Genomic DNA, 56,507 nt, shown 5'->3' with positions numbered 1-56,507 from the left:
TTTTTGAGCCGCCAGTTCGAACCAGTTGAAATGCTCCGTGCTGAGCAGGACGAGGTGAATCATCGCCGCCAGCAGGAAAAGGAAAACGCCCTGTGCGACAAACACACGACGGGGATCGAAGATGAGCCAGATCTTGTAGAACTTTGCCATTTGTTAATCCCTCCTCAGAACCACGGGCGCCAGATGAACACTGCCAGATGAGCGACAACGGCAACGGCCGAAAACAGCCAGAGCCCGCTCATGTAGACAGAGTGCAATTCTTGCGCCTGTTCGTCTGTGAGACCTGTAAAAGACAGGTCGGTATTATCAGCCATAATTATTCCTCCGGAACGTTATGCTGACGCCGCGCACCCCGCGGCCGGGTCCTTTGGGGGTCTCCCCCCTCGGGGCTCTGTCCACCTTTGACAAGGCGGCCAGTCTTGGATCTCGACAGGCGCACATGTTGCCGAGAGTGTTCCCCGGGGCCGCGCGGGCTTGCCCCCCGCTTGCAGCCCCATCGAATGGGTCAGGCCGAAAAGATCATCGGCGTGATGATGCGCGCCTGGCTCCAGGCGCGGGCCATCGGGCCCCTGGCGGTAAAGCTGCGGCTGCGCAGCGCCGACAGCGCCCATGTCAGGGTGGCCAGCGGCAGCGTTGCCACAAAGATGATCGCGAAATACACCATGAACTCGGTGTTGTGGCTTTTGCGGCTGCGCGGTTCGCGCGCCTGCGGCATGCCGCCTGATGTCATGTCAGTCATCTTTGATCCTCCCGATCATTCCCGGCACGTGCCGGGTCCAAGGCGCGTACCGTTCCAAGCGATACACACGCGTCTCCCGCGGCAAGTGCCGCCTTTTCTGCCGCATCGCGAAGCATTTTCGCGGCGGAAATCCGTGTCAGTATGGGGTGCGATGCAACAAGGCGGTCCAGCATCGCCTGCGCGTCGGCATCCCACGGCAAATCGCGGCGCAAGGTCGTGGGGGTCGCCTCCGCCGCATCCATTTCGGTGCCCAGGGGCAGAATGTGAAACAGCGCGTCGAACAACCCGTTGCAGACTTCCTGCACCAGGTAGGTGGCGCCCGCATACCCCATGAAGGGCGTGCCGGTGTGCCGCCGGATCGCGGCGCCGGGAAAGCTCGCGGGAATGAACGCGGGGCTCGGCCCGTGCCCGGCCTTCAACTCGGACAGGTACATCTTTTCATTGATCGACCCCATCACGATCAACGGGCGCTTTTGCCCCATCAGGGCGCGAACCTCGTCGTTGTTGGTCTTCTGTCCCGCCGTGCGCGCGACGGCAAAGGCACAAGGCAGACCCATGTCCTCCTCCAGGAACATCCGGATGCCACGCGCATAGGTCTCGCTCGCGACGATCGCAAAGGACGCGGTGGCAAAGAAATCCTGCGTCACCGAACGCCACAGATCCCAGACCGGCTTGATGGTCGAATGCTTTTCGCGGGCGATGAAGGGTTCGGGATCGAGGCCCAGCAAATTCCCCAGTGCGCGCAGGAATTTGGTGGTGCTCTCGATCCCTATCGGGGCTTGCAGATACGGCTTGGCAAGAAGCTCGCTCAACCCGCGCCCGAACTCGCGGTACATGCAGATGTTCACATCCGCATTTACCAGATTCCGCATCTCCGCCAGATGCGCGCCCAACGGCATGACCATGTTGACCTCGGCGCCGATTCCTTCGACCAGACGCCGGATTTCGGCCAGGTCGCTGGGCATGTTGAAGGTGCCATACATCGGCCCAAGGATATTGACGCGCGGACGCGCATCCGCGTCGCGTTTCCTCTCGGGCGGCATCCGGCCCTTGGTCATCCCGAACTCGGTAAAGATCCAGGTCATCGCGCGATCCGCCGATTGCCACTGATCCTCGTCGATGGTGCGCGGCAGGAACCGCTGGATATTGGTGCCTTGCGGCGTCACGCCACCGCCGATCATCTCGGCAATCGACCCGGTCACAACGACCGCGGGCAGCGCCGGATCCAGCGTTTTCCACGCCCGCTTCATCGCGTCCTCGGTGCCCGCGCCCATCTCGCCCTCGCCCAGCCCGGTCACCACGATGGGCAACTCATGCGGCGGCAGGGCATCGGTATAATGCAACACGCTCGTCACCGGCAGGTTCTCGCAACCGACGGGCCCGTCGATCACGACCTGCAATCCCTTGACGGCGCAAAACGCATAGACAGCGCCCCAATAGCCGCCCGCACGATCGTGATCCGTGACCAGCATCAGATCGCGCTCCCCTGTCTTCCAGATGGCATAAATACCGCGGGGGTTTGGGGGTTGGCCCCCAAGGGGCGATATGTCACGCAGTCCGCCATCAGATCATCTCCTGCGCCTTGGCCGCGCGCGCCAGTTTGTCGATCTTCTTTTGATGCTGGGCGCGAAAATCGGGACGCAGGTTCGGATCGCCTTCCCAGATACCGGCGGTGTCTCCTTCGCCCACACCCTCGAAAAACGCCTTCATTCGGGACATGCGATCGCGATTGCCGATGGCGGCGTTGATCACCTCGGCCAGCGATCCCGCGCCGGCGGGGCCCATCAGCGGCCGCGCCGAAATCAGGTTGGTGAAGTAGAGCGCGGGAATGCCCCTGGCTTTGGCCTTTTGCACGACAGGCGTCGTGCCGATGGCCAGATCGGGCCGGATCGCTTCCATCGCGGCGCAATCGTCCTCAAGGCTGGCCCGGTATTTCACCTTGACCCCGCGCGCCGACAGCCAGTCTGCATCCGCGGCCGACCATGGCGATTTCGCGCAAGCCGTGCCGACATAGGGTACGTCCGCGCCGCTTTCGATCAGCAGACGCGCGACCAGCAATTCGGACCCTTCATACCCGGACAGCGTGATCGTTCCCTCGATCGGTGCGGCGTCCAGCGCGCCCCTGATCGCGGGCAGCATGGCGTTCTGCGCCGCGGCCACCTTGTCTGCGGCCACGCCGTAGGCGTCACCGATCGCGGCAAGCCAGGCCGCCGTGCCGTCATGACCGACCGGGGCAGAGCCGACCACAGTCCGACCCGCGGCCTGAAACTCCCGCACGGCGGCGGTGTAGAACGGATGGATCGCGGCAACCACGCCGCACTCCAGCGCGGCGTATAATTCGCGCCACTCGCGGCAGGGCACGACCGGACCGGCCGCCAGCCCCATGGGGGCCAGCATCGCCCCGATCATCATCGGGTCGGCGGGAAACATCTCTCCCAACAAGGCGACGGCGGGCCTGTCCTCGGCGCCGCCCCTGGGGCGCGCAACAGGGCCTGCCGCGATTTCCGCGCGGGCATAGTTCAGCATCGCGCCGGCCAGCACATCCTTGGCCTCGGCATGGGTCGGAATGCCGAACCCCGGCACGTCGATCCCGACGATGCGCACTCCGTTTATCTCGCGCGGCAGCAACCGCAACGGCACACCGCTCGCGGTTGGCACGCACAGGTTGGTCACGACCACGGCGTCATAGCGATCGGGGTCCGCCAGATCGTGCACGCTTTCGCGGATGTCCTCGAACAGTTTTCCCGTCACCAGCGTTTCGGAGTTGAAAGGCACGTATCCGACCGAACGGCGTGCACCGTAGAAATGGCTGACGAAGGTCAGGCCATAGACGCAGCAGGCCGACCCCGACAGCACGGTCGCCACCCGGCGCATCCGCAGGCCGACGCGCAGCGACCCGAAAGCCGGGCACATCGATTGCGGTTGATCGTGGGGCCCGGTCGGATAATCGGCCCTGAACTTGTCCAGCATCTCGGACTGGCCCGCCATGCGTGCGGCGCTTTCCAACTCGGCGCCGGAATGGCAACCGATCCCGTCCTGCGTCAAATCCGGCTGGTCGCCCGGCGCGCGCGACAGATCGCCGTGCGGGTGGCCCTTGATCACCTCCACGTCGTCCGCCGGGTCATAGCTGACCTCAAGCGCACCTTTGGGTGCGTCATGCGTCGTCATAAACGACCTCGAGCGATGGCTTGGGTTTGGAATTCTTTCCGCGCATGTCCATGTCGGTCGCCGGTTCCAGCACGATGTCGCCGCCGGTCTCGGACGCGTCGAACAGGCCAAGAAGCCCATCCTGATCCAGCGGCGTCGGTCGCACCGGCGGCGCCACGGCGACGTTTTCGCCAAGCTCGGCAAAGAGCGCGCCCCATCCTGATTGGGCCGTGCCGACGATCTGGTAGTTCGCGGATTTCTTGCGCAGGTCGTCGTTCTGCGGGATCGCGGCCAGCACCGGAATATCAACCGCCTTGGCGAATGCCGCCGCCTCGCCGGTGCCGTCGTCCTTGTTGATGACCAGACCGGCGACACCAACGTTGCCACCAAGCTTGCGGAAATATTCCACCGCCGAACAGACGTTGTTGGCAACATACAGCGATTGCAGGTCATTCGACGCGACAAGGATCACCTTTTGCGCCATGTCCCGCGCAATTGGCAGGCCAAACCCGCCGCAGACGACGTCGCCCAGGAAATCCAGTAGCACGTAGTCGAAATCCCAGTCGTGAAAGCCCAGCTTTTCGAGCAGTTCGAAACCGTGGATGATACCGCGCCCACCGCAACCGCGCCCGACCTCGGGCCCGCCCAGTTCCATCGCGAAAACGCCGGACCGTTTGAAGCAGACATCGCCGATCGCCACCTCCTCGCCCGCCAGTTTCTTGCGGGTGGATGTCTCGATGATCGTCGGGCAGGCCTTGCCGCCGAACAAAAGGCTGGTCGTATCGGATTTCGGGTCGCAGCCGATCAGCAGAACGCGCTTGCCTTGTTCGGCCATCATGCAGCTGAGGTTGGCAAGCGTGAACGATTTCCCGATCCCGCCCTTGCCGTAGATCGCGATGATCTGGGTCTTGCTGGTGGGTTCGCCCTGCGGCACTTCCAGCGTCGGTTCGGCGTTCGCCTCGTCGCGCAGACGTTGATCGAAATCCTTGAGGTTCGGCACTTCGTCTTTCACGATGGACGCTCCCAGTTCAAAATCATTTTCAGGCATTCGGGGTCGGTGAAGGCTTGCGTGTAGGCCGCGCGCGCATCTGCGGCGGCGGCCCGGTGCGTGATCAGCCCCGACAGGGACAACGCACCGGATTCCACCAGCGCGCGCGTTGCCCGCAGATCATCATGGGTCCATTCCGCGGAGACGCGAAAACGCGCCTCCTTCATGAAGGCGGGCGGGAAGGCAAAGCTGATGGGATCGGAATAAAACCCGGCCAGCACGATCTCGCCGCCCTTGGCGAGGCGACCGATCAGGTCGCCAATCGCCGCGACAGAGCCTGACACATCGTAGATCGAAGTGTAATCGCGCCGGGTGTCATCCTCGGGCGCCAGAACCGCGTATCCGCGCGCATCGCCACGGCGGGTCGGATCAATATCCCAGACCGTCGGAGCGGGCGCGCCCGCCGCGATGGTCAGTCGCGCCAGCAACCGGCCCAGAACGCCATGGCCCACGATCAGGTCCGGCACGGCCTTGTTCAGCCCGGCCATCGCATGGCGCGCCGTTGCGGCCAGCGCCAACAGGGCGCCTTCGGCCCCGAACCCGGCATCGATTCGGGTGACACGGGCCGCATCGGTGATGACCCGCGCCGCGGCACCGCCAAACAGCCCAAAGGCCCCGTCATAACAGTTGGCCCCCGGAACAAAGACATGATCGCCGGCGCGAAATCCGGTCGCGGGGGCGGCCTCGACCACCTCGCCCATCGCCTCGTAGCCGGGAACAAGCGGATACCCCATGCCGGGAAACGGCGGCATCTGGCCCGACCAGAACAGTTTTTCCGTGCCCGTGGAAATACCGGAGTGCAAAATATCCACCACCAGGTCGCCTGCACACGGCGCGGTCAGCGTCAGGGTATCGACGTCGAGATCGCGTGGACCTTTCAGAAGAACTGCGGCGGTGTCCAAGAACGCTCCCTCCCAGGGCTTGCGATGCGCATTTGCGGTGACTCAAAGACTCATGCTTTCAGATGCGCTTGGATTGTCAGTTTAAACTTACATATTGATGTGTCAATAAATTTGGACACTTTTGCGCGCGGGTCACCTGGGCTTGCCGGCGACAAGCGTCCGGGTCACGTAACCGCGTGCGGGTTCGGGGCTCTTGATCCCGACAAATCCCGACTCGCGGCACAGGGCGGCAATCTGATCGGCGGACCGGGTGCGCCCCGTCTGCATCGCCATCGTGTAGAACGCGAAATACACGTCACCCGCCCGATCGGGGCGCGCTCCGCCGCCCATCGGCTCGGAAATAATGAGCCGGCCACCCGGCGGCAAGCCATCGAAGACCTTGGCCAAAAGCGCGCGAACGGTATCGTCCGAATGATCGTAAAGAACCCGGATCAATGAAATCGTGTCCGCACCTTGGGGCAGGGGATCGTCGCGAAAGGAGCCGGCATGGATGGATGTCCGGCCGGACATCCCCGCCTGGCGAATTCGTGCCTCAGCCACCGGCACCACTGCGGGCAGGTCGAACAACATCATCCGCACCGATGGATGCGCGATACCGACCGCCTCGATGAACGCTCCGCTGCCGCCGCCGATATCCAGCAGCGTTCCAGTGTCCCCGAACGATACGGCGCGCAGCGTGTCTTCGGCCACCAAACGCTGGCTTTGCGCCATCAGGTCGGAATAGGTCCGCGCGACCACTGGATCGATGTCGCCCCCTGCGCCGAACACATAGGGCCAGAATTGCGACAAGGCGGTCTGCTTTGGACCGCGCAGCAAGGCAACCGGATCTTCGAGGTCCCGGTAAAAGGCACGGTGATGGCGGATCATCGCCTCCAGCCCCGGAACGCCCATCAGCGCCGCTCCCTTTCGGGCCAGCGCAAAACGCCCCTGCCGCCCGCGCTTTAGCAGACCCAACGCCGCCGCCGCCTGCAACAGGATCTCCATCCGATCGGGCGCGATCCCGGTCGCCTGACCCAACGCGCCAGAAGTTTGCGGACCGGCGCGCAGTCGATACAGCAGATCCAGTTCCACCAGCGCCATCAACACCTGGCTTTGGACGAATCCCTGAACGATATCGAAAATCGCGGCGCCATCGCGGCGGACCTGTCTGCGCGTTAGGAAAAACCGGCTGGCCCAGCTTTGAAATCCGGGGCGGGCGACAAAGCGGTTCAACCAGCCGCCGCGCCAGCCCGGTATATCCTGGGACAGGTCCGACACCGCTTAGACGCGATGCCGCGGCGTGCTGACCTGCGTCGCGACCGGGGTCAGCTTTTCGGCATACATGTTGACCATCGCGGCCAGTTGCGCCTCGCCCGGGCACGACGGGATGGACGCGATCGCACCACCCAAGATGTCCTTGAGGCGCGACATCGCCCCCTGCACACCCAAAAGCGTGACCGCATTGGGCCGCCCGTTCAGGTCATCCTGCCCGGCGGGCTTACCCAGCGTATCGGCATCGTAAAGCGCATCACGCAGATCGTCGGCAACCTGAAACGCCTCGCCGATGCGCGCGCCCAGTTCGAACCACGGCTCGGCCTCTTGCCCTGCCGCAAGCGCGCCCATCTGCGTCGCGGCGATGAACAAGGCGCCGGTCTTGGCCTGGTGATAGGCGCTCAGATCGATGTCGCATTCGCTTTCCCAGCCTTGCCCGGCGCAGATTCCGCCGGGCATTCCCGTCCTTTGCGCCAAGGTGATGATCATCTGCGCCACCCGGTCGGGCGCATGACCCGACTGGCGCGCCAGGATTTCGAAGGCAAGCACGATCAGGCTGTCCCCGGTCAGCACCGCCAACGGTTCGGAATAGGCCCGGTGCACCGACGGCTTGCCCCGCCGAATGTCCGCATCATCGAAACAGGGCAGATCGTCATGCACAAGACTGGCGCAATGGATCAGCTCCAGCGCCGATGCCGCCGCATCCGATAGCATCGGGCGATCGTCGCCACACGCCATCGCGACAGACATCAGGATCGTGGGGCGAATGCGCGCGCCCCCCGGTTCCGTGGCATAGCGCAGCGCAGACGACAGCCGGGGCGGCACGGCGCCACGGCCCTGCCCAATGGAAATCGCGCGGGAAATGGCGGCTTCGATCCGGGTCGTCATGGCCATCGGCGAGACCTCTCTCAGACTATCTGTCAGAACATATGAACACTATAGTGTAAATCATACTGGACACTTTGATGTCACGAGTCAACAATCCCACGGACCCCTTCCAAACGGAGCCTGCATGACATCGACCACCGCCCCTGTTCGCCGTCGGCACGCCGTGATCGTCGGCGCCGGCATCGCCGGACTGGCCACAGCGCTTCGGCTGGCGGTCGGAGGTATGCGCGTGACGGTGCTGGAGCGGCACGACCATGCGGGCGGCAAGATCAGAACCCTGCCAAGCGACGCGGGACCCATCGATGCGGGGCCAACGGTGCTGACGCTGCGCCACGTCTTTGACGACCTGTTTGCCTGTGCCGGAGCGCGGCTTGACGATCACGTCAGCCTCGTGGCGCAGGACGTTCTGGCGCGGCACCATTGGCCCGACGGCAGCCGGCTTGATCTTTTTGCCGACCCAGATGCCAGTGCCGACGCGATCCGGTCCTTTGCCGGGGCGCGGGCCGCGGATGAATTTCGCGCCTTCGGTACACGCGCTGCGCGCCTGTACTCGGCCTTTGACAATCCGATCATGCAGGCACCGGCGCCCCGCCTGTCACAGCTCGTTCCGCACGTGCTGGCACGGCCCTCGCTCATTCCCGCAATGGCGCCTCTCTCCTCGCTGGCAGCGATGCTGCGGCGGCAATTCACCGATCCGCGCCTGGCGCAGCTTTTCGGGCGCTACGCCACATACGTCGGCGGCGCGCCGCATCTGTCACCGGCGATCCTGTCGCTGATCTGGCAGGCCGAAGCGGCAGGCGTCTGGGTGGTCGAAGGCGGGATGCACAAACTGACCGACGCGATCGCAGCGCTTGCCACCGCGCACGGCGTTGCGTTTCAACATGGCGCGCATGTGAACCATATCGAATTGCGGGGCGGGCGCGTTGCAGCCGTGCAACTGGCGGCCGGCACCCGGATTCCGGCGGACGAGGTCGTCTTTGCCGGCGATCCGCGCGCGCTTGCGACCGGCGCGCTGGGGTCCGGCCTGCGCCACGTGGCACCCCGGACCGCAACGCTGCCACGGTCCTTTTCGGCACGGGTCCACAGCTTTGCCGCAACCCCGTCGGGGGCCGACCTCATTCATCACAACGTGTTCTTCGCGGCCGATCCGCACAGCGAATTCAACGACCTTGCCGCAGGCCGCATTCCCGCCGATCCAACGCTCTACCTTTGTGCGCTGGATCGAGGACAGGGCCACGCGCCCAAACCGCTCGAGCGGTTCGAGATCATCTCGAACGCCCCCGCTCCTTCCGACACACAGACCCCACCGGAGCTTGACCAATGGCACCATCAGATCATGACGCGGCTGACGCGGTTCGGGCTGACCCTGTCGCCGACACCCAGGCCGCAGGATATCACGACGCCCCAGATGTTTGCGCAGATGTTCCCCGCGACAAGGGGCGCGCTCTATGGGCAGACCCCGCACGGGATGACCGCGACGTTCAAACGCCCCACCGCCGCGACGCCGGTGCCCGGCCTCTGGCTGGCGGGCGGCGGGGTTCATCCGGGTCCGGGCGTTCCGATGGCGACCCTCTCCGCGCGGCACGCGGCCGAGGCGATCTTGAGCGCCCAAATTTCAACATCGACGTCGCACCGAACGGCTATGCGTGGTGGTATGTCGACGGCCTGAGCGATTGCGGCACGCGCGCCGTATCCGTGATCGGCTTCATCGGTTCGGTTTTTTCGCCCTGGTACAAATGGTCCGGGCGCAAATCGCCGCAAAACCACGTGTGCATCAACGTGGCGACCTATGGGCCCGGCGGGCGCTTCACGATGACCGACAGGGGGCGATCGGCGCTGCGACAGACCGCGTCGCGGCTTGAGGTCGGGCCATCGTCGATGCGCTGGGACGGCGAACGACTGGTGATCGACATCGACGAAGTATCGAGCCCCCCCCTGATCAACCGTATCTGCGGCCAGATCACGGTGACCCCGTCTGCGATCAGCGGGGTTGAATTGCCGCTTTCCCCTGACGACGCCCATATCTGGCGGCCCTTCGCACCGGTATCGCGGATCGCGGTCGATATCGACCGACCGGGCTGGCAGTGGACTGGCGAGGGATATTTCGACGCCAATTTCGGGACGCGGGCCTTGGAGGAGGATTTCAGTTATTGGACCTGGGGACGGTTCGGCACATCACGCGGCGCCACCTGTTTCTACGACGCAACGCGCCTGGATGGCAGCGAACTGGCCGCGGGCTACGCCTTTGACCCGGACGGCATCGCGACCCCCCTGCCCTTGCCGCCCAAGACGCCCCTGCGCCGTAGCCTTTGGGCAGTGGCGCGCGAAACCCGCAGCGACCCAGGCTTCACCCCGCATCAGACGCTGAGCATGCTGGATGCGCCGTTCTATTCACGTTCTGCCGTGCGGACCAAACTGGACGGCGACATCGTGACGGGCGTTCACGAGGCGCTGGACCTGCGGCGGTTCCGAAATCCACTGCTCAAACCGATGCTGGCCCTGCGCGTTCCGCGCCGCGGCAAGTGGTGTTTTTCCTAGGGCGATCAGGACGGGCGCGGCGGCGGATTGCGCGCCGCGTCGGGGTTCAGCCGCCACACGCCCGCGTTCAGCGCGGCGGCGATGCTGACCCAGATCAGATAGGGTACGAACAACACGCCCGCCAGAACATCGACCTGCCACAAGGCCACGAGCCCACACAGGACGGACACCCACAGCAAGACGATCACGGCCATACCCATACGTATGTCCTTGAGGCCGAAAAACACCGGCGTCCAAAGGCCGTTCAGCGCAATCTGAAGCGCCCAGAAGGCCATTGCGTAATGATTGCCCTCGGTCAGCGCCGCGCGCGCGCCCGCCACCGACATACAGAAATACAACACGAACCAGGTGACCGGAAACACCCAGTCAGGCGGCGTGAACCACGGCTTTTGAAGGCTGCGATACCACGGGCCGGGCGGAAACAGGCCGCCGGTCGCGCCGGCGCCCAGGCAGGCGCCTAGAAAAAGACAGAACAAAACCCAGAACATGACGCTCAGCTAGCCCCCGCGCGACGATTGATCAAGCCGTTGCGGTGACTTGGGTTGTGCGTCTCCAACGCGGCGAGCACCGCGATTAGCGCATCGCTGCGCGACGCCACGGGCGCACCACGCGCCGTTGTATCGACCAGAAAACGGACCTCCTCCAGCGGGCGCGCATACAGCACGGCAGACCGTGGCATGACCATGCTTGCCCCCGACATCAGCAGCGACTGGCCCAGCCAACCGATCTTTTGCGCCTTGCCGGTGCGCGCGCGGGCCGTGATCGAATCCCATCCCATCGTCCTCAGCCGCCCGCCGATACCGGCATAGATGTAACGGGCGCCGTAGATGCCCGGACGGCAAGACCTCGGCAGCGCGCCGACGCCGGCTTCGGACCGGATATAGAGGCGGTTCGCTTCAGCAATCAAGCGCTTGACCATGACACCGATCTCTTTGCACGGCTGCGGGTCGGACAGGAACGCATCCACATCAAGCTGCGCCGCATCGAACCAATCCGTCGGCAGGTATAGGCGCCCCTCGGCGGCGTCTTCGCCCACATCGCGCGCGATGTTCGTCAGTTGCATCGCCACGCCCAGATCGCAGGCCCGCGCCAATGCGTCGGCATCGCGCACCTCCATCAGCACGCACATCATCGCCCCCACGGCCGAGGCCACGCGCGCGGAATAGTCCCGCACCTGCGACAGTGTCGCATAGCGCCGTCCTTCGGCATCCCACGCCAACCCTTCGAGCAGCGCATCCGGCAGGGCGCGGGGCATCTCGAACTGCTCGACGATCGCGGCGAATGCGCGGTCGGGGGCGGCATCGCGCGGATGCCCGGCGTAGACCGCATCCAGACGGTCGCGCAGGCGCAGCACCGCGTCGGCCTTTTCCGCCTTCAGATCGACCTCGTCATCCGCCAGGCGGCAAAAGGCATAGAGCGCTAACGCCGGGTCACGCACCCGGGCGGGCAGCAGCCTGGACGCGGCATGAAACGACAGGGATCCGTGGCGAATGGCCTCGCGGCAATGCTCAATATCATCAGAACGAATGCGGGATCGGGTCATCGTGTCACCTGTGGGGCGGGTACGAGTTTTCCAAGGACTTCAGCGGTTGAAATGACACCCGGCACCCCTGCCCCGGGATGCGTTCCCGCACCCACAAGATAGAGGCCGCGCGCCTCCTCGCTGATGTTGTGCGGTCGAAACCACGCGCTTTGCAGGATGCGCGGTTCAATCGAAAATCCCGATCCATGCGGGCTGTAATAGCGGTCGCGAAAAGTTTCGGGGGTGAACACCGCCTCGGTGACGATCGCATCTGCCACGCCGGGCAAAAGCTGGTCTTCCAGTACCTTGAGCATCCTTGCCTTGTATCTGGGTTCCTCGACGGCCCAATCGACGCCGTTGTCATGGCCCAGATGCGGCACCGGGCTGAGAACATAGAACGTGTCATCACCGTCGGGGGCGACACCGGGGTCCGTCACACTGGGCCGATGCACATAAAGGCTCATGTCGTCGCTCAAGGTGCCGTTGATGAAAATATCGCGCAAAAGTCCGGTATAGCGCGGCCCGTTCAGGATCGTATGGTGGCCCACATCGCGCCATTTCCCCGCCGTGCCCCTTGTCCCGAAATACCAGACGAACAGGCTCATCGAATAGCGGGTTCGCTTGAGCTTGGCCGTGGTCCAGCGCCGACGCGCATGATTGCGCAACAGGTGGTCGTAGGTGTGCCCCGAATCCGCGTTCGATACGACGATATCGGCCCCCATCTCAAGCCCGCCGGCAAGACGCACGCCCGTCACCGCACCGTCGCGAACGACGATCTCATCGACCTTGGTGTCCATCAGCAACGTGCCGCCCTGATCCTCGACCACCGCCGCCATCGCCTGCGCCATGCCCGCCACGCCACCCATCGCGTAATGCACGCCGAACTTCTTTTCCAGATAGGCCACGAGGATATACATCGACGTCACATGGCACGGATCGCCGCCGATAAAGAGCGGATGAAAGCTGAGCGCCATGCGCAGTTTTTCGTCTTTCACCCGCCGCGCGGCATGCGCATAGACGGACCTGTCGGCGCGCAACATGCCGAACGTCGGCAGCACCTTGGCGAGATCCCGGAACTTGTGCATCGACCGGCGGCCCAAATCCTCGAACCCGAACCAGTAGCGTTTTTCGCTATCGCGCAGAAAACGGTCGAACCCCACCAGATCGCCCGGCGACAGTTTCGCCACTTCGGCACGCAGTTTTTCCGTGTCCTGCTGCGCGACGAATGTCGTGCCATCCGGCCAGCGGATTTCGTAAAACGGATCCAGCGATTTCAGCGTCACATCGGCATCGAAATCGCGGCCGCAAGCGGCCCAAAGCTCGCGGTAAAGCTGTGGTACGGTGATGATGGTCGGCCCCAGGTCAAAGCGATGCCCGTCTTGATGCAGGCAACTGCCGCGCCCGCCGGGCACGTCCAGCGCATCGATCACCGTCACGCGGTATCCCTTGGCCCCAAGCCGCATCGCCGCCGCCAGACCACCCAGCCCCGCACCGATGACAATGGCACGGTCGCGCGCGCCATGGGCGGCACCGACGGATTCGATCTTATCCACGCGTGTCATCATCTTGCTACAGTAGATGTGTCTAGTTTAATTGACAATTGCCTTCTTCCAATCAGCACGGCCTCATGTCAGACTTGGTTGACACTTATGGATCTGCCGCCGCCACATGACCGCCTCACCCATCGTCACCCTCAGCTTTTTCCGGTTTTCCGGCCTTGGTGCCCGATTGTGGGCGCTTGGCATGATGGGCGGCGCGCGCATGCCCTTGGCCAGGGTGCCCGATATCGGCTTCTGGAAGCTGTGCGGATCGGGCACCGGCGAAGGCTTTACCCCCCTGCCCAACACGGGCGTCTATGCCATTCTCGCCACTTGGCCGAACGAGGCAACGGCGCGCAGACGGCTGTCCGAGACCGCGATTTTCAGGCGCTACCGCGATCGCGCCGCAGAGGATTGGACAGTATTCCTCGCCACCAGATCGGTGCGGGGTCGATGGTCGGGAAAAACTCCATTCGCCGCGGCGTCGCTCTCGTCCGGGGGCCCCCTCGCGGCATTGACCCGCGCCACGATCAAGCCACGGATCGCATTGAAATTCTGGTCACGCGTGCCAAACATCAGCCGGATGATCGGATCCGACCCGAAGGTCGCCTTCAAGATCGGCATCGGCGAGGTGCCCTTAATGCATCAGGTGACATTTTCGATCTGGCCCGATGCGGATTCCATGGCTGATTTCGCGCGCGCCAACGGCCCCCACGCCGATGCCATCAGGGCAGTCCGCGCCGGGTCGTGGTTCTCGGAAGAGTTATATGCCCGCTTTGCCATTCTGGGCGACAGCGGGACCTGGGGCGGCACAAGCCCGCTGGCAAATATGGAAACACACGTATGAAGACCCCCTTCCCCTTTTCCGCGATTGTCGGACAGGATCAGATGAAACAAGCCATGGTCCTGACCGCCATCGACCCCGGCATTGGCGGGGTTCTGGTATTCGGCGACCGAGGAACGGGAAAATCCACCGCGGTCCGGGCACTGGCCGCGCTTTTGCCCCCGATCAAGGCGGTGGAAAGCTGCCCGGTGAATTCCGCGCGACTGACCGATTGCCCCGAATGGGCTGAATTAGGGTCGAAAAAGTTGGTTAGCCGCCCGACCCCCGTGATCGATTTGCCGCTTGGCGCGACAGAGGATCGCGTATTGGGCGCGCTGGATATCGAACGCGCACTGACGCGCGGCGAAAAGGCGTTTGAACCGGGGCTGCTGGCACGCGCCAACCGCGGATACCTGTACATCGACGAGGTCAATCTGCTGGAGGATCACATCGTCGATCTGCTGCTGGATGTGGCGCAATCGGGCGAGAACGTCGTCGAACGCGAAGGCCTGTCGATCCGCCATGCGGCGCGGTTCGTGCTGGTCGGCTCGGGCAATCCGGAGGAAGGCGAGTTGCGGCCGCAGCTGCTTGATCGGTTCGGATTGTCGGTGGAGGTCCGCTCCCCGCAAGACATTCAGGACAGGGTCGAGGTGATCCGACGGCGCGATGCCTTCGAAACCGATTTCGACGCGTTTATGGCCATACACCAGAAAGCCGACGCCAAGCTGCGCAAGACCATCCTTGCCGCGCGCAAGCGCCTGCCCGACGTCATCACACCAGAGGCTATTCTGCACGATTGTGCCGAACTTTGTATCGCTTTGGGCTCTGACGGGCTGCGTGGGGAGTTGACGCTTCTGCGCACCGCGCGCGCACTGGCGGCCCAGCACGACGACGCGACCCTGACCCGCGACCATCTGCGGAGAATCGCACCCATTGCCCTGTCGCATCGCCTGCGGCGTGACCCGCTGGACGAGGCGGGGTCAGGCGCCCGTGTGATGCGGGTCGTCACCGAGGTCTTGGGGTGATCGACCTTGGCGATAGCTGGCAGCGCGCGCATCTGGCGCTGCGGTTGCTGGCCATCGACCCGTCGGGGCTTGGCGGCGCGGTCATACGGATGCGGGCAAGCCCGGATCGCGATGCATTGCTGCATGCACTTGGCGCGCTTCCGCATCCCGTGCGCCGGATACACCCCGCCATCGCCGACGATCAGCTTTTCGGCGGCCTGGACCTGTCAGCAACACTGAAAACCGGACAAGTATCTTTTACCAAAGGATTTTTTCAATCACCGGCGACCCTGTTGCTCATAATGGCCGAGCGATGCGACCGCGCGTTGGCTGGAAAACTGTCGCAGCAAATCGATCAGACCACGACGCACTGCCTCATTGCATTGGACGAAGGCGCCGACGATCAGGAAAACGCGCCTGCGTCACTCGCAGATCGGCTTGCCTTTCACATCGAACCCGCCGGGCGTAGACCAATAGCGGTGTCTGTCCCCGCGGGGACAGGCCCAGACACACCTGCAACCGTCAAGGCCAGCGGCGAAGACATCCAAACCCTAAGTGACCTTGCCACACATTTTGGCATATCGAGCTTGCGCGCACCGATACTGGCGCTTCGCGCGGCCCGGGCGCATGCCTCCCTGCATGGCCGGGTGACCCTTGATCAAAGCGACCTGGAAGCCGCCGCAGCGCTGGTTTATCCGCATAGGGCGACGCGTGTCCCGGACCCTCAGGACAGAGCATCGCCGCCCCCTGCCCCATCACAGGACGCGAACGGCACCGACGACACCGAAACGGCGCTGCCGGACGGCGATATGCTGATTGACGCCGTCAAGGCGGCCTTGCCTCCGGGCCTGCTTGAAGGAGGCGTCCCCGCGGGGACAACATCGCGCGCCAGCGGTGCCGGGGCGGGCCAGGCCCGGAAAAGCAATCGCCGGGGGCGTCCCCTGCCCTCGCGCCCCGGTCGGCTGGATGGACGAAACCGGATCGACCTTGTCGCAACGCTCCGCGCCGCGGCCCCCTGGCAGACCATTCGTCGAAAAGCCCGGCCCGACGTCGCCGGCCTGATCATTCGACCTGCCGATATTCGGGTGAAACGACATCAGGACCACTCTGACAGGTTGCTGATTTTTGCCGTCGATGCGTCAGGCTCTGCCGCCATGTCCCGGCTGAACGAAGCCAAGGGTGCGGTGGAGCTTTTGCTTGCCGAAGCCTATGCCGCCCGCGATCACGTCGCCCTCATCTCGTTTCGTGGGATCGCGGCGGATGTGATGCTGCCGCCCACACGGTCGCTGGTTCAGACCAAGCGCCGTCTGGCCGAATTGCCCGGCGGCGGCGGAACACCCCTGGCCGCCGGCCTGCAGCACGCCGCCCAGATGGCGCATCAGGCCGCCTCGCGCGGGCTTAGCCCGACGGTTGTCGTTCTGACCGATGGCCGCGCCAACATCGCGCTGGACGGGACCGCCAACAGGGCACAGGCGACAAAGGATGCAGACCGGATCGCAGCGATGCTGCGCGGGCAGGGCGTGCAGGGATTGGTGATCGACATGTCGACCCGCCCGCAAGCTGCACTTCGAACTCTCGCCGCCCTATTGGGCGCACCCTACCTTCCGTTGCCCCGTGCTGACGCGCAGCGATTGACAGACGCGGTCGGCACCGCGATCGGCAGACCCTGACAATGCGGTTTGGCGCCGATACATCGGATTGGCCGAATGCCGACCTGTCGAGAGAGGTGTTCTGCCCGCCGCATCGCTGGCACGTTCAGGAATCGGGCGAGGGTGATACGCTGTTGCTGCTTCACGGCGCTGGCGGCAGCACCCATAGCTTCAGGGATCTGATTCCGATCCTGGCAAAGTCGCATCATGTCGTTGCGCTAGACCTGCCGGGACAAGGGTTCACCCGGCTCGGAGCGCGGCATCGGTGTGGGCTGGAAGAGATGACGCAGGACATCGCATCGCTTTGCGCGCAGCAAGGCTGGCATCCCGGCGCAATCATCGGACACTCTGCCGGTGCTGCCATTGCGCTCAACCTGTCCCAATACCTGTTGTCCCCGCGGGGACAATCGCCAAGGGTAATCGGCATCAACGCCGCGCTCGACAATTTCAAGGGGCTGGCGGGGCTGTTGTTTCCGGCCATCGCAAAAGTTCTGGCCTCTGTTCCGTTTACCGCCAGCCTGTTTTCCTCGGCCAGCGCGACAAAGCGTCGGATAGCGGCCCTAATACGCGGAACAGGGTCGCATTTGGATGATCATGGTATTGAGCTTTACCGTCGGTTGGTCGCCGACAGGGACCACGTTGATGCGACACTGGTGATGATGGCGCATTGGTCGCTCGACGATCTGTTGGGCCGGTTGCCCCGCATCACCGCGCCGACGCTGTTCATCGTGGGCGATAAGGATTCCGCGGTGCCGCCCGATGTATCCCGCCGCGCCGCGACCAAAATGCCGGCGGCACGCGTGATCAGCCTGCCCGGACTGGGCCATCTGGCGCACGAAGAAGCGCCAGACGCGGTGGCAAAGGAAATATTGGAATTTCTCAAACTGCGTTCCGGGGACTAGCCCTTGAGCCGATCCAGAAAGGCGCGCGCCGCTGCTTCGAGCCGCCGGGGATCGACGGCACCGAAATCGTGATCCAGCAACACCTCGAACCGGCCAGCGGAGGCCGTGCATTTGGCGACGCCCTCCGGTCGGTTCAGCTTGATCGTCGTCTTCGACGAACTCTTTGGGGCAGGTGCCTTGGACACCGCAGGCTTGGCCGCGCCGCCCGATGCCGCCGACCGCAGGATCGCCAGCTCGCCCGCGGCATCGCGATCGGGCCGCGCGTTCAAGACCGCCCGGATCTGCCCCGCGGCACGATCATTTCCCTCGATCAGCCTGACCAGGGCCAGCCCGGTCGCGCGGGGAATCACTTCGGGGAATTTCAGATCCTGGCCCAGGGCGTCCAGAAGGGTCGCGAAATGCCGGATATAGCTACGCTTTTGACGTCCGGCCGAGGCAAATAGATCATCGACCGCATCGGCACTGCTGCGGATTTCGGGCGTGCGGGCGGCATAGGACATGGCAAGCTGCGCCATCTCGGCGAACGAGATATCGCGGCGCACGAGGTTTTCGTCGACCATCCGCCGATACAACTGATCAAGCTGCGCGCCCTTGGCCTGCAGAGTCGCCGGAATGCGCGCAAACCGGGCCTCGCCGGTTTCGTGGAAAAGCTCGCGATAAGCCGTCAACCGGCGAAAGCCCTGGATCAACTCAAATCCGCCTTCGACTTCCTCCACGTGGATCGGATTGGACAGACCCAGCGCCCTGATCGACGCCTTGAGCTCTTCCAGCTCCGGATCGCGGGTGCCGGAGCGATCGCGGATCAGCTTGGACATCTTGACCGATCCGATATCGATTAGCCCGACAATCTGGCCGTTTTTCTTCAGCGCGATGTATTCATGCGCCAAGCGGTCATTCTCTGCCCGGATCGCCGTCTCGGCGGCCTGCCGTTCCGTCAATGCGGCTGCGTTTTCAGAGATCGCCGAGGCCATCGGCCCGCGCCGCGCTTCGGGCAGCGGTGCATCACTCACCGGCGCGACCTCCGGCTCAACATCGTCGAAATCTATGTCGAATACACGCCGCTTGCTCATGCCTTATCCTCCAGCTGGTTCCACGCCTCGCCAAGATTGCTCCTGAACTCCTCATAAGCCTGATCGAACGAAGCACGGGCCCGGCGCCATGTCTCCCTTGTCATGTCGCGGTAATCGATTTCATAGATCGACGACAGAAAGCGGCCTGATTGCTCGACCGCGCGGGTCATTTCGATCGGATGCGCGCACAGGCGATCGCCAAACACCTTGCCAAAGGCCTGGTTCATCGCCCGGTGCAAATCGTTGTTCGGCTCATAGCGCGTGATCAGGAACCGCAGATCCAAGAACGCCTTGGGCAAATTCATTGTCCCCGCGGGGACAAGCCCGGAAAAGCGGCTCAGGTCCTCCAGCGCCTCGGCCAGCTGACCAATGAAGGACGTGGTTGAGTCGTACTCCCAGTAGCCGGGGCCAGACGGGATATAAAGCATGTCGGCCGCGAAGACCGCGTTCATCGACTGGTAGCCGATCGCGGGCGGGCAATCGAACAGGATGAGGTCGTAGGCATCGGCAGGCAGCTGATCGAGAAACCGCGACACAGCCGCAAAGAACGACCACTCCGGGTTCATGTGCCGGTACTGCGCGGAGGCGAATTCGACAAACGCCGCGTTGGCGCAGCTGGGAACGATGTCGATGGTCGGCCAGTTGGTCGGTTTGATGAAATCGGCGGCCCGCAATCCGGCAAGCCCCATATCCGTGATCGAATTGGGCAATCGGCGCTGGGGCAGGGCGGCACCCGATTCCGCGCCCTTGGCCGAGGTGTTCATCCGATCCGTTTCATTGGCAAGATCGCGCGCCATGATCCCCCAAACCGTGTATTCCTCGGCCACATCCGACAGGCCCATCGAATGGCTGAGCGTCGCTTGGGGGTCGAAATCCACGCACAGAACTCGGTATCCGTCCAGCGCGGCGGCATGGGCGAAATGCAAGGCCACCGTCGACTTGCCGGCGCCACCCTTGAAATTGGCAATCGCGGCGCGCATCGCCCGCTTGCCCGACGGGCGCGGCGGCATGAGCGACTTGCGATTGACTTTGAGCCTGCGCCGCAACTCGTTGATCTCTTCGAGTGAATACCAACGTTGCCGCCCGTCCTCCTCTACCGTTCCCTGGGGCAGAGTTGGGTCGGCAGCCAAGCGGCCCCGCAACGTCGATTGGTTCACCTTGAAGATCAGCTCCGCCACCTCCCAACTGGAAAACCGGCGTAGCGTTTTCTCGTTCTGGGGGCTGTAAGTCTGCTGCCGGATGAACCCCTGCATTTTAAGCGATTGCGCCTGAAGGCGGGCAAGGTCTGTGTGTGTGTACATGAGTGCCTGTATGCTGCTGATGTGGGCGCTGTCCCCACGGGGACGCTAATTCTTGTTTTTTTCAGATTTACGCTGGTTTGGAAAAAAAGGCAAAAGAGAATATGATCGAACCTGCAAAAAGGCCTGCGGCGCAAGCCCGTGAAAAACAGGAGATAAGCCGTATCAGGCGATTCGCAGTGGGACCAGGCTCAGCGCGGCGTGGCCATCCGCAAAGGGACCAAATCTAGGGGACACGGATTTGCGCCCCACCGCCTATTGGGGGACAAACCCCGCTCAATATGGGACGCGCTGGATGTCCCCCAATACCTTAGATACCATTTTTCCATTAGAAATTCAGGTTAAAGGGTCTGCGCGTCCAACTCCACGCTTGACAGAATCGTTGTTCCGGACGCAAATCAGGGAACACAGACGAAAAGCGGCGAGAGTTGGGGAAACCTGCTCGGGACCGCGACACGAGGCCGGTCCAAATCGGCCCATTTCCGAGGCAGCAGGCGTCAACGGCGCATGCAATTTATCACAACGAGGGCAGACATGCTTTCCACGAAACCAATTGGTCGTGGGGCATCCGCGCGCAAGTATGATTTACTGACTGCAATGGGCGCCTATGCCCTGGCGCAGGGCAAGCATGATCAACGCAGGGTGCTTCGGTTGCTGACGCTGATCACGGCGCGCTACAACTGGGCAGCCGATGAGCTTGCCGTCGGTCAACGCGAGATCGCGCGCCTTTGGTCCGTGGATGAACGGACAGTGAAACGCGAAATGGCCCACCTGCGCGCTGCCGGCTGGCTTGTGGTCAAGCGGCAGGGCGCGCGTGGCCGGGTCAGTGAATACGCCCTGAGCATTGAACGCATCCTGCACGATACCGCCCCGAATTGGGGAAATGTTGGGCCTGATTTCGAATTGCGGATGGGCCAGGGGGAGGCTTCGACATCGCAGACGGTCGTGCCCTTGCCGGTGCGCGGTGTGGTCGCTGCCCCGGATGTGTCGGACGGCACCGAATGGGCCCTGGCCCGCGCGCTTCTTCATTCCGAGGACGCGGGCGTTTATGCATCGTGGATTGCGGCGCTGGACCGGGCAGAGCGGGCAGGGGGGCGGCTTACCCTGCGCGCGCCCAGCCGGTTTCACGCGCGATACGTCCAGACGCATCTGGATCGCCGGGTACTGGCCGCGTGCCGCGATGTGGACGAGACGGTCAGCGAAATCCGGGTGATCGCATAGTTGACAGCATTGCTGGCAGTGCTTACGGGTTTGGCGATCAAGAGGAGCGCCGCTATGCCCACGCTGACCATTCGCCAGATCCCGACCGAAGTGCATGAATACCTGCGCCAGCGGGCGGCACGCAACGGACGATCGATGGAGGCGGAGGTGCGCGACCTCTTGCAGCGCACGATGCAGGAGGACACCCGCAAGCCGGGGCTGGTGGCACAGGCCGTCAGGCGCCGCTTTGCGATGGTAGAGCCGGGCGAGGCGCTTCAGCAGCCGCAGCGCCCGCCATTGGGTCAGCCGGTGGCCTTTCGCAAATGATCCTGTTGGGGTGCAGCGTCATTGTCGAATTGATGCAGGACGAACCCCATGCGTCGGTCCTGGCGTGGTTCGACAGCCTTGAGACCGTAACACTGGGATTGAGCAGCGTGACAGTGGGTGAATTGCGCGAAGGCATAGCCGTTTTGCCGGACGGGCGGCGAAAGGCCGGGTTGGAACAGGCAATGAACGGCATTTTGAGCGTGGAGTTTTCGGGCCTAGTTGTCCCGTATGGCAATGCGGCGGCCGAAGCCTATGGAATCCTGGCGGCGCGTCACCGGCAGCTCGATCACACTGCCACGCAATCCGACTTGATGACGGCGGCGATTGCATTGGTCGCCGGCGCCGATTTGGCGACCCGGCGCCGCTCTGCCTTTGATGCCTGCGGGATCACGGTGCACGATCCGTGGGCTCACCCTCAGCGGACATGAAAAAACCGCCGCTCCGGTTCCGGAACGGCGGTTGATCGGTATGTGCCGGGTTGGGTGGACTTACGAGTCCGGGCCAACGGATGCGAGGTAGGCCGCGACATCTGCACCGCCATCCCGCAGCTTGAACGACATTTTCGAACGGGCCGAGGAATCGTCGAGATACTCGCGCAGGTATTCACGCGGGTCGGTGATGTAGGCGGCCAGTTGCTCTTCATCCCAGACGAGGCCGGCTTCGCCCGCGGCGACCAGGTCATCGCCGTAGTTGAAATCTTCGACCGACCCGGCCTGACGGCCAATGATGCCGTAAAGATTGGGGCCGACGCGGCCGCCTTTTTGAATGTCGGTGCCATCATCGGTGACGATCATGTGGCAGGACTTGCACTTGTTGAATGCTTTTTCACCGGCTTCGGCGTTGCCCATGCTGGCATGGCTTTCGGCAAAGGCGGGCGCGGCAAAGCTGAGGGCGATCAGGGCAGCGAGTGTGCGGGTCATTAAACTCTCCTCGTTAGGTGTGGTCAGAAGGTAGCGTGCACGCGCCAAAGTCAAGCGTGCGTCATAACGGGTTCATGCGACTGCGTGGGAAATCGCGCATTGCTTCCAAAGCTCTTTCAGCGCCAGAACCAGGTGTTCGATATCGTCGACACTATGCAGCGGGGAAGGCGTGAACCGTAGCCGTTCGGTGCCCTTGGGAACGGTCGGATAGTTGATGGGTTGCACGTAGATTCCGTATCGCTGCATCAGGTAATCGGCGATCATCCGGCACTTGACCGGATCCTTGATCATCACTGGGATGATGTGACTGTCGTTGTGAAGATGCGGAATTCCTTCCTGATCCAGACGGCGGCGCAGATGGGCCACACGGTCGCGTTGCGACTTGCGTTCGCTCGAGGACACCTTGAGATGGGCAATGGACGCTTGCGCGGCCGCCGCAACCGCCGGGGGCAGGGCGGTGGTAAAGATGAAGCCCGAGGCGAAGGATCGAATGAAATCGCACAACGCTTCGCTGCCGGTGATATAGCCGCCGACAACACCGTAGGCCTTGCCCAGCGTTCCTTCGATCAGGGTAATGCGATCCGAAAGGCCTTCGCGCTCAGAAATGCCACCACCGCGCGGACCATACAGCCCGACGGCATGCACCTCGTCGAGATAAGTCATCGCACCATGTTTTTCCGCGACCTCGACGATTTCGCGCATCGGGCAGATATCACCGTCCATCGAATAGACGCTCTCGAAGGCCACGATTTTGGGGGCGTTTGCCGGCAGGGCAGAGAGCTTGCGATCCAGATCTTCGGGGTCGTTATGGCGCCACAGAACCTTTGCCGCGCGGGAATGGCGGATCCCTTCGATCATCGATGCGTGGTTCAGTTCGTCACTTAGGATCACCGCGTCCGGGATGCGGCTGCCCAGGGTGGAGAGCGCCGCCCAGTTCGAAACATAGCCCGACGTGAACAGCAAGGCCGCGTCCTTGCCGTGCAGGTCGGCCAGTTCCGCTTCGAGCAGTTTGTGATTGTGGTTTGTGCCAGAAATGTTGCGTGTGCCGCCGGCCCCTGCGCCGCAATTGTCGATCGCGTCCTTCATGGCCCGGATCACGGCCGGATGCTGCCCCATGCCAAGGTAGTCATTGGAACACCACACCGTCACGTCATCGGGGCTGTCGTCATCATGGCATCGCGCGCGCGGAAATGCCCCTGCCTTGCGTTCGAGTTCGGCAAAGATCCGGTAATTGCCTTCCTGCTTGAGCGTGTCCAGTTGCGTCTGGAACAGTCCATCAAAGTCCATGATGTCCCCCTTCGTGTTTTATCGTTGTGTGTGGTTGCGTCTTGGTCGGCTTGGATGCGGGCAGCATCCATCGCCAGAGTTTTTCATCGGGCACGGGCAGCACCATGACCCAATGCTCGAGCAGCGCCAGCGCGGTAATTGCGGTCAACAAGGCAAAGCCGATCGTCTGGCCTGCCGTCTCGGCGGCATAGAGCCGTTCCATCCAGCAGGCGGTCGCAAAGCTCAGCGCGGTTATCGACACCGGGAACAGCCAGTTCAGTGCGCGGATCCGGAAATAGCTTGGCAAATGCGACAGCGCGCTTGGCAGAAAGTCGATGTTGATGCGCGGGACACCCAGAAACAGGTTCAGCTTGGCCGAGATGCGGGCAAAAAACAAAACTGCAAAGGTCCACAGGACCAGCGGATTGGGTGCGTCCCAACCGACCAGCGCCAGCACGATCAGCGCGGCGACCAGCAGCATTTCGTGGTAGGCCAATGTGCCCCAGGCCCGAATGAAGCGCTCCCACTCGGGCGTGCCGGGGGGCAGGGCATAGGTGTTCGGGCCCGTGATCACACCGGCCAGGAACGCCAGTTCGATCCAACCCCAGATCGCCAGCGCCGACAGAAACCCGACATAGGCGCCCATCGCGCCGGGATCGCCAAGGGATGTATCCGCCCCCCAGATCCCCAACGCCAGCAAGGGCAGCCCTGCCAGCACCGTGCGCTGGCGGGCCGCCTTGCCGCTTCGGTCGGCGTATTTGACCGCCATCAGAATGGCCCCGGTGGAAAACCACCAGACGAAAAGGGCCATGACTGCTGCGATCCACGGGGTCATCAGTACGCTGGCTCCAACCGGGTGGAGGCGGGAACCGCATGTGTCTTGGCCGGGATCGTATAGAGGTCGACAAAGCAGGCCGCCGCGCGCATCTGGGCGCCCAGGCTTTTTAGTCTGCCGTCGATGCCGCCCTGCTTGCGCCCTTCGGCCATATCGACGTTGGCGCGCTGCAACCGCTCCAGCCCACGCTGCCAGCGCGGGTTCTCGATATCCAGCGTAATCGGGAAAATCTGCCGTGTCAGGGTCGATGTCTTGGTGAAAACCTCGTGCGCGTACCAGTCGGGATCGACACCCAGCGCCGCGTGAAACCTGGGCCGCTGGTGATCGCGGATGTACATCGTCGCATAGACCGCCGTGAGGAAGAACTTGATCCAAAGGACATTGCGCCCGCGCGTCAGCTTGGGGTCCGATTTCATGATCAGCGCAAAGGCTTCGCCGTGGGCGAATTCGTCATTGCACCATTCCTCGAACCACTTGAAAATCGGGTGAAAGCGGTGCTCGGGATGTTCCTGAAGATGCCGGAAGATCGTTATGTAGCGCGCATAGCCGATCTTTTCGGACAGGTAGGTCGCGTAATAGATGAACTTGGGCTTGAAGTAGGTGTATTTCTTTTTCTGGGTCAGAAAGCCGAGGTTCACCGCCACGCCCGCTTCGCGCAGGGCGTCGTTGATAAAGCCCGCGTGCCGCGCTTCGTCACGCGCCATCAGCTGAAATAGCTGCGTCACGTCCTTGTTCGATCCGCGGCGCTTCATCTCCTTGTAAAGCACGCAGCCTGAAAACTCGGCGGTGCAGGACGACACCAGGAAGTCGATGAATTCCTTCTTCAACTCCGGCTCCATCCCCTCCCAATCGACGTGGTCCCAGTCTTCGTTTTTCTTGAAATGGCCTTTGTTGGGGTCGCTTACCATCCGGTCGATCAGACTGTCCCAATCGTCACGAACGGGCGTCACGTCGATAGCGTCCATCTCGTCGAAATCGGTGGTGTAGAACCGCGGCGTCAGCAGTGTATTCTGCATCGCAAGCTCGGTCGCGGCGGTGCTGTCAAAGCGTTCCTGTATCGCGATCGCCTCTTCGGCGGTGCTGGCATCGGCGGAATGTTTGGCCTGGACGTTCATAGCGTCACCTCCTCGGAAAAGGAAAATTCGCAAAGCTCCATGAATTCGAAATCGCCCGTCATGCGGGTCCAGAGCTGTTCGATCTTGCTGGCGCGGATGATCGTCGCCTCGCGGTCCTCGGTCACGACCTCGCCGAAGGGGGCCATGATCTCGGGTCCGTGGACCTGAACCTCGTCGCCGGGGTGGATCACGGCACCGTTATTGAACCGCACATGCGCGTGCAGGCTTTCGAATTTATGGCTGATTTCAACGGTGCAGGGGGCACGCTCTATCTCTTTCGTAAACAGTCCCATAAGGTGGCTTCCTTCCTAGGCTCAGGGTTGGTCCAGCAGTCTGGCGAAGACGCGGGTGTTGGAGGCGCCGAAGCCCATGAGCTCGGCTGACCATCCGGTGACGGGGTCGGTGATGGACAGGCGGTTGCCGGCCCGCAGTTGCAGCAAAACAGGCGCGGCCATGTCGATGCCGGCCTTGGCGCGTTCGCGCGCGATCACGCGTTCGATTCCGGCGACAAAACCTCCTTTTTCCGGGCTGAGATCCGCCAGAAGCGTGCCATTGACGTCCAGCACGCGGGCGGCCCCGGACATTTCGCCCGACAGGAGGATCGCCCGCTCGGATATCACGGCCGCCGTCGGCGGAGTGGATTGCAATGGCCGGTCCGTCATGGTCGAGACGGCAACAAGCCCGACGATCATCGCCAGCAGCGCAAAGATCAGCCGGACGAGAAAGCGCGGCACCAGTTCTTCTTCGGCGGCGTGAATGCGCGGGCGGCGCGGGGTCGAGGTATCGGTCATGGGGCTTACTCCGCCGCGACGCCGGCAAGGCCGGGGGACTGCACCGGCGTGTCGTGTTGTGGTGCCACGCGCGTCACCTTGGGCTGCGCTATGCGCGCCTCGGCGGCCTCGGCGATCAGGGTGGCGACCGCCTGCGCGTTCGGGATGCAGCGCAGCGCCGGCTGGGTCTGCTTCATGTGCCATGGCCGCACATGCGGCCAGCACACAAGATAGCCCAACTGCGTATCGCCCATCGTGTCCAGCGCGATCGTGCCGCTCCCGTTCTTGCGCAGATCCAGCATCGCGTTGCCGATCTTGGTGTAGGGCAGGTTCAGTGTCAGCGTCAGGGCGGCCCCGATGCGCATCACGACACGTGCATCGGTCACGGTATAGACGGTGGCGCGCGCCTGAACATAAGCGACCAGCATCAGCATTCCGCAGACCACTCCGCCCAGCACCAGGAACGGGACCGCGGCGCCAACAGCCTGACCCGGTGCCATGACCCCCATGACAGCGACGTACCGCCAGATCGCCAGAACGCCGAAATACCCCACGACCCACTTGAGGTTCATCGCGCACAGGCTCAGCGCCCACCAGTCGGGACGACCCTGCCACAGGATCTGTTCGCCCTGCGGCGGCGCCTCGGGAAGCCCCTCCACCGGTTCGATCTGAAAGTCATCGTGTGACATGGTCTGTCCCCCTCAAAGTTGCGGCACCTGTCCGGCGAATTACAGTTGCGGGTCCTGTCGCGACGCATCGGCATAGAGCTTGCCACCGCCGTAGTAGCCGCTGATCTTGTCTTCCTCGAGCAGTGTCACCTGGCTCTTGCTGACCACCGTCGGCACGGCGGCGAAATGCTTGCCGTAGATGGCGTGTACCGCGACGCGATCAGATTTGATCTTGGCGAATGTCATCGGCAGAAGCCGGCTCCCTGTGCCCCAGGCCGCGTCCAGCGTGACCTCGAGGTAACGCACCAGCTGTTCCGGCTCGTCGATCCACATATCGGAAATCCGGCCCACGATCTCTCCGTCGCCCGCAACCACGGGCAACCCGCGCGGATCGCGCCCCGAAGAGACGCCAAAGCTTTCCGTCGCGGACATCGGTACGATCTTGGGGTGGCCGTGACCGTCCAACTCCGGCACGTCGCGCCGTGGTGCCCAGGACGCCGGGCCGACGCCGTCGATCATCGGATCGCCCGTTGGTTCCAGCGGATAACCATTGCCGGGGCCCACGCGTTTGATCGGCAGGTCGGGGCGTTCGGGGGCCTGACCGCTGGGAAACGAAACCTCGCCCCGTCCATGCGCCAGCTTGAAGGTCTTGTCTTCGGGCAGCGGGAACAGTCCGGGATTGGACGACGGGTTGCCCTCGTCATCCTCAAGCGGATAACCCTCGCGCATGTTCTCGCGCTGGATATACACGATCAGCACCGCGAAAAATCCGTAGAACAGCCAGAGTGCGAGGCTGGCCAGATCGAAGTTTCCAAAGAATGTTTCAGTCATTTCGTTTCCTCCTGAAACGGGGTCATGTCGGGAAATCCGCCAGCCCCATGCCGGGCTGGCGACTGTCCGCCGGGGTGAAGGGGTTCGCAAAGCGCACCAGCGGACCCAGAATGATGAGAGTGACGAAAAGCAGTCCGATTTCGGTATGATAGACAAAGGAATAGCCGGTGGCGGGGCTGTTCATTGCCTCGCCCAACTGGCCCGATGCCGCCCATGCGCCGACCCAGTCGCGCAGGCTGCCGCCGATCGCGATGGACAGGCCCGCCGCCGTCGCCTGGGCCGCCCCCCAGGCCCCCAGCGCAAGACCACGTCCGGCGGTGCCGGTCGCGGGCATCGTCATGGCCGCCGTCAGGGTTGAGACGGCAAAAAGCCCGCCGCCAAAGCCGATCAGCGTGGCCCCGCCAAAGAACAGCAAATGCGACGCCATCGGCGCGGCGAAAATCACGACCGAAAACGCCCAGATCCCGGCAAGAACGCCCAGGCCGGCCAAGCGGTAGGGGTTCGATCCGCGCGCCAGCCTGCGCCCGGCCAATGCAAATCCCGCGAGCGCGCCAGCGGCCCACAGCGCGGTCAGCAGGGTCGTGGACGACACCGACAGCCCCAGAATTTCACCGCCATAGGGCTCCAGCAGGACGTCTTGCATGTTAAAGGCCATCGTTCCCACGAAAACGCAGGCCAACAGCCGCCCGGCCTGACCGCCAGCCGTGAAATCCCGCCACGCATCGCTGAACCTCGGGCGGGGTGCTGCGCGTTCCTCGCGGGTCATGGGGCGCACGCTTTCCTGTTTCCAAAGCGCGATCAGGTTCAGCGCGATGGTCGCCACCGCCGTGCCCTGCACCACGCGGATCAGTCCGAGCGCGGTGAAATCGCGCAACAGCCATCCGATGATCAGCGCCGAAAGCCCCATCCCGATCAGGAACATCACGTAAAGCATCGCCACCACACGCGGCCGCGTCTGGTCCGTGGCGCGGTCACTGGCCAGCGCCAGCCCGGCGGTCTGGGTCATGTGCATGCCCAATCCGGTCATCAGGAACGCCAGCGCGGCCAGCACCTCGCCCGCGAACCGGACGTGGTGATAGACATCGCCGCCCAGCACCAGCAGCGCGAAGGGCATGATCGCCAACCCGCCGAATTGCCACAGCGACCCGAACCAGATGTAGGGAATACGTTTCCACCCGATCGCGGATTTGTGGGTGTCGGACCGAAACCCCAATAGGGCGCGAAAGGGCGCGATCAGAACCGGCAGCGCGATCATCACCGCCACGATCATCGCCGCGACGCTCAGTTCGACGATCATCACCCGGTTGAGCGTGCCCAGCAGCAGGACAGACGCCATTCCGACCGAAATCTGAAACAGCGACAGGCGCAGAAGCTGGCCCAGCGGCAGGGTATCGCTGACGGCGTCGGCGAAGGGAACGAACCGCCCCGTTATGCGCCGCGTGCGGCTCATCCGCGCAACTCCATCGCTTGCGAAATGTAGAACCCCGATGTGACCCTCTCGACCGGGCGCAGCATCCGCCGTACGCCCTGCGCCTTGAGTGCGCGGGCCAGTCGGGCGTGATCGTGCGGAATCATGACCGGGGATCGATCCGAGCGTGGGAACAGTTTGCCTGCGTACCACATCGCCATCAAAAGCCGCGTGCGTGGCGCCACGGTGAAAACCGTCGTGCCGGACACCCGTGGCTCCAGCTCGGCCAGGGCGGCGCCGATGTCCGCGGCGGTGTAATAAATCAGGCTGTCCATCGCGACCATATGGTCAAAGCGTCCAAGCGTCGGCGCCAGCATGTCGCCGGATGTGAAAGTGACCTGCGACCGCAACTCCGGCGGCAGGCGCAACTCGGCGATATCCACGAGGGCGGGCGAAATATCGACCGCGACGACTTCGGCACCGCGCGCGGCCAACTCGACGGTCATCTGACCTGCCCCGCACCCGGCGTCCAGAACCCGCGCGCCGCGCAGGTCCGCGGGCAGACGGCTTAGCATCAGCGCACGCATCCGGTCACGCCCCTGTCGCACGGTCTCGCGGATTCGGCTGACCGGTGCGTCACTGGTCAGGCGTTCCCAGGTCGTCGTGGCGGTCTTGTCGAAATAGGTTTCGACCCGCGCCAGTGTCGCACCGTATCCCGGCCGCGTATCGCGCAGGGCGGCACCGCGCAGACCATCGGGCGCTTCGCGGGCGATGCGGTCGTTCGACAGATCCGCAGTCAAGGGAACGGCACGCTCAGGCATCAATCAAATCCAAGCAATTCAAAGATTTCGCGATCCGGCAACGGGGCAGGGGCCAACGGTTCGGTGCCATTCCAAAGGGTTTCCGCAAGGCGGATGTACTCCTTGCGAACCTGAACGATCTCTTCGTCGTCGGGCATCTCGAACAAGGTCTTTTTCTTGAGCCGCGACCGGCGGATCGCATCCAGATCGGGCATATGCGCAATCCGGTCGAACCCCACGGTCCGGCAATATCGGTCCACCTCGTCCGTGTCCTTGGACCGGTTGGCGACACAGCCGGCCAGCCGCACCTTGTAGTTGACCGATTTGGCCTGCACGGCGGCGATGATCCGGTTCATCGCGTAGATACTGTCGAAATCGTTGGCCGTCACGATCAGCGCCCGGTCGGCGTGCTGCAGGGGCGCGGCAAAGCCACCGCAGACCACATCGCCCAGTACGTCGAAGATCACCACGTCGGTGTCCTCCAGCATATGATGCTGCTTGAGCAGCTTCACCGTCTGCCCCACGACGTAGCCGCCGCATCCCGTACCTGCGGGCGGACCGCCGGCCTCGACGCATTTCACGCCATTGAAACCGTCGAACACGAAATCCTCCGCGCGCAGCTCCTCGGGGTGAAAGTCCACCTCCTTGAGAATGTCGATGACCGTCGGCACCAACGTGCCCGTCAGGGTAAAGGTGCTGTCATGCTTGGGGTCGCAACCGATCTGCAACACCCGCTTGCCCAACATCGAAAACGCCGCCGACAGGTTCGACGACGTCGTCGATTTGCCGATGCCGCCCTTGCCATACACCGAAAACACCTTCGCACCCTCGATCTTGGCGGTCTCGTCCTGATGCACCTGCACCGACCCTTCTCCGTCCTGTCCGCGCAGGTTGGGGGGCACTCTGTCCAGTGGGCTCATGTCAAACGTCCTTTCAAAGGGGCGCGCACCCCAATCTTCTCTTGTTCAAAAATATCCCCGCCGGAGGCTCCGACAGGTGATGTGGCGCGTCGGGTCATTGTGCCGCGATCCCTTCAAGCTGGTCCTCAAGCGCGTCGGCGGCGTCTTGCAGGGCGGCCAGGGTTTCGGCGTCCGGCGTCCAGTAGTTGCGGTCATTGGCCTCCAGGAGGCGGTTCGCCATGCGGCTGGAGGCGGTCGGGTTCAGATCGGCCAGACGCTTGCGCATTTCGTCGTCCAGAACGAAGGTCTCGGAAATGCGCTGGTACACCCAGGGCTCGACCTGCCCGGTCGTGGCCGACCATCCCAATGTGTTGGTCACATGCGCCTCGATCTGGCGCACACCCTCGGGTCCGTGTTTCAGAAGCCCCTCAAAGAACTTGGGGTTGAGCGCGCGCGACCGGGTTTCAAGCGCCACCTGGTCGCGGAGCGTGCGAACCTTGCCCGCGCCGCGCGTCTGATCGCCGATATAGACTGCCGCGTCCGACCCCTTGGCGCGTTTCACCGCCCGCGCGATACCGCCAAGCGTGTCGAAATAGTGATCCACCGATGTCACGCCCAATTCGACGCTCTCAAGATTCTGATAGGCGACATCGACCTCGGCCAGCGCGCTTTGCAGCAATGCCGTGTTGGCAGAGGCTTTGCCGTCGACCCCGTAGGCAAAGCTCTTGCGCGCCTCGTAGGCGTCCGCCAACTCGTCCTCGTCGCCGAAGGCCGAGCTGTCGACCAGCGCGTTGACATTCGACCCATAGGCGCCTTCGGCATTCGAGAACACCCGCAGTGCAGCCGTTGCCATGTCGCATCCGGTCTTGTCGCAATAGGCCAGCGCATGTGCGCGCACGAAATTCCGATCCAGCGGCTCATCGGCCTCGGCACATCGCAGCGCCGCCTCGGCCAACATCCGCGTCTGCAGCGGCAGCAGGTCGCGAAAGATGCCGGAGAGGGTCATGATCACGTCGATGCGCGGGCGGCCCAGCCTGTCCAGCGGGATAAGGTCCGCACCGGATATCCGGCCGAAGCTGTCAAAGCGGGGCGTACAGCCCATCAGCGCCAGCGCCTGCCCGATCGGTCCGCCGTCGGATTTGATGTTGTCGCTGCCCCACAGCACCAATGCGACGGTGCGCGGCACCTCGGGGTGGGTATCCAGCAGCAGTTGCGCCTGCTTCGCGCCGTCCCGGCAGGCGAATTCGGTGGGCATGCGAAACGGATCGAAGGCATGGATATTGCGCCCGGTGGGCAGAATCTCGGGCGACCGGATCAGATCGCCGCCCGCCACCGGTTGCGTGAACCGGCCCGCCAGCGCGCGGCAGATGGCGTCAAGTTCGGTTTCCTGCTGCAGCAGATGATCGATCCGCGCCCGCGTGTCCGCGTCGCTCTGCGGCAGGATGCGCAGGTACTCCGCCCGCGCCTCCGCGGTCAGCGGCGCGCCCACGACATGCAGCCCGTCGGGTATCAGCGCCTCTTCGGTCTCGAGCAGTTTCAGCCAAAGCTGATCCGCCGGCTGGCCGCCCATGTCAACGACGTCCGCCTGTTCCGCGATCAGGGCTTCAAGCTCATCCCGGTCGGGGGCATCGGATCCGGTCTTGCGCCACCGCGTGAGCGTGTCCTTCAACTCGGCCAGCCCCTTGTACAACCCGGATGCCGCCAGCGGGGGCGTCAGATGGGTGATTGTCACCGCGTTGGCGCGCCGCTTGGCCAGCGTTGCCTCGCTCGGATTGTTGGAGGCATAGAGATACACGTTCGGCAGGTCGCCGATCAGCCGGTCGGGCCAATCGGCCCCCGACTGGCCGGCCTGCTTGCCCGGCATGAACTCCAACGCGCCATGCATTCCGAAATGCAGCAGGACATCGGCCTTCAACGTGTTCCTGAGCCAGAGGTAGAAGGTGACAAAGGCATGTGTCGGTGCGAACCCGCGCTCGAACAGCAGCCGCATCGGGTCGCCCTCGTAGCCGAAGGCCGGTTGCAGCCCGACAAAGACCTTGCCGAACTGTGCGCCCAGGACGAACACGCCGCGCCCATCCGATTGCACGCGTCCCGGTGCCGGTCCCCATTGTGCTTCGATCTCGCTCAGCCATGGGGTCTGTGCCACGATGGTATCGGCGCAGACATGCGCCGCCACGTTGGCCTCCTGCCCGTATCGCGCGGCGGTGCCCGCCAGAACCGCATCGCGCAAGGCCTCGACGGTGAGGGGGGGATCAAGATCGTAACCCTCCGCCTTCATCCGGTGCAAAGTATTGAAAAGGCTTTCGAAAACGCTTAGGTACGCCGCCGTTCCCGCGGCTCCGGCATTGGGCGGAAACCCAAAAAGAACGATGCCAACCGTCCGGTCAAAGGCGCGTGACCGGCGTAGCCGCGCGTGCTTTTCGGTGCGCGCCACCAGCGCGTCGATCCGTTCGTGGCAGGGCGCCATCGCCTTGGCCAGGGACTGCGCGGCGCACTTGAGAGAGCAGCCGCTGCAGCCGGATGCACCGTGGCGCCCGGCAAAGACGGTGGGTGTCGTGGCGCCGTCAAGTTCGGGCAGCGCAATCAGCATTGTCGTCTCGATGGGCCCAAGGCCTTGCGCGCTGTCGGCCCATTGACCGAGGGTCTGAAATTCCAGCGGATGCGCGGCGATATAGGGAATGTCCAGATCGCTCAGCATGGCAATCGCGGCCGCGTTGTCGTTATAGGCCGGCCCGCCGACCAGCGAAAACCCGGTCAGCGACACCAGCGCGTCGATCTTTGCGCCAGTGGCGTCGCGGAAATACCCGTTGATCGCGGGCCGCCCGTCAAGACCGCCCGCAAAACTTGGCAGGACGGCAATGCCGCGGGCCTCGAAAGCGCGAATCACCGCATCATAATGCGCGGTGTCCGATGACAGGACATATGACCGCATCATCAACAGCCCCACGGTCAGCCTGGCCTTGTCAGGACGGGGAATAGCCGCGGCATCGGTGGTGATCCGCCCTGGCACGTCGGGGTGATACAGCCCGCAATCGGGGTATTCGATCGGCGCCGCCGCCGCCGGCGCAACCGCCCATCCGGTGTCGCGCGCATAGCGGTTCAGCAAGAAGCGGATCATCGCCTCGACGTTGTCGTCCGACCCGCCAAGCCAGTATTGCATGCTTAGAAACCACGCCCGCAGATCCTGGCTTTTGCCGGGGATGTATTTCAGCACCTTGGGCAAGCGCCGCAGCATCGCCATTTTCTGCGCGCCCGAAGAACTGGATGGCTTGGACGATCCGCGCAACCGTTTCATCAACTTCATCGTGCCCGATTCCGGCGCGGCCATGTCCAGCGTGCCCATCCGGGTCAGCTTGACGATGGACGCATCGGCAATGACACCGATCATCGCATCGCAATGGGCGCGCCGCGCCTCGAGCGCGGGCAGAATCCGGCGGACATGCTCTTCGAGGAATAGAAGGTTCGCGATGATGATGTCGCCCTGCGCGACCGCATCGCGGGCCGCCTCGAACGTGCCGGGCGTCTCGCTCCATTCAGCGGCGGCGTGAATCGACAGCGACAGGCCCGGATACGTGAGAGACAGTTTGTCCATGGCGCGCAGCGCCGGTCCAGCCGCGTGGCTGTCAAGCGTGATGATGACCACGCGGTAGCCCGGCATCCGGCGGCCGCCATGAGCGGCGGTATGCATCACATCATCGCGCATAATGGGCCTTGGCCTCGTAGAGGGTATCGACCGAAATTTCGTGAACACCGCGCTGTGCAGCAAAGACTTCGGTATTGCGCCGCGCCTTGCCCCGCACGAAAAACGGGATCTTCTTCAACTCCCGCTCGGCCGCATCGAGCCAGATCACATCGGCCCCGCCCGGTGATTTCGGGTCTTCGGAAATATCCCGGGAGGGCAGGGGGGCCGTGCCCGCGTCGGCACTTGGGGCAGGCGTATGACCGCCGTGATGCGACGGGCCCGCCGCATCGTGGAATTCGAAATCATCGCGGAACATGTGCAAAAGATGCTCTTCCAGCCCCATGACCAGCGGATGCACCCAGGTGTCGAAGATCACGTTGGCCCCCTCGATCCCCATCTGGGGAGAGTAGCGCGCCGGAAAATCCTGTACGTGGACCGGGGCGGAAACGACGGCGCAGGGAATTCCCAGACGCTTGCCGATGTGCCGCTCCATCTGCGTGCCGAGGATCATCTCGGGTTGCAGGGCTTCGATGGCGCGCTCGACCTCAAGGTAGTCGTCGGTGATCAGGGCCTCAAAGCCGAAATCCTTGGCGAGCCGCCTGATGTCACGGGCCATTTCGCGGTTGTAACACCCAAGGCCCACGACCTCGAACCCCATTTCGTCACGCGCGATGCGCGCCGCGGCGCGCACATGCGTGCCATCGCCAAAGACGAAGACGCGCTTGCCGGTCAGATACGTGCTGTCCACCGATTTCGAATACCACGGCAACCGCAGACGGCTGTCATCGAGGTAAGGCGCGACGCCCGTGATGGCGGCGACTTCGGTCACGAAGTCGCGCGTGGCACCCACGCCAATGGGGACTGTCTTGGTAAAGGGCTGATCCAGTTCCCGCTCTAGCCAGCGGGCGGCGGCCTCGCCGGTTTCGGGGTACATCAGCACGTTGAAATGCGCGGCCCCCATGCGGGCGATGTCGGAGGGCGACGCGGTCATCGGCGCGACCACGTTCACGCTGATGCCCATGTCGGACAACACAGACGTCAGTTCCGTTATGTCGTCGCGATGGCGGAACCCCAAGGCCGTGGGCCCGAGCAGGTTGCAGCTGATCTGCGCCGACCGGTCGACTTTTTTCGCGAGCGCACGCACGATCTGAAAGAACGTCTCGTCCGCGCCATAGTTCTCCTTGCGCTGATAGCTTGGCAGGTCGAGCGGGATCACGGGGATAGGCAGGTCCATCGTCTCGGCCATGCCGCCGGGATCGTCCTGGATCAGTTCGGCGGTGCAGGATGCGCCCACGATCAGCGCCTGCGGCTGAAAGCGGTCATAGGCATCCTGGCAGGCGGACTTGAACAGATTGGCGGTGTCCGATCCCAGATCGCGGGCCTGGAACGTGGTATAGGTGACCGGCGGGCGATGATTGCGGCGCTCGATCATGGTGAACAGCAGATCGGCATAGGTATCGCCCTGCGGGGCATGCAGAACGTAATGCAGACCCGTCATGCCCGTGGCGACGCGCATCGCGCCAACATGGGGCGGGCCTTCGTATGTCCAGACGGTCAGCTTCATGGCGCCGTCGCGGTGGAGGCCAGCCCCCACACCCCCGAGGTATTTTCAGCCAAAAGAAGCATTATTCCGCGGCCTCCAACTTCAACAAGGCCGCGCGGCGCAGGGGGCGCGAGAAGAGACCCGCCAGATCGCCGGCCTGTTCGTAGAAATGCACCGGGGTAAAGACCAGTTCGATTGCCCATTTCGTGGCCATCCCCTCCGCTTCGAGCGGGTTGGCAAGGCCCAGGCCGCAGACCGTGAGGTCGGGCCGCGCGGCGCGGCAGCGGTCGAGTTGCAGATCGACGTCCTGCCCTTCGGACAGGGTGGGCCCTGCGGCGAGCATGTCGAGATCCGGGCCGACGATGCCCTTGTGGATGAAGGGTGACCCCACCTCGACGGCGGTCATGCCGCATTCGCGGGTCAGGAACCGGGCAAGGGGAATTTCAAGCTGGCTGTCGGGAAAGAAGAATACGGACTTGCCGCGCAGATGTTCGGAGGCCTGCGCGATCGCCTTGCGGGCGCGGGCGCGCGGCGCCGCCGTCACCCGGTCGAAGGTGTCGGCATCCACGCCGAAGTCATCCGCGATGGCGCGCAACCACGCGGTCGTGCCCGCTTCGCCAAAGGGGAAGGGCGCGGGCAGATGGCGCGCGCCGCGACGCTGCAGCGCTGCGTGGGTATCGCCCAGAAACGGCTGCGTCAACGCAAAGACCGTGCCTTCTCCGACGCGCAGATCGGTGTCGGCGCGCGGTGCAGGCAAGACCCTGATCGGGCCGATGCCCATGTCCGACAACAGCGAAAGCGCCTGTTCCTCGACCACGTCCGGCAGCGCGCCCACCAGCATCAGCTGCCGGTCGGCGGTCGCGGGCAGGACCGGCACCATGGACGCAAGGCATGCATCCTCGCCCTGGGTGAATGTCGTTTCGATCCCCGAGCCCGAGTAGTTCAGCACCCGGACAGACGGGGCATAGCGTTCGGTCATCCGCTCCGCCGCGCGCGACAGGTCCAGCTTGATCACTTCGGACGGGCAGGACCCCACGAGAAACAGTTGCCGTATGTCGGTGCGCCGCGCCAGAAGCTGGTCGACGACCTTGTCCAGTTCGGTCTGCGCGTCAGCGAGACCGGCCAGATCGGTTTCCTCCAGGATGGCGGTCGCGAACCGGGGTTCGGCAAAGATCATGACCCCGGCCGCGGATTGCAGAAGATGCGCACAGGTGCGCGACCCGACCACGAGAAAAAACGCATCCTGCATCTTGCGGTGTAGCCAGATGATTCCGGTCAGGCCGCAGAACACCTCGCGCTGGCCGCGTTGCTTGAGAATCGGCGTATCGCGGCAACCGGAGGGTGTTGGCGGGCGCCGAAGGTCGTTCATGCCGCCACCTCGCCGCTGACCGAAGCGCCCGCAGATTGCAGCCGCGCCGCGCGCAGCTTGATCAGGAACTGCGCCGCGTTGATGACGTAGGCGGCATAGGCGGCCAGTGCCAAGACCATCAGCGACACCGGCCCCAGAGCGCCCGCCCACAGCGCCCAGACATAGGCAAGGTGCAGCGCGATCACACCAAAGGACATCACGTCCTCCCAGTAGAACGCCGGTGCGAAAAGATATTGACCGAAAACGATTTTTTCCCAGATCGCGCCGGTCACCATGATCAGCAGGAGCGCCGCCGTCTTGACCAGGACAGAGAGGGTCGCCGCAGCGTATCCATCGCCTGACACCAGATACCGCAGGACGAGGACGAGCGAGACCAGAAAGACCAGGAATTGCAGGGGCGCCAGAACGCCTTGAACGAGGGTCCAGACGCTCGCATCACGACGCGCGCGTTGCTGCGGAGAGTAGAGACCGGCAGGCACGGAATGCGATGAGTGCTGGGGCGTCATCCATGGGTCCTTCGATTGCGCTTGAGGTCGAAAGTAGCTGTGAATCTTTAAAAGTGTCAATTGAAACTTACACATGTTCCAATGGAGCCCGCGGCAGGCAAAGGTGCGCATTTCGTGCATCAAACTGTGTAAATGCATGGGTTAACGTCGAAAAACACGTTGTTTTCGCAGGTTTTGAGGTGTCCATCCTGCGTTACGATGTCAATTTGGTTTGACAATCGAAGCGCCAAGGACGACAGTTTCGGGCAAACCAGACTTCGACAGGGTATATTTCGGTGAATTTCCTGGTGTGAAGTCAACTCAGGTGGTGACATGTCGTATAATGATGACTCTGGTGCACGCGGTTTGCTTGGCGGTCGGAGCGCGGGTGCGACTGGATTTGCGGCGCAGGTCATCTCGACGCTGAAGGACCGGCAGGCGGTGACCAGGACCGGTCTGCGCCAGATCGTTGTGGATGCGTTGATGCGCGATACCCTTGCGCCGGGGGCCTTCGATCCGGCGCTGGTGCTGGACGCACTGCGTGGCCATCGCCTGCGGGCCGATGCGCTGGTCGATCATTACGTGCCCGAAGCTGCCGCGCAATTGGGCGAGATGTGGCTGGACGACGAGATAAGTTTCGCCACCGTCACCATCGGCGCGCTTCGGCTGCAATCGCTGGTGCGGCAGGCGATGCAATGGGACGCTGCGTTCGACGCGACCGGCCGGTCGGGTGCGCGGGTCTTGTTGATCGTGCCTCAGGGAGAGCAGCATTTTCTCGGCGTGACCGTCCTTGGCGCGCAGCTTTTTCGGATGGGATGCGAGGTCGAGACGGCCTGCGATGCGAGCCCGGACGAGGTGGCGCGGCGGGTGCGTCACGATCCGCCTGACATCGTGATGATTTCATGTTCACGCCCCGGTGCCCTTGAAAGGGTGCGACAAACTGTTCTATCTGTCCGGACCGCGACGCCGATCATGCCTGCAATCGCTATGGGCGGCGCGATCAGAGGTGATGCGGATGACCTCAGAAAACGGACGGGTGTCGATATCGTGACGAATTCAGCCGAAAAGGCACTTGCGCTGTGTGCCCGGGACAAGAAAGTTCTGGCCCGACGATGACGACCGGTGCCGCGTCTTTCTGGAACAGTGGCGCTGTACCACTGATCGAGCCGGAATTCCTGAGCAGTATCATCGCCTCGGCTTCGGATATCGCGCTTGTGGTGTCCGAACAGGGCATCATCCTGTCTGTCGTTCTTGAATCCCACAGTGAATCCTTTGGCAATCTCAAGCACTGGGAAGGCCGGCCGCTGGTGGAATTCCTGACGTCCGAAAGCATTCCCAAGTTCGAATCGAGCCATCGGGAATTCCTGGCGGGCAAGGTGCCGAAAAAGGCGCTTGAACTGAATCACAGCGACAATGCGGTCTGGCAGTACCCGGTGCGTTACACTTTCCACCGCTTTGGCCATGAAAACGCGGCTTTGCTGCTGGGTCGTGACCTGCGCCCGATCGCCGAAACGCAACAGCAGTTGGTGCAGGCGCAGATCGCTCTCGAACAGGGGTACGAGGCGCGGCGCGAATTCGACGCGCGCTACCGTGTGCTGCTGGCCAATTGCACGGATGCCACCCTGTTCATATCCGTCCAGTCAGGGCGGGTGATCGACGCGAATGCAGTGGCGGCCAAGCTTTTGAACGTCAGCACCGACGCGTTGATCGGCAGCAGCTTTGCGCAGTATTTCTCGGATCGTTCATCAAGCGAGCTGACCGAAAGCCTGATGAATGCGACGCTTAGCGAGGAGGCCGGTCACGTGCGGCTGCGCACCACGCGGGGGCGAAGCTCGCTTGTGGCCGAACCGACGGTTTTCCGCGCCGGCGGACAGCGTATCCTGTATTGCCGCTTGTTGAGCAATGCCGCCACGACGGCCATTCCCGACAGCGCCGCGGCGGACGCCTTGGCGCTGTTCCGGTCGGGCAGCGATGCGATGCTGTTCATGTCGCCCAAGGGCGTGATCACCGCGGTGAATGAAAGTTTTCTCGATCAGGTGGGCGCGGCGCATCAGTCCGATGTCGTCGGGCGCAGTTTCGGCGATTTCCTGTCGCGTGGGCAGATCGACCTTGGCGTCCTGATCGACCAACCTCAGCGCAACGTGCAGATGCGGGTCTATTCGACCAAGCTGGTCAATGACCTTGGCTCTCAGGTATCGGTCGAGATTTCGGCCAGCCGTCTTGAGCATCACGATACACCCGCCATCGGATGCGTCATCCGCGATGTCAGCCGTGTCGAGTTGGCCCGGAGCGCGCCGACCCCCGGTCAGGTCCCGTCGGAGCCCAGCCGCAATGTGATGGAGCTTGTGGGGTCTGCATCGCTCAAGGATATCGTGGCCGAAACGACGGATGTCGTTGAAAAGATGTGCATCGAAACCGCTGTCGAGTTGACGAACAACAACCGTGTGGCAGCGGCCGAAATGCTTGGACTATCTCGCCAGAGCCTTTACGTGAAACTGCGCAAATACGGCCTTTTGAGCAAATCCGGCTAAGCCTCTGGCGGGGGCGGCGGGCTGGGCGCAAGGCGCTTGCGCCGACTCAAAGTGTAAGCCATAGTTTACACATGTCTGTCACCACACCCATACATGTGCGGCGTCTGCCGGACCCGGCCGCCATGCTGTGGCTGATCAAGCCGATCACGTGGTTTCCGCCGATGTGGGCCTATTTGTGCGGTGTGATCTCCTCTGGGGTTGCCCCCGTCGGTCACTGGAGCCTGGTGCTGCTGGGTGTTCTGCTGGCGGGCCCGATCGTCTGCGGAATGAGCCAGGCGGCCAACGATTGGTGCGACCGGCATGTGGACGCAATCAATGAACCGACACGACCGATCCCATCGGGTCGGGTTCCTGGGCGATGGGGGCTTTGGATCGCGCTGGCAATGTCGGCGCTGTCGCTCGTGGTCGGATGGCAGCTTGGTCCCTGGGGCTTCGGCGCGACGCTGGTCGGCGTGGCCGCCGCCTGGGCCTATTCGGCCGAACCTGTCAGGCTCAAGCGGTCGGGGGTCTGGGGCCCCGGGCTTGTCGGGCTGAGCTATGAGACCCTGCCGTGGTTTACGGGCGCCGCCGTGCTGAGCGCGGGCGCACCGGCAAGCGAGGTCGTGCTCGTCGCCCTGCTCTATGGTGTCGGCGCGCACGGCATAATGACGTTCAATGATTTCAAGGCGCTCGAGGGCGACCGCCAGACCGGCGTTCGGTCGCTTCCGGTCACGCTCGGCCCTGCGCGCGCCGCGCAGGTTGCCTGCGCCGTGATGGCGGTGCCGCAGCTTGTGGTCGTTGCGCTGTTGTTCGCCTGGGACAGGCCGGTTCACGCCGCCGCGGTGCTGTTGCTGCTGGCTGCGCAGGGCTGGGCCATGTCCGTGCTGCTCAAGAACCCCAGGGCCAAGGCGCCCTGGTATAACGGGACGGGCGTGCTTTTCTACATCAGCGGCATGATGATCGCCGCATTCGCGATCCGCTCCCTCGGGGCGATGCCATGATCACGCTGGGCTGGCTGTCCATCGTGCGCCTTGGTCTGGTGCAGATGTGTCTTGGCGCGATCGTCGTGCTGACGACCTCGACGCTGAACCGGCTGATGGTGGTGGAACTGGCCTTGCCGGCGGTGTTGCCGGGGCTGTTGGTCGCCCTGCACTACGGGATCCAGATCACGCGCCCCAACTGGGGGTTTCTGTCCGATACTGGCGGCAACCGGACACGGTGGATCGTCGGCGGAATGGTCGCGCTTGCCGGTGGCGCGCTGTTGGCGGCATACGGCGTGATCGTGTTCGAGACGCGGTTTGGCGCAGGCCTGGCGGTGTCGGTCCTGGCCTACGCCCTGATTGGTCTGGGAGTCGGCGCGTCGGGCACCTCGCTCCTTGCGCTGCTGGCGACGGCGACCGCGCCTGCCCGACGGGCTGCCGCTGCAACGATCACGTGGCTGATGATGATTGCCGGGATCGCGATCACCGCCGGCGTCGTCGGCGCCCAGCTTGACCCCTATAGCGCGGCATTGCTGATCAGGATCGTGGCGGTCGTCACCGTCGGTGCCGTGCTGGTGACGATACTGGCGATCTGGGGTATCGAGGCGCGCGTCGATGCGGCGCCGCAGCCGGACACCATGCCTTTCCTGCAAGGGATGGCCCAGGTTTGGGCCGAACGGCGAGCCCGGAACTTTACCCTGTTCGTATTCCTGTCGATGACCGCCTATTTCATGCAGGAACTCATCCTTGAGCCCTATGCCGGCCTTGTCTTCGGCTTTACGCCGGGACAATCGACATCGCTGTCCGGCGCGCAGAATGGCGGCGTGTTCATCGGCATGGTGATCGTGGGCGTGATGGCCACGGGCCTTCGGATGGGTAGCCTGCGGGCCTGGGTCACAGGCGGCTGCGTCGGATCGGCGATGATGCTGGCGGTGATCACGGCGATGGGGCAGATCGGGCCCGGCGCCCCGCTGATGGCCGCCGTTGTCGGGCTGGGGTTCTGCAACGGCGTGTTTGCCGTGGCCGCCATCGGGTCCATGATGGCGCTGGCCGGGCAGGGGCGGCAGGCCCGCGAGGGCACCCGCATGGGGCTTTGGGGGGCTGCGCAGGCCTTGGCGGCGGGGTTCGGCGGTCTTGTGGGCGCTGCACTGGTCGACGTGATGCGCGTCACCGCCGCGGGCGATGCCACCGCGTTCGGCACGGTTTTTCTGATCGAAGCGGCGCTGTTTCTGGCGGCCGCCGCTATGGCGTTGCGGGTGATGGACCGACCCGCGCCGCACCATTCAACCTTGGTTCCAGGGGAATGACAGATGTTTGACGTGGTTGTTGTGGGCGGGGGCCCTGCCGGGGCCACGGCCTCGCTCGATCTGGTGAATTCCGGCCACAAGGTCGCCATGCTGGACCGCGAGAGCCGGATCAAGCCCTGCGGCGGTGCGATCCCGCCCCGACTGATGGCCGATTTCGCCATCACCGACGATCAACTTGTGGCCAAGGTCAACACCGCGCGGATGATATCGCCCACCGGGCGGCACGTGGACATCCCGATTGAAAACGGTTTTGTCGGCATGGTCGACCGCAAGGATTTCGACCCGTTCCTGCGGGCGCGCGCGGTCGCCGCCGGGGCGCATGCCGTCACGGGAACCTTTGTGCGGATCCAGCGGGACGAAGACGGCACCCAAGTCATCTATCGTGAAAAGGCCAGCGGCGAGACGCGCAGCCTCAAGACCAGGCTGATCATCGGTGCCGACGGTGCGCGCAGCCGTGTGGGCCGCGCCGAGGTGTCCGGTGGCGACACGATACCCTACGTTCTGGCCTATCACGAGATCATCAAGGCACCGCCGAAATCCGCGGTCTATGATCCGGTGCGCTGCGATGTGATCTATGACGGAGCGATCAGCCCGGATTTCTATGGGTGGATTTTCCCTCACGGCGACAGCGCCAGCGTCGGCATGGGCACCGAAGTGGCCAGTGTCGATCTGAAGCAGGCCACTGCCGCCCTGCGCGCCGCCGCAGGGTTGGCGGATTGCGAAACCCTGCGCCGCGAAGGCGCACCCATTCCCCTAAAGCCGCTGGACCGCTGGGACAATGGCCGCGACGTTGTGCTGGCGGGGGATGCCGCGGGCGTCGTTGCGCCGTCCTCGGGCGAGGGGATCTATTACGCGATGGTCGGTGGACGCGTGGCCGCAACCGCCTGTGCGGCCTGCCTTGAATCGGGACGTGCACGCGATCTGCGGCTCGCGCGGTCGCTCTTCATGAAAGAGCACAAGATGGTGTTCCGGGTACTGGGGTCGATGCAGAATGCTTATTACCGCAGTGACGAGCGGCGCGAACGCTTTGTGTCGCTGTGCCACGATATCGATGTGCAGCGCCTGACATTCGAGGCTTACATGAACAAGAAACTGGTCCGCGCCCGCCCCATGGCGCATCTGAAAATCGGCCTCAAGAACCTTGCGCATCTTACCGGTCTTGTGGCAACGACACGCACATGACCATCATGATCCCGGCCTGGGTGAATGGCACCTTGACCCCTGTTGAAAAACTTGAGGCACATCAGAAAGGCCTGCGCCACATGGCGGTGTCGGTCTTTGTGCTGCGCGGTGACGAGGTGCTGCTGCAGCGCAGGGCGATGGGCAAATACCACACGCCCGGATTGTGGACGAACACCTGCTGCACACACCCCGACTGGAACGAATTGCCAGAGGTCTGCGCCGTGCGGCGGCTGGACGAGGAGCTTGGCGTGACCGGCGTCTGGCCCGAACATCGTCATCATCTGGAATACCGCGCAGAGGTCGGCGGCGGGATGACCGAACACGAGGTCGTGGATGTCTACGTGGCCGAGGCGGCGCATGATCTGGAGATCACCCCGAACCCCGACGAGGTGATGGCGGTCGAGTGGGTGCCGTTCGAGGATCTCAAGAATCGCATCGTCGCCGATCCCGGCCTGTATACGCCCTGGCTCAAGATCTATCTTCGCGACCATGCCCGCATGATTTTCGGGGATATGGCGACGCTGGCAGTGCAGGACCCGCACAGGGCCAAGGCCGGCTAGACCGCATCGGGCTGATTGGCCGGGATCGCACGTTCAAAGGCCGGGACCGCCATGCAGGCGTCAAAGATACGGCCGATCACCGGCGTGTCATCGGTGCCGATGCCAAAGCGGGTGTTGTTCAGCACCTGCGCATAGAGACAAAGATCGGCAAGGCCGGGCGTGTCGCCGTGACAAAAGCTGCCCGTTTCCCGATCTGCGGCCAAGCGGGTTTCCATGGCCTGCATCGCCGGTTCGGCCCAGGTCCGGAACCATTTCGCCTGTGCAGCGGCATCCGCTCCGAATTCCCGCTCGAGATACTGCAGGACCCGCAGGTTGTTCACCGGATGGACATCCAACGCCATGATGTGGGCAAGGCTGCGCACGCGCGCGCGGCCCCAGGCGTCGGCGGGCAACAGCGGCGGGGCGGGGTATTCCTCGTCCAGCCATTCGATGATCGCAAGCGATTGCGGCAGGGGGCCGTGTTCCGTCACCAGTGTCGGCACCAGCCCCTGGGGGTTCAGCGCGGTATGCTGCGCGCCGTGATGCGCCCCGCTGCGCAGCGCATAGGCGACATAGTCGTACTCCAACCCCTTGAGGTTGAGCGCCGCGCGCACCCGAACCGAGGTCGATGAGCGAAAGAAATTGTGCAGGACCAGCCGGGTCACTCGCGCGGCCCGATCTTGACCTCAAGCTCGCCTATGCCCTCGACCCCGCCGGTGATCACGTCGCCGGGCACAATCGCGCCGACTCCCGCCGGTGTGCCGGTCATGATGATGTCACCGGGCGACAGCGCCATTGCACGGCTCAGGATCGACACGTGTTCCTTGACCGACCAGATCAGGTCGGCCAGGTCGGCATCCTGGCGCACCTCGTCGTTGACGGCCAGCCAGATGCGCCCCGCCTCGACCGACGGAACATCCGCGATCGCCACGATCGGGGCGATCGGCGCGGAATTGTCAAACGCCTTGCCCCAGTCCCACGGGCGCCCCGCGGTCTTGGCCTCGGTCTGCAGATCACGGCGGGTCAGGTCGATGCCGACCGACGCGCCCCAGACATGATCCATCACCTTGTCCTCGGGAATGTCGGACCCGCCCTTGCCGATGGCGATGATCAATTCGATCTCGTAGTGCAGGTTTTCGGTCAGCTTGGGATAAGGGATGGTGCACGGCGTGTCGCGCGCGGCATCCGCCGGTTTGGTAAAGAAAAACGGTGCCTCGCGGGTCGGATCCTTGCCCATCTCGCGGGCGTGCGCCTCGTAGTTGCGGCCCACACAGAAAATGCGGCGGATCGGAAAGCGGTCGGCGCTGCCGGCGACGGCAAGACTTGGCTGTGGGGGGGCGTCGAAAACGTAGCTCATTGGTTACCTCTGTGGTCGCGGAAAAGTCCCAGCTTTTCCTGGATGGGTCGGTCGGAATAGGAAAACAGCACCGCGTCTTCATGGGTTTCATGGCGGATGTCGTGCCAACTTGGAACCACGAACACGTCACGCGGGCCCCAGTCGATCACGGTGTCACGGACGCGCGTGCGGCCGCTGCCTTCGACACAGACATAGACGGTCGCATCGGTCGATTTGTAGGGTGTGCCGCTGAACCCCTTGGGCATCAGTTGCAGGCAGGTGCCGATGGTCGGCATGGCCCAACCGCCATCGACGGGATTGGCGTAGCGCATTTTCAACCCGTGGCTCGGGTCCCATTCGTCGGTGCGGCGCATCCGCTCGAGCGCCTCGCGCGAGCGGGCGTAGGGATAATTGAAGATCGGCGAAGCGGGCCGGTTGCGTTCGTAACCCAGCGGCAGCATGTTCGCGCCGTAACGCGCACTGCTGTCGCCGGTGGGCTTGGTGATTTCCTGCTGATCCTCGCCCAGCCCTTCGGCAAAGCTGGCGTCGAAGAACTGCACCACCGGAATGTCCAGCCCGTCGAGCCAGAAGATCGGGTCGTCGGTTGTGTTGCCATGATCGTGCCATTCCCAGTTCGGCGTGATGACGAAATCACCGAACTGCATCTCTGTTTTCTCGCCGCCCACCGCCGTGAAGCCGCCGCTGCTTTCCAGGACGAACCGCAACGCGCTTTGGGTGTGGCGGTGGGCCGGGGCCACTTCGCCCGGCATGACGCACTGTACCCCGCAATAGAGACTGGTCGTAACTTTGGACGTGCCCTTCAATCCGGGGTTTTCAAGGATCAGCACGCGCCGCTCCGCCTCTTTCGCGGTGATCAGGCCGGCGGCTTCGATCAGGCGGGCGCGCACGCTGTCATAGGACCATTTGAACGGCATGCAGTTCGATTTCGGTTCCGGCGTGATGATGCCGGACATCACCGACCACAGTGCGCGCATCGATTCCGGTTCGATGGCGTCATAGAAGGCATCGCGTTCGGCGGTGTTGGCGGGGGCGGGTTGGCTCATGTGTCGGGTCCTTTGTTGTCGTCAAGCGATCGAAGCGCCTGACGGTCGATCTTGTCCGTGCCGGTTTTCGGCAGATGATCCAGGAAAGTGATTTCGCGCGGGTATTTGTGAGGCATCAGGCTGGTCTTGGCATGCTTGACCAGAACCGTGCGAAAGGCCTCTGTCTGATTTTGGTGTTTCTTCGGTGTGACCCAGGCCTTGATCGTCGTGCGCCCATCAAGCAACGACATGGCCAGGACACAGGCTTCCTGCACCTCGGGATGATCGTTGAGCGCCCATTCGATTTCCATCGGATAGACCCATTGGCCCGAGACCTTTACCAAGTCGTCGGCGCGGCCCTTGAAAAAGTAATACCCGTCCGCATCGCGGGTAAAGCGGTCGCCGGTATCGATCCACCCGTCCTTCATCGTCTCGGCGGTCTTGTCGGGGCGGTTCCAGTAATATTCGGCGCCCGACAGGCCCATCACCTGCATCACGCCTTCTTCGCCGGTCGCGGCCTCGTGACCGTCCGGCGTCAGCAGTCGGACGGCATAGCCCGGCACGGCGCACCCCGCCGACCCCGGTTTCTGGCGCGCCTCTGTATTGCTAAGGTAGATGTGCAGCATTTCCGTCGATCCTAGTCCCTCGACGATGGGCAGCCCGAAGCGCGCGCGCCAGTCGCGGGCTAGTTCGGGCGACAACACCTCCGCCGCCGAAACGCACAGGCGCAGCGACGACATATCGACCTGGTCGATGCCGGGGTCATTCACCAATGCAGTGTATAGCGTCGGCAATCCGAACAGAATAGTCGGGCGATGGCGGTCAATCTGCTCGAAGCACCGCTGCGCCGTCGGCCGGTCGGACAGCAATACGCTGGCGGCACCGACCGAAAAGGGAAAGGTGACAGCGTTGCCGAACCCGTAGGCGAAAAAGATCTTGGGGATCGAAAAGCAGATGTCGCCCGGCCCTATGTTCAAGATTTCACGCGCATACGTGTGGGCGGTATAGGCGGCATCCTCATGGGTGTGCACGACGCCCTTGGGTTTGCCGGTCGATCCGCTGGAATACATCCAGAACGCCATGTCGGTGCGGGTGGTCGGATGCTCGGGCAGCTTGGTCGCGGCATCGTGCCATGGGCGGTCCTCGGCCACCATGCGCACGCGGCACGCCGTGCCCGACAGGCGCGCGACGTCGATAAGGCCGGCCAACCCTGCGGACAAGATCACGGCGGTCGCGGCACTGTCCGCGAGGTAATAATCCACCTGATCCGGCAGCGACAACGTGTTGATCATCATCGGCACCAGCCCGGCACGCAGCGCGCCCATGATCGCGGCCGGATAGGCGGGGTGGTCTTCGAGAAACAGCATCACGCGGTCGCCGGGGGCGCAACCGGCGGTCAGCAGGGCATTGCCGATGCGCCCGGCCTCCTCCGCCAGCGCGCGATAGCTCCATGTGCCGTCGTCGTGCAGCACGGCAGGGGCATCGCCGCGATCCGGCAGGTTGTCCCACAGGATACGCGACGCATTGTAAGCTTGCGGCAGGTCGAAGCCGACCTCTTGCGCCAGGGTGTGCGGGGTCATTACGCGGCCTCCAGGTCGATGCCGTTCTGATGCAGTCTGGCTGTGAATTCGGGCGCCAGTTTGGCCAGTCGGGCAGCGTCCAGTCGCCCGGCCCGCCGGATATACGAAAGCGCGAAGGACCACGGATCCAGCGCCATACGCGCACCGAAGTCCTCGTACCACGCGGCGGAGCGGCGGGCGGCGGTCACGATCTTGGCCAGAACGGGCGCGCGCGCGGCCTGATAGGCGGGCAGGGCGGTCGCCACATCCCAATCGGCATCACGCAGGGCTGCGACCAGTGCGATCACGTCCTCAAGCGCCAGACGCGTGCCCGACCCGATGGAGAAATGCGCGGTATGCAGCGCGTCACCGACCAGCACGCGGTTGCCGCTGTGCCATGTGTCGCACATCAGGTTGGGAAATCGCCGCCAGTTCGAATTGTTGGGAACAAGCCGCGCGCCTTGCAGTTGTTCGGCGAAATACGCCTCGCACGCGGCGCGATAGGCGGGTTCGCGCATCTCTCCGAACCCGCTGCGTGCAAAGGTATCCGCCTCCATCTCGATAATGAATGTCGCGCGACCGGGGGCATAGCTGTAGTGGTGGGCATTCATCGGCCCGTGTTCGGTATCTATGAAGGTCTGGGTCAGCGCGTCGAATTCCCGGTCGGCCCCGTACCAGACAAATCGGTTGTCGAGGTCGGTCATCGTCTCGCCAAAGGCATCCGGGGTCGCTTGGCGCACGATGGAATTCAGACCGTCCGCGGCGATCACCAGATCGGCGGGCGGCAGATCGTCGACGGTCGCGATACGGGTGTCGTACCGTGGCACCACACCAAGCTGCGCGGCGCGTTCCTGCAGCAGCTTCAACAACTCAAGCCGCCCGATCCCGGCAAATCCGACACCGTCTATCGCGATGGAGGTCCCCTTGTGATTGACCACGATATCGGACCACCGCTGCATGTGAGGCGCGATCAGGTCGGCAGTTTCGGGGTCGTCGGACCGCAGGAAATCCAGCGCCTGATCCGAAAAGACCACACCAAATCCAAAGGTCGCATCGGCGGGGTTCTGTTCGAATACGATCACGTCAAGATCGGGTCGCGCGCGTTTAAGCAAGATCGCCGCGTAAAGCCCGGCAGGCCCGGCGCCCAGAATATTTATCCGCATGATTTCCTCCCCTGTGGCATTACGTAATCATTTACGTTATACGTAAGTCAAGAGTTTTGGAGACGCATCAAGATGACGGACCAATCCCACATCCGGGGTCGCGGCGTGCAATCGGTCGAGGTGTCCGTGAGGTTGCTGGCCGCGCTGGCTCAAAATGCCGGGCCGATGTCCCTGTCCGATCTGGGGCAGGCGTTGAGCATGGCGCCAGCCAAGGTGCACCGCTATCTGGCCAGCTTTGTGGACACCGGAATGGTGCGTCAGCGCAAGACGGGGCTTTACGATCTGGGGCCGCTGGCAGCCGAGATCGGGATCGCGGCCATCGCGCGGATCGACCCGGTCAACCGGGCCGCCGATCTGCTGGGCGGTTTGGTCGAGCAAACGGGATTAAGTGCGACCCTGGCCGTCTGGGGCACCCACGGCCCGACGGTGGTCCGATGGGAGAAATCCGCGACACCGCTCGTCACGACACTTGGGTTGGGGTCCGTGCTGCCGGTGACGCGGTCGGCGACGGGGCGTGTTTTCCTGGCGCATCTGCCAGATCGTCTTTTGCGCGATCTGGTGCGGTCGGAGACCGGGGCGGCCGACCTGCGAGAGTTCGACGCGCTGCGCCGCGACGTGCGCGCCGCCGGGGTGGCGATTGCGGACCAGGAGTTCATTCCGGGTCTTTTTGCCATCAGTTGCGCGGTCAAGGACGTGCAGGGCGGTGCCGCGGCAGTTGTGACCCTCGTGGGCACCAATCGCGACATCCTCGACCCCGCGCATCCGGCGCGCACGGCTCTCAGGGCGTTCTGCGACCGCTAGATCCAGAGGCCGGCAAAGACCACGAGCAGCCCCGACGCCGTCAGCCCCGTGCGACGCAGCATGCCACCCCGTCCGATGAGCCCGTAGGATACGAGCGAGAGCCCAAGCGCCATCCGCGCGAAGGCGAATACTGCCATCACCGGATCCTCGGCCAGTTGAATGAGCTTGGGGTTTGCGATCATGCCCAATGGAATGAGGTACAGGCCGACGCCAAGGGCCATCGCCGTTACCGCCACGCGCAGCCAGTTTTCGCCGATCATTCCGGCGGCGATGAACACCGCCCCGCAGACGGGTGGCGTGATCGTCGACAAGAGGGCGAACCAGAACACGAACAGATGCGCCTGCAGGGGCTCCACGCCCAATTCGATCAAGGCCGGACCTGCGACCGATACGCAAATCACATAGGCCGCCGTCGTCGGCACCTCCATGCCCAGAAGCAGACAGGCGACCGCGGTAAGCAGCAGCGACGGCCAGAGCAACCCGCCCGATCCCGAAAGGATGAGCGACGTAAGCTTGACCCCGAGCCCCGTTATTCCCAGCACACCGATTATGATCGACGCGCAGATGATGATTGCCGCGATCATCGCCACCTGCTGACCCGCGCTGATCGCGGCCCCGGCCAGACGGTCAAGCCCGCCAGGCAGGCTGATCCTGGGCGTGCCGTCGGCGAACAACAGCAGCGCGCCGAGGAAAACCGCGATGGCGGCAGCGTATTGCGGGGTGAACCCCAGCCCGAACATCGCGAACAACAATGCCGTGAAGGGGATGAGGAAAAAGGCAGAGGTGATCGCCACGTCGCGCGGACTGGGGCGATCTTCGGGGGCGACGCCGCGCAGATCGACGTGCTGCGCATAAGCGTTGATCCCCATCCACACGGTCATGAAATACAGGACGGCCGGCAGCAAGGCCGCCACGATGATGGCGCTGTAGGGCACGCCCGTCAGTTCAACCATGACAAAGGCGCCGGCCCCCATCAGCGGTGGCATGATCTGTCCGCCGGATGACGCCACGGCCTCTACCGCCGCAGCCAGCCGCCTGGGGTAGCCCAGCCTGGTCATCGCGGGCAGGGTTATCGCCCCCGTCGACGCGACATTGGCCGAGGCCGAGCCCGAGATCGAACCGAACAATGCCGAAGACAGCACCGAGACCTTGGCCGCGCCGCCGTTCAACCGCCCCGCAGCGGCGGCGGCGACATTCATGAAACCCTGTCCCGCCTCGCCCGCATTCAGCACCGCGCCAAAGATCACGAAGATCGCCACGACGCCAACCGACACACCCGTCAAACTGCCCCAAAGACCGCCTTCGGCAATCGTCAAGGTGCCCAGAAAGCTGGCCATCGGGGTGCCGGAATGGCCGAAACTGCCGGGAATATGCTGACCGAACACCCCATAGAGCAGCGCGGCCAAGGCAACCAACGGAAGCGGCCAGCCGATGGCGCGTCGGGCACCCTCAAGCGTGATGGCGATCAAGCCGACGGCCAGTGCGAACTGGCCCGGCCCTTCAAGGAATCCGTACTGGTTGCGCAGGGCGGCGTGGTTGACGGCGATCCAAAGGCAGGCTCCGATACCCGCGCCCGCGATCAACGCGCCGGATACCGCAGCGCGTCGCGTCGTCGCCGGCAGCACGAAGATCCACGGCAGGATCAGCGCCATGTGCAACGGGCGGCTGACCAGGTTGGGCACCAGCCCGGAAAAGATCAGCCCAAGGTGAAACGCACAGGTCAGAGCGCCCAGACCGATCCAGACGGGTCGCAAAGGTATGGTTTGCATCGACAGGTCCTTGGCCTGCGCCCCGCAACCGGCCATCCGGAGCAGGGCGGTGCCGGTTACATTTGCGCGTCGGTCAGGGGCACGCCCACCTCCTGGTAATAGCGGATCGCGCCAGGGTGGATCCTGGTCGTGATATTGCCCAGCATTTCGGTCGATACACCGGCCCACCAGGCCGCGTCGCCGCTCATCTTTTCCTTCATCTCCCAATAGGTCTTGGTCAGAAGGTAGGCGGTGTCATCGTCCATCTTGACCGTCGAATAGGCCGCGACCGGCAGGGATGTCGTGACGATATCGCTGTTTTGTCCCGCATAAGTGCCCGCGGGGATGACAAGACGCGTGCGCTTGGTCATCGCGATCTGTTCATCGCTAAGCGACAGGATCTTCACCTCCGATGAGGCAGCCGCTTCGATCACGTTTGGCGCAGGATAGGACCCGGCGGTGACGAAGGCGTCGATCTGGCCATTTTTCAAGGCCGCGACGGCATTCGACAATTCACTGTCCGCGATGGTGACCTTCCCCTCCAGCCCGAATAGGCCAAGGTACTTCTCGCCTTCGGTCGCGCCGAACGATCCGCTTCCCAGCAGCACGGTCTTGCCTTCCATATCGGCGAAGGTTTCGATCCCGCTGTCGGCGGATGCGACGAAATGCATCGTCAGCGAGGGGATCGGAAACAGCGCGCGGATGTCGGCAAAAGACGCGTCGCCCTTGCCCTCGAACATCGCCTTGCCCTCTTGCGCCAGCCCAATCAGCGCGGGCGGCGTGGTAAAGACATAGTCGCCGCCACGGGCACGGACCTCCATGACGTTCTGCACGGATCCCTGGCTTTCCTCGACCGTGACGCTGATATCGCCATTCGTGCCGGTCTTCATCGCTTCGGCGATCTGAACACCCATCTGGTAATAGGACGACCCGGTCTTGGCCGATTTATATGTCGCCCGCGTTTCGGCCATGGCAGCGGAAGCGGATACCGCCAACGCGGCGGCAGCAGCGATCATCATATTCAATGTCATCGTGGTTTTCTCCCAAGCGAATGCGTCTTAGTTTCGGGAGTACAAGAGAAGTCGACGCCGTCGATGTCAACAGAAGCGATGCTTGGGGCGCATCGCGGGGGGCAATGAAATTCATATAATGAGAATTATGGTAATAAAAGCTCGGCCCGCGCAGCGATGCACGGGTCTGCAAGACGTTCGGTCGCACGTGCCGCGTCGTCACGGCATCGTACGTTGATCTGCCTGGCGTGACTGCTAGATAGTGTCACACCGGCCTGTAAGTTCGGTGACAAAGCGGATATCCAGCCGGAATGACACCTGCAACATCTGAAACGCCCTATGCCGACCTGATCGTGTGCCCGCAGTGCGATGCGGTCTATCGTCTCAAGCGGCCCGAACATGGCGAACGCGCGGTGTGCAGCCGCTGTCACACGATACTGATCGCGCCACGACGCAAGGCCGGTCTGCAAATCATAGCCGTGTCGCTGGCGGTGGTGATTCTGATCATCGCGGCCACGCTGTTCCCCTTCCTGTCGATCAAGGCGGCAGGGGCGAAAAACTCGGTGTCGATCCTCGATGCGGCGCTTGCCTTTGCCGGTGGTCCTCTGGCGGTCCTTGCGTTGGCGACGGCCGCGCTGATCGTGTTTGTGCCACTCACAAGGGTGTTGTTGTCCCTTTATGTGCTGGTCCCCATCGTTCTGGACAGGCCCCCCGCTCGTCATGCGACCCAGGCCTTTCGCCTTGCCGAAGCGCTGCGCCCGTGGTCGATGGCCGAAATTTTCGCCATCGGTTGCGCGGTTGCGCTGATAAAGGTCGTCGATCTTGCGGATGTTGCCTTTGGCCCGGCGTTCTGGATGTTCGCAATTCTCGTTGTTCTCGTGGTCGCACAGGACAGTTTCATGTGTAGGTGGTCGGTTTGGAACTCTCTGGACACTCAGAAAAAATCATAAGCGCGCGCGACATGGGCGTCGTCGCCTGCACGCGGTGCACGCAGGTCTGGCCGATCGGCACGCAAACCTGCGCCCGCTGCGGCAAGGGGCTGATGTCGCGCGACGTCAAAAGCCTGCAACGGGTATGGGCGTGGTGGGTGGTTGGCGTGATGTGTTACATTCCGGCCAACACCTACCCGATGTTGCGCACAAGAACGCTGTTTCAGGTCGAGGAAAGCACCATCGTCGGCGGCGCGGTCGACCTCATGCATCATGGCGCGATCGGCATCGCCCTGGTGGTCTTGGTGGCCAGTGTGGTCATACCGATCGGAAAATTCCTGGCGATCGCGTTTCTGGCCATCGGCGTGCAACGCGGATCAGGCGTGTCGGACCATCACCGGCAGGGCCTTTACGAGGTCGTGGAATATATCGGGCGGTGGTCGATGATCGACATATTTGTGGTTGCGATCCTGTCGTCGCTGGTCCAACTCAATACGCTGGCGTCGGTCAACCCGGGTCTGGCCAGCCTTTTTTTCGCCCTCTCGGTAATATTTACGATGTTGTCGGCACAAAGCTTTGATTCACGGATGATCTGGGACAGGCAAGTGGCGGCCAAAGGAGCCTCAGAACATGACTGACACCCCCCCGGATGTCTCTATCGAACCGGCGCGCAAGTCCTTTTTCGGGCGTGCGTCCGTGGTCTGGGTCATTCCGTTTCTGGCGCTTGTGATCGCATTGGGCGTGGCCTGGCAATCCTACAGCAATCAGGGGCCCCTGATTTCGATCGAATTCGAAAACGGCGCCGGTATCGCGGCAGGTCAAACCGAATTGCGGTATCGCGACATCACCGTCGGTGTGGTCGAAGAGCTGAATTTCTCCGATGGTCTTCAAACCGTGATCGCGGCGGTGCGTCTGGACAAGGAGGTGGCGCCATATGTCGACGCGGGCGCGTCGTTCTGGGTTGTGCGGCCTGAGCTGACCGCGCAGGGCGTCAGTGGGCTCGATACGGTCCTGAGCGGTGTCTTCATCGAAGGGGTCTGGGACAGCGAAATCGGCCTGCCTCGCAGCGTGTTCTCCGGGTTGTCGGACCGTCCGCTTTTCCGCCCCGGACAGGAAGGTCTTCAGATCGCGTTCCGCAGCACGCCAAAGGGTCAGCTGAGCGACAACAGCCCCATCCTGTTCCGCGGGATCGAGGTTGGTCGCGTCGGCAAGGCCGAGATTTCGCCCAACGGGAATTTCGCGATTGCCGAAGCGATCATCTACGAACCGCACGGGCGGCTGATTACCCCCAATACCCGGTTTTGGGATACCTCGGGGTTCAGTGTCTCACTCGGCCCCACCGGAGCCGAAATCGACTTTTCCTCGATCGCGTCGCTGGTGGGCGGCGGGGTAACCTTCGACACCTTCGTCTCTGGCGGTGCGCGTGTTGCGGACGGGACCGTGTTCGAAGTGTTCCCCGACGAAACGACTGCTCGCAATAGCATCTTCAACGCCTCCGAAGTTGAGACCTTGGAAATCAGCGTGATCTTCAAGGACAACATTTCCGGTCTGACCGTGGGCGCGCCGATCGAACTGAGCGGGCTCAAGATCGGGGCGGTCGAAAACGTGTCGGGCATCGTGGATGCGGCCCGGTTCGGCGATGCGCGCGTGCGGTTGAATGCGGTTCTGGGCATTCAGCCGGCGCGCCTGGGGCTGCAGGGCGACGTCACCGCCGAGGCGGCGCTCGACTTCCTCAAGGGGCGGGTGCGGGAAGGAATGCGCGCGCGCCTCGCGTCGGCCAGCCTGCTGACCGGTGGCCTCAAGGTCGAGCTGGTCGAGGTCGAAGACGCCCCCCAGCGCGAGATCGTCCAGATCGGCGACAGCATGCCGATCATGCCCGACACCGAAAGCGAGGTATCGGACGCCGCCGCCACGGTCGAAGGGGTGTTCACCAGGATCAACAATCTGCCAATCGAAGACCTGC

55 protein-coding genes (1 of these 55 running past the window's edge) are annotated in these 56,507 nt (G+C 63.5%); 19 read left to right on the top strand and 36 right to left on the bottom strand.

Features of this window, described 5'->3' with window-relative positions; all coding sequences use genetic code 11:
• The 9 genes from pufA to FDT80_RS17110 all read right to left on the bottom strand — a co-directional run.
• Positions 1–150, bottom strand: the 5' portion of a protein-coding gene (gene pufA / locus FDT80_RS17150) for a light-harvesting antenna LH1, alpha subunit (protein WP_068289567.1). Its footprint begins 12 nt before the window's first position; only the first 150 of its 162 coding nucleotides appear in the window; it begins with the start codon at positions 148–150; its stop codon lies beyond the left edge, outside the window.
• Between the two features lie 14 nt (positions 151–164).
• On the bottom strand, positions 165–314 hold the full coding sequence (gene pufB, locus FDT80_RS17145; RefSeq protein WP_138663557.1) for a light-harvesting antenna LH1, beta subunit: 150 nt from the start codon (positions 312–314) through the stop codon (positions 165–167).
• Between the two features lie 191 nt (positions 315–505).
• Positions 506–739 carry a cytochrome PufQ gene (gene pufQ / locus FDT80_RS17140; protein ID WP_170311921.1) on the bottom strand — a complete coding sequence of 78 codons (234 nt, stop codon included), beginning with the start codon at positions 737–739 and terminating at the stop codon, positions 506–508.
• Positions 736–2,211, bottom strand: a complete 1,476-nt coding sequence (gene bchZ / locus FDT80_RS17135; RefSeq protein WP_138663556.1) for a chlorophyllide a reductase subunit Z — start codon at positions 2,209–2,211, stop codon at positions 736–738. The genes pufQ and bchZ overlap by 4 nt, the downstream gene beginning before the upstream one ends.
• Before the next feature lie 91 nt (positions 2,212–2,302).
• Positions 2,303–3,907: a chlorophyllide a reductase subunit Y gene (gene bchY / locus FDT80_RS17130; RefSeq protein ID WP_138663555.1), complete on the bottom strand. Its 1,605-nt coding sequence runs from the start codon at positions 3,905–3,907 to the stop codon at positions 2,303–2,305.
• Positions 3,894–4,934 (bottom strand): chlorophyllide a reductase iron protein subunit X, encoded by a 1,041-nt coding sequence (locus FDT80_RS17125; RefSeq protein WP_425472040.1) that lies wholly within the window; start codon positions 4,932–4,934, stop codon positions 3,894–3,896. Before FDT80_RS17125 ends, bchY begins: the two co-directional genes overlap by 14 nt.
• Positions 4,895–5,836 carry a chlorophyll synthesis pathway protein BchC gene (gene bchC, locus FDT80_RS17120; RefSeq protein WP_138663553.1) on the bottom strand — a complete coding sequence of 314 codons (942 nt, stop codon included), beginning with the start codon at positions 5,834–5,836 and terminating at the stop codon, positions 4,895–4,897. The genes FDT80_RS17125 and bchC overlap by 40 nt, the downstream gene beginning before the upstream one ends.
• 132 nt (positions 5,837–5,968) lie before the next feature.
• A complete protein-coding gene (locus FDT80_RS17115; protein WP_425472039.1) occupies positions 5,969–7,093 on the bottom strand; it encodes a methyltransferase in 1,125 nt (374 codons plus the stop codon).
• A gap of 3 nt (positions 7,094–7,096) precedes the next feature.
• On the bottom strand, positions 7,097–7,981 hold the full coding sequence (locus tag FDT80_RS17110; RefSeq protein ID WP_138663552.1) for a polyprenyl synthetase family protein: 885 nt from the start codon (positions 7,979–7,981) through the stop codon (positions 7,097–7,099).
• 118 nt (positions 7,982–8,099) lie between these two features.
• Between FDT80_RS17110 and crtD the strand changes: the two genes are divergently transcribed.
• Together crtD and crtC are read left to right on the top strand one after the other, a co-directional pair.
• Positions 8,100–9,644, top strand: coding sequence for a 1-hydroxycarotenoid 3,4-desaturase CrtD (crtD, locus tag FDT80_RS17105; RefSeq protein WP_138663551.1), 1,545 nt, complete (start codon positions 8,100–8,102; stop codon positions 9,642–9,644).
• A complete protein-coding gene (crtC, locus tag FDT80_RS17100; protein ID WP_281278406.1) occupies positions 9,641–10,513 on the top strand; it encodes a carotenoid 1,2-hydratase in 873 nt (290 codons plus the stop codon). The genes crtD and crtC overlap by 4 nt, the downstream gene beginning before the upstream one ends.
• Before the next feature lie 5 nt (positions 10,514–10,518).
• Here the strand turns inward: crtC and tspO are convergent, their stop codons facing one another.
• The 3 genes from tspO to FDT80_RS17085 are packed head-to-tail and all read right to left on the bottom strand — an operon-like array spanning position 10,519 to position 13,600.
• Positions 10,519–11,001 (bottom strand): tryptophan-rich sensory protein TspO, encoded by a 483-nt coding sequence (tspO, locus tag FDT80_RS17095; protein WP_138663549.1) that lies wholly within the window; start codon positions 10,999–11,001, stop codon positions 10,519–10,521.
• A 5-nt stretch (positions 11,002–11,006) separates the two neighbouring features.
• Entirely contained in the window at positions 11,007–12,056 is a 1,050-nt protein-coding gene (crtB, locus tag FDT80_RS17090; RefSeq protein WP_138663548.1) for a 15-cis-phytoene synthase, read from the bottom strand.
• On the bottom strand, positions 12,053–13,600 hold the full coding sequence (locus FDT80_RS17085) for a phytoene desaturase (protein ID WP_138663547.1): 1,548 nt from the start codon (positions 13,598–13,600) through the stop codon (positions 12,053–12,055). Before FDT80_RS17085 ends, crtB begins: the two co-directional genes overlap by 4 nt.
• A 103-nt stretch (positions 13,601–13,703) precedes the next feature.
• On the opposite strand from FDT80_RS17085, the gene crtA reads away from it, so the two are divergent.
• From crtA to bchO, 4 genes are read left to right on the top strand one after another with little or no spacing between them, the layout of a single operon-like run.
• Positions 13,704–14,420: a spheroidene monooxygenase gene (crtA, locus tag FDT80_RS17080; RefSeq protein ID WP_138663546.1), complete on the top strand. Its 717-nt coding sequence runs from the start codon at positions 13,704–13,706 to the stop codon at positions 14,418–14,420.
• The gene (gene bchI / locus FDT80_RS17075; protein WP_138663545.1) at positions 14,417–15,421 is read left to right on the top strand and encodes a magnesium chelatase ATPase subunit I; all 1,005 of its coding nucleotides are present in this window, start codon (positions 14,417–14,419) and stop codon (positions 15,419–15,421) included. The genes crtA and bchI overlap by 4 nt, the downstream gene beginning before the upstream one ends.
• Positions 15,418–17,070, top strand: coding sequence for a magnesium chelatase subunit D (locus FDT80_RS17070; protein ID WP_342777657.1), 1,653 nt, complete (start codon positions 15,418–15,420; stop codon positions 17,068–17,070). Before bchI ends, FDT80_RS17070 begins: the two co-directional genes overlap by 4 nt.
• 2 nt (positions 17,071–17,072) lie before the next feature.
• Positions 17,073–17,951, top strand: a complete 879-nt coding sequence (gene bchO / locus FDT80_RS17065; protein WP_138663544.1) for an alpha/beta fold hydrolase BchO — start codon at positions 17,073–17,075, stop codon at positions 17,949–17,951.
• On the opposite strand, the gene FDT80_RS17060 is transcribed toward bchO, so the two are convergent.
• Positions 17,948–19,021, bottom strand: coding sequence for a ParB/RepB/Spo0J family partition protein (locus FDT80_RS17060; RefSeq protein WP_138663543.1), 1,074 nt, complete (start codon positions 19,019–19,021; stop codon positions 17,948–17,950). The two genes, bchO and FDT80_RS17060, sit on opposite strands and share 4 nt — an antisense overlap.
• Positions 19,018–20,322: an AAA family ATPase gene (locus FDT80_RS17055; RefSeq protein WP_138663542.1), complete on the bottom strand. Its 1,305-nt coding sequence runs from the start codon at positions 20,320–20,322 to the stop codon at positions 19,018–19,020. Before FDT80_RS17055 ends, FDT80_RS17060 begins: the two co-directional genes overlap by 4 nt.
• A 531-nt stretch (positions 20,323–20,853) precedes the next feature.
• On the opposite strand from FDT80_RS17055, the gene FDT80_RS17050 reads away from it, so the two are divergent.
• Genes FDT80_RS17050 through FDT80_RS17040 form a run of 3 tightly spaced genes read left to right on the top strand, consistent with a single transcriptional unit; the run spans position 20,854 to position 22,274 of the window.
• Positions 20,854–21,540: a hypothetical protein gene (locus FDT80_RS17050; protein WP_138663541.1), complete on the top strand. Its 687-nt coding sequence runs from the start codon at positions 20,854–20,856 to the stop codon at positions 21,538–21,540.
• A gap of 54 nt (positions 21,541–21,594) precedes the next feature.
• A complete protein-coding gene (locus FDT80_RS17045) occupies positions 21,595–21,846 on the top strand; it encodes a FitA-like ribbon-helix-helix domain-containing protein (RefSeq protein WP_138663540.1) in 252 nt (83 codons plus the stop codon).
• A complete protein-coding gene (locus tag FDT80_RS17040; protein ID WP_170311920.1) occupies positions 21,843–22,274 on the top strand; it encodes a PIN domain-containing protein in 432 nt (143 codons plus the stop codon). The genes FDT80_RS17045 and FDT80_RS17040 overlap by 4 nt, the downstream gene beginning before the upstream one ends.
• Before the next feature lie 60 nt (positions 22,275–22,334).
• On the opposite strand, the gene FDT80_RS17035 is transcribed toward FDT80_RS17040, so the two are convergent.
• The 15 genes from FDT80_RS17035 to bchF all read right to left on the bottom strand — a co-directional run bounded on the left by FDT80_RS17035 (position 22,335) and on the right by bchF (position 38,458).
• Complete coding sequence (locus FDT80_RS17035; RefSeq protein ID WP_138663538.1) at positions 22,335–22,766, bottom strand: c-type cytochrome; 432 nt, start codon at positions 22,764–22,766, stop codon at positions 22,335–22,337.
• 72 nt (positions 22,767–22,838) lie between these two features.
• Entirely contained in the window at positions 22,839–24,053 is a 1,215-nt protein-coding gene (gene hemA / locus FDT80_RS17030) for a 5-aminolevulinate synthase (RefSeq protein ID WP_138663537.1), read from the bottom strand.
• Positions 24,043–24,867: a putative photosynthetic complex assembly protein PuhE gene (gene puhE, locus FDT80_RS17025; RefSeq protein ID WP_138663536.1), complete on the bottom strand. Its 825-nt coding sequence runs from the start codon at positions 24,865–24,867 to the stop codon at positions 24,043–24,045. The genes hemA and puhE overlap by 11 nt, the downstream gene beginning before the upstream one ends.
• Positions 24,867–25,982: a magnesium-protoporphyrin IX monomethyl ester (oxidative) cyclase gene (acsF, locus tag FDT80_RS17020; protein ID WP_138663535.1), complete on the bottom strand. Its 1,116-nt coding sequence runs from the start codon at positions 25,980–25,982 to the stop codon at positions 24,867–24,869. Before acsF ends, puhE begins: the two co-directional genes overlap by 1 nt.
• A complete protein-coding gene (locus FDT80_RS17015) occupies positions 25,979–26,275 on the bottom strand; it encodes a hypothetical protein (RefSeq protein WP_138663534.1) in 297 nt (98 codons plus the stop codon). Before FDT80_RS17015 ends, acsF begins: the two co-directional genes overlap by 4 nt.
• Positions 26,276–26,296: 21 nt before the next feature.
• Positions 26,297–26,773, bottom strand: a complete 477-nt coding sequence (gene puhC, locus FDT80_RS17010) for a photosynthetic complex assembly protein PuhC (protein ID WP_138663533.1) — start codon at positions 26,771–26,773, stop codon at positions 26,297–26,299.
• Between the two features lie 5 nt (positions 26,774–26,778).
• Positions 26,779–27,441 (bottom strand): photosynthetic complex putative assembly protein PuhB, encoded by a 663-nt coding sequence (gene puhB / locus FDT80_RS17005; RefSeq protein ID WP_138663532.1) that lies wholly within the window; start codon positions 27,439–27,441, stop codon positions 26,779–26,781.
• A gap of 39 nt (positions 27,442–27,480) precedes the next feature.
• A complete protein-coding gene (gene puhA, locus FDT80_RS17000) occupies positions 27,481–28,251 on the bottom strand; it encodes a photosynthetic reaction center subunit H (RefSeq protein ID WP_138663531.1) in 771 nt (256 codons plus the stop codon).
• A gap of 22 nt (positions 28,252–28,273) precedes the next feature.
• Positions 28,274–29,701, bottom strand: coding sequence for a PucC family protein (locus tag FDT80_RS16995; RefSeq protein ID WP_138663530.1), 1,428 nt, complete (start codon positions 29,699–29,701; stop codon positions 28,274–28,276).
• Positions 29,698–30,480 (bottom strand): magnesium protoporphyrin IX methyltransferase, encoded by a 783-nt coding sequence (gene bchM, locus FDT80_RS16990; RefSeq protein ID WP_138663529.1) that lies wholly within the window; start codon positions 30,478–30,480, stop codon positions 29,698–29,700. Before bchM ends, FDT80_RS16995 begins: the two co-directional genes overlap by 4 nt.
• Positions 30,480–31,379, bottom strand: a complete 900-nt coding sequence (bchL, locus tag FDT80_RS16985; protein WP_138663528.1) for a ferredoxin:protochlorophyllide reductase (ATP-dependent) iron-sulfur ATP-binding protein — start codon at positions 31,377–31,379, stop codon at positions 30,480–30,482. The genes bchM and bchL overlap by 1 nt, the downstream gene beginning before the upstream one ends.
• Positions 31,380–31,473: 94 nt before the next feature.
• Positions 31,474–35,046 carry a magnesium chelatase subunit H gene (locus FDT80_RS16980; protein WP_425472043.1) on the bottom strand — a complete coding sequence of 1,191 codons (3,573 nt, stop codon included), beginning with the start codon at positions 35,044–35,046 and terminating at the stop codon, positions 31,474–31,476.
• A 4-nt stretch (positions 35,047–35,050) separates the two neighbouring features.
• Entirely contained in the window at positions 35,051–36,604 is a 1,554-nt protein-coding gene (gene bchB / locus FDT80_RS16975) for a ferredoxin:protochlorophyllide reductase (ATP-dependent) subunit B (RefSeq protein ID WP_138663526.1), read from the bottom strand.
• Between the two features lie 61 nt (positions 36,605–36,665).
• The gene (locus FDT80_RS16970) at positions 36,666–37,952 is read right to left on the bottom strand and encodes a ferredoxin:protochlorophyllide reductase (ATP-dependent) subunit N (RefSeq protein ID WP_138663525.1); all 1,287 of its coding nucleotides are present in this window, start codon (positions 37,950–37,952) and stop codon (positions 36,666–36,668) included.
• Positions 37,949–38,458 carry a 2-vinyl bacteriochlorophyllide hydratase gene (gene bchF / locus FDT80_RS16965; RefSeq protein ID WP_138663524.1) on the bottom strand — a complete coding sequence of 170 codons (510 nt, stop codon included), beginning with the start codon at positions 38,456–38,458 and terminating at the stop codon, positions 37,949–37,951. Before bchF ends, FDT80_RS16970 begins: the two co-directional genes overlap by 4 nt.
• 312 nt (positions 38,459–38,770) lie before the next feature.
• On the opposite strand from bchF, the gene FDT80_RS16960 reads away from it, so the two are divergent.
• The 6 genes from FDT80_RS16960 (at position 38,771) to idi (ending at position 44,976) form a co-directional block, all read left to right on the top strand.
• Entirely contained in the window at positions 38,771–39,553 is a 783-nt protein-coding gene (locus tag FDT80_RS16960) for a cobalamin B12-binding domain-containing protein (RefSeq protein ID WP_138663523.1), read from the top strand.
• Positions 39,550–40,968, top strand: a complete 1,419-nt coding sequence (gene ppsR / locus FDT80_RS16955; RefSeq protein ID WP_138663522.1) for a transcriptional regulator PpsR — start codon at positions 39,550–39,552, stop codon at positions 40,966–40,968. Before FDT80_RS16960 ends, ppsR begins: the two co-directional genes overlap by 4 nt.
• A 71-nt stretch (positions 40,969–41,039) precedes the next feature.
• Positions 41,040–41,948: a chlorophyll synthase ChlG gene (gene chlG, locus FDT80_RS16950; protein WP_138663521.1), complete on the top strand. Its 909-nt coding sequence runs from the start codon at positions 41,040–41,042 to the stop codon at positions 41,946–41,948.
• On the top strand, positions 41,948–43,234 hold the full coding sequence (locus tag FDT80_RS16945; RefSeq protein ID WP_138663610.1) for a BCD family MFS transporter: 1,287 nt from the start codon (positions 41,948–41,950) through the stop codon (positions 43,232–43,234). The genes chlG and FDT80_RS16945 overlap by 1 nt, the downstream gene beginning before the upstream one ends.
• Before the next feature lie 3 nt (positions 43,235–43,237).
• Positions 43,238–44,416 (top strand): geranylgeranyl diphosphate reductase, encoded by a 1,179-nt coding sequence (locus tag FDT80_RS16940; RefSeq protein ID WP_138663520.1) that lies wholly within the window; start codon positions 43,238–43,240, stop codon positions 44,414–44,416.
• Positions 44,413–44,976, top strand: a complete 564-nt coding sequence (gene idi, locus FDT80_RS16935) for an isopentenyl-diphosphate Delta-isomerase (RefSeq protein WP_138663519.1) — start codon at positions 44,413–44,415, stop codon at positions 44,974–44,976. Before FDT80_RS16940 ends, idi begins: the two co-directional genes overlap by 4 nt.
• Here the strand turns inward: idi and maiA are convergent.
• Genes maiA through FDT80_RS16910 form a run of 5 tightly spaced genes read right to left on the bottom strand, consistent with a single transcriptional unit; the run spans position 44,973 to position 50,056 of the window.
• Positions 44,973–45,620: a maleylacetoacetate isomerase gene (maiA, locus tag FDT80_RS16930; protein ID WP_138663518.1), complete on the bottom strand. Its 648-nt coding sequence runs from the start codon at positions 45,618–45,620 to the stop codon at positions 44,973–44,975. The genes idi and maiA overlap by 4 nt on opposite strands.
• Positions 45,617–46,312, bottom strand: a complete 696-nt coding sequence (locus FDT80_RS16925) for a fumarylacetoacetate hydrolase family protein (RefSeq protein WP_138663517.1) — start codon at positions 46,310–46,312, stop codon at positions 45,617–45,619. Before FDT80_RS16925 ends, maiA begins: the two co-directional genes overlap by 4 nt.
• Entirely contained in the window at positions 46,309–47,355 is a 1,047-nt protein-coding gene (gene gtdA, locus FDT80_RS16920; protein ID WP_138663516.1) for a gentisate 1,2-dioxygenase, read from the bottom strand. The genes FDT80_RS16925 and gtdA overlap by 4 nt, the downstream gene beginning before the upstream one ends.
• Entirely contained in the window at positions 47,352–48,914 is a 1,563-nt protein-coding gene (locus FDT80_RS16915) for a benzoate-CoA ligase family protein (RefSeq protein ID WP_138663515.1), read from the bottom strand. Before FDT80_RS16915 ends, gtdA begins: the two co-directional genes overlap by 4 nt.
• Positions 48,914–50,056: an FAD-dependent monooxygenase gene (locus FDT80_RS16910; RefSeq protein ID WP_138663514.1), complete on the bottom strand. Its 1,143-nt coding sequence runs from the start codon at positions 50,054–50,056 to the stop codon at positions 48,914–48,916. The genes FDT80_RS16915 and FDT80_RS16910 overlap by 1 nt, the downstream gene beginning before the upstream one ends.
• A 72-nt stretch (positions 50,057–50,128) precedes the next feature.
• On the opposite strand from FDT80_RS16910, the gene FDT80_RS16905 reads away from it, so the two are divergent.
• Positions 50,129–50,857, top strand: coding sequence for an IclR family transcriptional regulator (locus tag FDT80_RS16905; RefSeq protein WP_138663513.1), 729 nt, complete (start codon positions 50,129–50,131; stop codon positions 50,855–50,857).
• On the opposite strand, the gene FDT80_RS16900 is transcribed toward FDT80_RS16905, so the two are convergent.
• A complete protein-coding gene (locus FDT80_RS16900) occupies positions 50,854–52,626 on the bottom strand; it encodes a TRAP transporter permease (protein WP_138663512.1) in 1,773 nt (590 codons plus the stop codon). The two genes, FDT80_RS16905 and FDT80_RS16900, sit on opposite strands and share 4 nt — an antisense overlap.
• 56 nt (positions 52,627–52,682) lie before the next feature.
• A complete protein-coding gene (locus FDT80_RS16895; protein WP_138663511.1) occupies positions 52,683–53,636 on the bottom strand; it encodes a TAXI family TRAP transporter solute-binding subunit in 954 nt (317 codons plus the stop codon).
• Positions 53,637–53,926: 290 nt separating this feature from the next.
• On the opposite strand from FDT80_RS16895, the gene FDT80_RS16890 reads away from it, so the two are divergent.
• The 3 genes from FDT80_RS16890 to FDT80_RS16880 all read left to right on the top strand — a co-directional run.
• Positions 53,927–54,565: a paraquat-inducible protein A gene (locus FDT80_RS16890; protein ID WP_138663510.1), complete on the top strand. Its 639-nt coding sequence runs from the start codon at positions 53,927–53,929 to the stop codon at positions 54,563–54,565.
• Between the two features lie 11 nt (positions 54,566–54,576).
• Positions 54,577–55,182, top strand: a complete 606-nt coding sequence (locus FDT80_RS16885; protein WP_138663509.1) for a paraquat-inducible protein A — start codon at positions 54,577–54,579, stop codon at positions 55,180–55,182.
• On the top strand, positions 55,175–56,507 hold a 1,333-nt coding region (locus FDT80_RS16880; RefSeq protein ID WP_138663508.1), incomplete at its 3' end, for a PqiB family protein. The genes FDT80_RS16885 and FDT80_RS16880, both read left to right, overlap by 8 nt.

The organism is Sulfitobacter sabulilitoris (genome assembly GCF_005887615.1).
Classification (GTDB): Bacteria; Pseudomonadota; Alphaproteobacteria; order Rhodobacterales; family Rhodobacteraceae; genus Sulfitobacter_E; species Sulfitobacter_E sabulilitoris.
The sequence above is the reverse complement of the archived record's forward strand: the minus strand, read 5'-3'. Positions and strand labels throughout refer to the sequence as shown.

Bases quoted from the DNA above. Each gene is read 5' to 3' on its own strand.
- idi (WP_138663519.1), top strand. From the start codon at position 44,413: ATGACCATCATGATCCCGGCCTGGGTGAATGGCACCTTGACCCCTGTT.
- bchM (WP_138663529.1), bottom strand. From the start codon at position 30,480: ATGCCTGAGCGTGCCGTTCCCTTGACTGCGGATCTGTCGAACGACCGC.
- pufQ (WP_170311921.1), bottom strand. From the start codon at position 739: ATGACTGACATGACATCAGGCGGCATGCCGCAGGCGCGCGAACCGCGC.
- bchO (WP_138663544.1), top strand. From the start codon at position 17,073: ATGCGGTTTGGCGCCGATACATCGGATTGGCCGAATGCCGACCTGTCG.
- crtD (WP_138663551.1), top strand. From the start codon at position 8,100: ATGACATCGACCACCGCCCCTGTTCGCCGTCGGCACGCCGTGATCGTC.
- FDT80_RS16980 (WP_425472043.1), bottom strand. From the start codon at position 35,046: ATGCATACCGCCGCTCATGGCGGCCGCCGGATGCCGGGCTACCGCGTG.
- pufB (WP_138663557.1), bottom strand. From the start codon at position 314: ATGGCTGATAATACCGACCTGTCTTTTACAGGTCTCACAGACGAACAG.
- crtA (WP_138663546.1), top strand. From the start codon at position 13,704: ATGACCGCCTCACCCATCGTCACCCTCAGCTTTTTCCGGTTTTCCGGC.
- FDT80_RS16895 (WP_138663511.1), bottom strand. From the start codon at position 53,636: ATGACATTGAATATGATGATCGCTGCTGCCGCCGCGTTGGCGGTATCC.
- FDT80_RS16970 (WP_138663525.1), bottom strand. From the start codon at position 37,952: ATGAACGACCTTCGGCGCCCGCCAACACCCTCCGGTTGCCGCGATACG.
- FDT80_RS17015 (WP_138663534.1), bottom strand. From the start codon at position 26,275: ATGGGACTGTTTACGAAAGAGATAGAGCGTGCCCCCTGCACCGTTGAA.
- crtB (WP_138663548.1), bottom strand. From the start codon at position 12,056: ATGACCCGATCCCGCATTCGTTCTGATGATATTGAGCATTGCCGCGAG.
- gtdA (WP_138663516.1), bottom strand. From the start codon at position 47,355: ATGAGCCAACCCGCCCCCGCCAACACCGCCGAACGCGATGCCTTCTAT.
- bchI (WP_138663545.1), top strand. From the start codon at position 14,417: ATGAAGACCCCCTTCCCCTTTTCCGCGATTGTCGGACAGGATCAGATG.
- tspO (WP_138663549.1), bottom strand. From the start codon at position 11,001: ATGTTCTGGGTTTTGTTCTGTCTTTTTCTAGGCGCCTGCCTGGGCGCC.
- puhB (WP_138663532.1), bottom strand. From the start codon at position 27,441: ATGTCACACGATGACTTTCAGATCGAACCGGTGGAGGGGCTTCCCGAG.
- bchL (WP_138663528.1), bottom strand. From the start codon at position 31,379: ATGAGCCCACTGGACAGAGTGCCCCCCAACCTGCGCGGACAGGACGGA.
- hemA (WP_138663537.1), bottom strand. From the start codon at position 24,053: ATGGACTTTGATGGACTGTTCCAGACGCAACTGGACACGCTCAAGCAG.
- FDT80_RS16960 (WP_138663523.1), top strand. From the start codon at position 38,771: ATGTCGTATAATGATGACTCTGGTGCACGCGGTTTGCTTGGCGGTCGG.
- puhA (WP_138663531.1), bottom strand. From the start codon at position 28,251: ATGACTGAAACATTCTTTGGAAACTTCGATCTGGCCAGCCTCGCACTC.
- FDT80_RS16915 (WP_138663515.1), bottom strand. From the start codon at position 48,914: ATGACCCCGCACACCCTGGCGCAAGAGGTCGGCTTCGACCTGCCGCAA.
- puhC (WP_138663533.1), bottom strand. From the start codon at position 26,773: ATGACCGATACCTCGACCCCGCGCCGCCCGCGCATTCACGCCGCCGAA.
- FDT80_RS17060 (WP_138663543.1), bottom strand. From the start codon at position 19,021: ATGAGCAAGCGGCGTGTATTCGACATAGATTTCGACGATGTTGAGCCG.
- bchF (WP_138663524.1), bottom strand. From the start codon at position 38,458: ATGACGCCCCAGCACTCATCGCATTCCGTGCCTGCCGGTCTCTACTCT.
- FDT80_RS17125 (WP_425472040.1), bottom strand. From the start codon at position 4,934: ATGCCTGAAAATGATTTTGAACTGGGAGCGTCCATCGTGAAAGACGAA.
- FDT80_RS17035 (WP_138663538.1), bottom strand. From the start codon at position 22,766: ATGACCCGCACACTCGCTGCCCTGATCGCCCTCAGCTTTGCCGCGCCC.
- FDT80_RS16940 (WP_138663520.1), top strand. From the start codon at position 43,238: ATGTTTGACGTGGTTGTTGTGGGCGGGGGCCCTGCCGGGGCCACGGCC.
- FDT80_RS17110 (WP_138663552.1), bottom strand. From the start codon at position 7,981: ATGGCCATGACGACCCGGATCGAAGCCGCCATTTCCCGCGCGATTTCC.
- FDT80_RS17055 (WP_138663542.1), bottom strand. From the start codon at position 20,322: ATGTACACACACACAGACCTTGCCCGCCTTCAGGCGCAATCGCTTAAA.
- bchB (WP_138663526.1), bottom strand. From the start codon at position 36,604: ATGAAGCTGACCGTCTGGACATACGAAGGCCCGCCCCATGTTGGCGCG.
- puhE (WP_138663536.1), bottom strand. From the start codon at position 24,867: ATGACCCCGTGGATCGCAGCAGTCATGGCCCTTTTCGTCTGGTGGTTT.
- FDT80_RS16925 (WP_138663517.1), bottom strand. From the start codon at position 46,312: ATGAGCTACGTTTTCGACGCCCCCCCACAGCCAAGTCTTGCCGTCGCC.
- ppsR (WP_138663522.1), top strand. From the start codon at position 39,550: ATGACGACCGGTGCCGCGTCTTTCTGGAACAGTGGCGCTGTACCACTG.
- FDT80_RS17050 (WP_138663541.1), top strand. From the start codon at position 20,854: ATGCTTTCCACGAAACCAATTGGTCGTGGGGCATCCGCGCGCAAGTAT.
- bchZ (WP_138663556.1), bottom strand. From the start codon at position 2,211: ATGCTGGTCACGGATCACGATCGTGCGGGCGGCTATTGGGGCGCTGTC.
- acsF (WP_138663535.1), bottom strand. From the start codon at position 25,982: ATGAACGTCCAGGCCAAACATTCCGCCGATGCCAGCACCGCCGAAGAG.
- FDT80_RS16890 (WP_138663510.1), top strand. From the start codon at position 53,927: ATGACACCTGCAACATCTGAAACGCCCTATGCCGACCTGATCGTGTGC.
- FDT80_RS17045 (WP_138663540.1), top strand. From the start codon at position 21,595: ATGCCCACGCTGACCATTCGCCAGATCCCGACCGAAGTGCATGAATAC.
- bchY (WP_138663555.1), bottom strand. From the start codon at position 3,907: ATGACGACGCATGACGCACCCAAAGGTGCGCTTGAGGTCAGCTATGAC.
- FDT80_RS17085 (WP_138663547.1), bottom strand. From the start codon at position 13,600: ATGATGACACGCGTGGATAAGATCGAATCCGTCGGTGCCGCCCATGGC.
- FDT80_RS17040 (WP_170311920.1), top strand. From the start codon at position 21,843: ATGATCCTGTTGGGGTGCAGCGTCATTGTCGAATTGATGCAGGACGAA.
- FDT80_RS16910 (WP_138663514.1), bottom strand. From the start codon at position 50,056: ATGCGGATAAATATTCTGGGCGCCGGGCCTGCCGGGCTTTACGCGGCG.
- FDT80_RS16995 (WP_138663530.1), bottom strand. From the start codon at position 29,701: ATGAGCCGCACGCGGCGCATAACGGGGCGGTTCGTTCCCTTCGCCGAC.
- FDT80_RS16900 (WP_138663512.1), bottom strand. From the start codon at position 52,626: ATGCAAACCATACCTTTGCGACCCGTCTGGATCGGTCTGGGCGCTCTG.
- FDT80_RS16905 (WP_138663513.1), top strand. From the start codon at position 50,129: ATGACGGACCAATCCCACATCCGGGGTCGCGGCGTGCAATCGGTCGAG.
- chlG (WP_138663521.1), top strand. From the start codon at position 41,040: ATGTCTGTCACCACACCCATACATGTGCGGCGTCTGCCGGACCCGGCC.
- FDT80_RS16885 (WP_138663509.1), top strand. From the start codon at position 54,577: ATGGGCGTCGTCGCCTGCACGCGGTGCACGCAGGTCTGGCCGATCGGC.